General features: G+C 72.3%; 48 protein-coding genes (2 of these 48 running past the window's edge). 32 read left to right on the top strand and 16 right to left on the bottom strand.

The features are described from left to right. The 4 genes in view from M1D46_RS00975 to M1D46_RS00960 are tightly spaced (at most 40 nt apart) and all read right to left on the bottom strand, a layout consistent with a single transcriptional unit that may run on beyond the window. A protein-coding gene (locus M1D46_RS00975; RefSeq protein WP_374727777.1) for a GlxA family transcriptional regulator crosses the window boundary here: on the bottom strand, positions 1–683 show its 5' portion. The gene continues 244 nt to the left of window position 1, outside the view; 683 of the gene's 927 nt are visible here — the first part of the coding sequence; it begins with the start codon at positions 681–683; the stop codon falls past the left edge of the window. 40 nt (positions 684–723) lie between these two features. Then, positions 724–4212 carry a thiol reductant ABC exporter subunit CydC gene (gene cydC / locus M1D46_RS00970; protein WP_456286301.1) on the bottom strand — a complete coding sequence of 1163 codons (3489 nt, stop codon included), beginning with the start codon at positions 4210–4212 and terminating at the stop codon, positions 724–726. Beyond that, positions 4209–5246: a cytochrome d ubiquinol oxidase subunit II gene (cydB, locus tag M1D46_RS00965; RefSeq protein WP_456286300.1), complete on the bottom strand. Its 1038-nt coding sequence runs from the start codon at positions 5244–5246 to the stop codon at positions 4209–4211. Before cydB ends, cydC begins: the two co-directional genes overlap by 4 nt. Before the next feature lie 20 nt (positions 5247–5266). Next, the gene (locus tag M1D46_RS00960; protein WP_456286299.1) at positions 5267–6844 is read right to left on the bottom strand and encodes a cytochrome ubiquinol oxidase subunit I; all 1578 of its coding nucleotides are present in this window, start codon (positions 6842–6844) and stop codon (positions 5267–5269) included. Positions 6845–7008: 164 nt separating this feature from the next. On the opposite strand from M1D46_RS00960, the gene M1D46_RS00955 reads away from it, so the two are divergent. Further along, positions 7009–7368, top strand: coding sequence for a BlaI/MecI/CopY family transcriptional regulator (locus M1D46_RS00955; protein ID WP_271173019.1), 360 nt, complete (start codon positions 7009–7011; stop codon positions 7366–7368). 11 nt (positions 7369–7379) lie between these two features. After that, positions 7380–8192, top strand: coding sequence for a M56 family metallopeptidase (locus M1D46_RS00950; RefSeq protein WP_456286297.1), 813 nt, complete (start codon positions 7380–7382; stop codon positions 8190–8192). A gap of 3 nt (positions 8193–8195) precedes the next feature. Here M1D46_RS00950 and M1D46_RS00945 read toward each other — a convergent pair whose 3' ends face one another. Beyond that, positions 8196–9170 (bottom strand): LacI family DNA-binding transcriptional regulator, encoded by a 975-nt coding sequence (locus tag M1D46_RS00945; RefSeq protein WP_456286296.1) that lies wholly within the window; start codon positions 9168–9170, stop codon positions 8196–8198. A 105-nt stretch (positions 9171–9275) separates the two neighbouring features. Between M1D46_RS00945 and M1D46_RS00940 the strand changes: the two genes are divergently transcribed. Next, the gene (locus M1D46_RS00940; RefSeq protein WP_456286295.1) at positions 9276–11495 is read left to right on the top strand and encodes a beta-glucosidase; all 2220 of its coding nucleotides are present in this window, start codon (positions 9276–9278) and stop codon (positions 11493–11495) included. A 270-nt stretch (positions 11496–11765) separates the two neighbouring features. Here the strand turns inward: M1D46_RS00940 and M1D46_RS00935 are convergent, their stop codons facing one another. The 3 genes from M1D46_RS00935 to M1D46_RS00925 all read right to left on the bottom strand — a co-directional run bounded on the left by M1D46_RS00935 (position 11766) and on the right by M1D46_RS00925 (position 15513). Beyond that, entirely contained in the window at positions 11766–12944 is a 1179-nt protein-coding gene (locus M1D46_RS00935) for an ROK family transcriptional regulator (protein ID WP_456286294.1), read from the bottom strand. Between the two features lie 86 nt (positions 12945–13030). Further along, positions 13031–14041, bottom strand: a complete 1011-nt coding sequence (locus M1D46_RS00930) for an ABC transporter permease (RefSeq protein ID WP_282978857.1) — start codon at positions 14039–14041, stop codon at positions 13031–13033. Continuing rightward, positions 14038–15513 (bottom strand): sugar ABC transporter ATP-binding protein, encoded by a 1476-nt coding sequence (locus M1D46_RS00925; RefSeq protein WP_421075229.1) that lies wholly within the window; start codon positions 15511–15513, stop codon positions 14038–14040. Before M1D46_RS00925 ends, M1D46_RS00930 begins: the two co-directional genes overlap by 4 nt. A 155-nt stretch (positions 15514–15668) precedes the next feature. Here M1D46_RS00925 and M1D46_RS00920 point away from each other — a divergent pair, with 155 nt between their 5' ends. The 19 genes from M1D46_RS00920 (at position 15669) to M1D46_RS00830 (ending at position 38570) form a co-directional block, all read left to right on the top strand. After that, positions 15669–16721 (top strand): substrate-binding domain-containing protein, encoded by a 1053-nt coding sequence (locus tag M1D46_RS00920; RefSeq protein ID WP_271173013.1) that lies wholly within the window; start codon positions 15669–15671, stop codon positions 16719–16721. 176 nt (positions 16722–16897) lie between these two features. Continuing rightward, positions 16898–17662, top strand: a complete 765-nt coding sequence (locus M1D46_RS00915; RefSeq protein WP_324013655.1) for a sugar phosphate isomerase/epimerase family protein — start codon at positions 16898–16900, stop codon at positions 17660–17662. An 83-nt stretch (positions 17663–17745) separates the two neighbouring features. Further along, positions 17746–18813 (top strand): Gfo/Idh/MocA family protein, encoded by a 1068-nt coding sequence (locus M1D46_RS00910; RefSeq protein WP_456287140.1) that lies wholly within the window; start codon positions 17746–17748, stop codon positions 18811–18813. Continuing rightward, entirely contained in the window at positions 18803–19885 is a 1083-nt protein-coding gene (locus tag M1D46_RS00905; protein ID WP_324013656.1) for a Gfo/Idh/MocA family protein, read from the top strand. The genes M1D46_RS00910 and M1D46_RS00905 overlap by 11 nt, the downstream gene beginning before the upstream one ends. Positions 19886–19902: 17 nt before the next feature. Beyond that, a complete protein-coding gene (locus M1D46_RS00900) occupies positions 19903–20916 on the top strand; it encodes a sugar phosphate isomerase/epimerase family protein (protein ID WP_282978854.1) in 1014 nt (337 codons plus the stop codon). Positions 20917–21046: 130 nt separating this feature from the next. After that, positions 21047–22522 carry a C-glycoside deglycosidase beta subunit domain-containing protein gene (locus M1D46_RS00895; RefSeq protein ID WP_456286293.1) on the top strand — a complete coding sequence of 492 codons (1476 nt, stop codon included), beginning with the start codon at positions 21047–21049 and terminating at the stop codon, positions 22520–22522. Between the two features lie 159 nt (positions 22523–22681). Then, positions 22682–23974, top strand: a complete 1293-nt coding sequence (locus M1D46_RS00890; RefSeq protein WP_456286292.1) for an ABC transporter substrate-binding protein — start codon at positions 22682–22684, stop codon at positions 23972–23974. Between the two features lie 177 nt (positions 23975–24151). Next, positions 24152–25441 carry an ABC transporter substrate-binding protein gene (locus tag M1D46_RS00885; protein ID WP_271173006.1) on the top strand — a complete coding sequence of 430 codons (1290 nt, stop codon included), beginning with the start codon at positions 24152–24154 and terminating at the stop codon, positions 25439–25441. A 26-nt stretch (positions 25442–25467) separates the two neighbouring features. Continuing rightward, positions 25468–26442, top strand: a complete 975-nt coding sequence (locus tag M1D46_RS00880) for a carbohydrate ABC transporter permease (protein ID WP_271173005.1) — start codon at positions 25468–25470, stop codon at positions 26440–26442. A gap of 1 nt (position 26443) precedes the next feature. Beyond that, positions 26444–27280, top strand: coding sequence for a carbohydrate ABC transporter permease (locus M1D46_RS00875; protein WP_271173004.1), 837 nt, complete (start codon positions 26444–26446; stop codon positions 27278–27280). After that, on the top strand, positions 27277–29406 hold the full coding sequence (locus M1D46_RS00870; protein WP_456286291.1) for a glycoside hydrolase family 3 N-terminal domain-containing protein: 2130 nt from the start codon (positions 27277–27279) through the stop codon (positions 29404–29406). The genes M1D46_RS00875 and M1D46_RS00870 overlap by 4 nt, the downstream gene beginning before the upstream one ends. Next, positions 29403–31985: a hypothetical protein gene (locus M1D46_RS00865; protein WP_456286290.1), complete on the top strand. Its 2583-nt coding sequence runs from the start codon at positions 29403–29405 to the stop codon at positions 31983–31985. Before M1D46_RS00870 ends, M1D46_RS00865 begins: the two co-directional genes overlap by 4 nt. Positions 31986–32084: 99 nt before the next feature. Beyond that, positions 32085–32879 (top strand): TIM barrel protein, encoded by a 795-nt coding sequence (locus tag M1D46_RS00860; protein ID WP_456286289.1) that lies wholly within the window; start codon positions 32085–32087, stop codon positions 32877–32879. Then, a complete protein-coding gene (locus M1D46_RS00855) occupies positions 32876–34441 on the top strand; it encodes a GMC oxidoreductase (RefSeq protein ID WP_456286288.1) in 1566 nt (521 codons plus the stop codon). Before M1D46_RS00860 ends, M1D46_RS00855 begins: the two co-directional genes overlap by 4 nt. Before the next feature lie 100 nt (positions 34442–34541). Beyond that, on the top strand, positions 34542–34940 hold the full coding sequence (locus M1D46_RS00850; RefSeq protein WP_271172998.1) for a C-glycoside deglycosidase beta subunit domain-containing protein: 399 nt from the start codon (positions 34542–34544) through the stop codon (positions 34938–34940). Continuing rightward, a complete protein-coding gene (locus M1D46_RS00845; protein ID WP_421075129.1) occupies positions 34937–36043 on the top strand; it encodes a sugar phosphate isomerase/epimerase family protein in 1107 nt (368 codons plus the stop codon). The genes M1D46_RS00850 and M1D46_RS00845 overlap by 4 nt, the downstream gene beginning before the upstream one ends. Beyond that, positions 36040–37074 carry a sugar phosphate isomerase/epimerase family protein gene (locus tag M1D46_RS00840; protein ID WP_324013669.1) on the top strand — a complete coding sequence of 345 codons (1035 nt, stop codon included), beginning with the start codon at positions 36040–36042 and terminating at the stop codon, positions 37072–37074. Before M1D46_RS00845 ends, M1D46_RS00840 begins: the two co-directional genes overlap by 4 nt. A gap of 11 nt (positions 37075–37085) precedes the next feature. Continuing rightward, positions 37086–37517 carry a C-glycoside deglycosidase beta subunit domain-containing protein gene (locus tag M1D46_RS00835; RefSeq protein ID WP_324013671.1) on the top strand — a complete coding sequence of 144 codons (432 nt, stop codon included), beginning with the start codon at positions 37086–37088 and terminating at the stop codon, positions 37515–37517. 51 nt (positions 37518–37568) lie between these two features. Further along, positions 37569–38570, top strand: a complete 1002-nt coding sequence (locus M1D46_RS00830; RefSeq protein ID WP_271172994.1) for a sugar phosphate isomerase/epimerase family protein — start codon at positions 37569–37571, stop codon at positions 38568–38570. A 267-nt stretch (positions 38571–38837) separates the two neighbouring features. Here the strand turns inward: M1D46_RS00830 and M1D46_RS00825 are convergent, their stop codons facing one another. The 4 genes from M1D46_RS00825 to M1D46_RS00810 form a co-directional block, all read right to left on the bottom strand. Beyond that, the gene (locus tag M1D46_RS00825; protein WP_456286287.1) at positions 38838–40214 is read right to left on the bottom strand and encodes a restriction endonuclease subunit R; all 1377 of its coding nucleotides are present in this window, start codon (positions 40212–40214) and stop codon (positions 38838–38840) included. Continuing rightward, positions 40211–40354 (bottom strand): hypothetical protein, encoded by a 144-nt coding sequence (locus M1D46_RS00820; RefSeq protein ID WP_456286286.1) that lies wholly within the window; start codon positions 40352–40354, stop codon positions 40211–40213. Before M1D46_RS00820 ends, M1D46_RS00825 begins: the two co-directional genes overlap by 4 nt. Beyond that, positions 40351–41094, bottom strand: a complete 744-nt coding sequence (locus tag M1D46_RS00815) for a ThuA domain-containing protein (protein ID WP_456286285.1) — start codon at positions 41092–41094, stop codon at positions 40351–40353. The genes M1D46_RS00820 and M1D46_RS00815 overlap by 4 nt, the downstream gene beginning before the upstream one ends. 66 nt (positions 41095–41160) lie before the next feature. Then, on the bottom strand, positions 41161–42426 hold the full coding sequence (locus tag M1D46_RS00810) for an ROK family protein (RefSeq protein WP_271172990.1): 1266 nt from the start codon (positions 42424–42426) through the stop codon (positions 41161–41163). 103 nt (positions 42427–42529) lie between these two features. On the opposite strand from M1D46_RS00810, the gene M1D46_RS00805 reads away from it, so the two are divergent. The 5 genes from M1D46_RS00805 (at position 42530) to M1D46_RS00785 (ending at position 48497) form a co-directional block, all read left to right on the top strand. Further along, a complete protein-coding gene (locus tag M1D46_RS00805; RefSeq protein ID WP_456286284.1) occupies positions 42530–43570 on the top strand; it encodes a Gfo/Idh/MocA family protein in 1041 nt (346 codons plus the stop codon). Then, complete coding sequence (locus M1D46_RS00800; protein WP_456286283.1) at positions 43567–44322, top strand: hypothetical protein; 756 nt, start codon at positions 43567–43569, stop codon at positions 44320–44322. The genes M1D46_RS00805 and M1D46_RS00800 overlap by 4 nt, the downstream gene beginning before the upstream one ends. A gap of 1 nt (position 44323) precedes the next feature. Then, entirely contained in the window at positions 44324–45241 is a 918-nt protein-coding gene (locus M1D46_RS00795) for an alpha/beta hydrolase (protein ID WP_456286282.1), read from the top strand. A 146-nt stretch (positions 45242–45387) separates the two neighbouring features. Then, positions 45388–46947 carry an MFS transporter gene (locus M1D46_RS00790; RefSeq protein ID WP_456286281.1) on the top strand — a complete coding sequence of 520 codons (1560 nt, stop codon included), beginning with the start codon at positions 45388–45390 and terminating at the stop codon, positions 46945–46947. After that, a complete protein-coding gene (locus tag M1D46_RS00785; protein ID WP_324013684.1) occupies positions 46944–48497 on the top strand; it encodes a GMC oxidoreductase in 1554 nt (517 codons plus the stop codon). The genes M1D46_RS00790 and M1D46_RS00785 overlap by 4 nt, the downstream gene beginning before the upstream one ends. 192 nt (positions 48498–48689) lie before the next feature. On the opposite strand, the gene M1D46_RS00780 is transcribed toward M1D46_RS00785, so the two are convergent. Then, positions 48690–49145 (bottom strand): nuclear transport factor 2 family protein, encoded by a 456-nt coding sequence (locus M1D46_RS00780; protein ID WP_456286280.1) that lies wholly within the window; start codon positions 49143–49145, stop codon positions 48690–48692. An 88-nt stretch (positions 49146–49233) separates the two neighbouring features. On the opposite strand from M1D46_RS00780, the gene M1D46_RS00775 reads away from it, so the two are divergent. From M1D46_RS00775 to M1D46_RS00765, 3 genes are read left to right on the top strand one after another with little or no spacing between them, the layout of a single operon-like run. Further along, positions 49234–49632, top strand: coding sequence for a C-glycoside deglycosidase beta subunit domain-containing protein (locus tag M1D46_RS00775; protein WP_456286279.1), 399 nt, complete (start codon positions 49234–49236; stop codon positions 49630–49632). Next, positions 49629–50540, top strand: a complete 912-nt coding sequence (locus tag M1D46_RS00770) for a sugar phosphate isomerase/epimerase family protein (protein ID WP_324013687.1) — start codon at positions 49629–49631, stop codon at positions 50538–50540. The genes M1D46_RS00775 and M1D46_RS00770 overlap by 4 nt, the downstream gene beginning before the upstream one ends. Positions 50541–50574: 34 nt before the next feature. Then, the gene (locus M1D46_RS00765; RefSeq protein WP_456286278.1) at positions 50575–51042 is read left to right on the top strand and encodes a hypothetical protein; all 468 of its coding nucleotides are present in this window, start codon (positions 50575–50577) and stop codon (positions 51040–51042) included. A 31-nt stretch (positions 51043–51073) separates the two neighbouring features. On the opposite strand, the gene M1D46_RS00760 is transcribed toward M1D46_RS00765, so the two are convergent. Then, on the bottom strand, positions 51074–53686 hold the full coding sequence (locus M1D46_RS00760; RefSeq protein WP_456286277.1) for a family 78 glycoside hydrolase catalytic domain: 2613 nt from the start codon (positions 53684–53686) through the stop codon (positions 51074–51076). A gap of 52 nt (positions 53687–53738) precedes the next feature. Further along, the gene (locus M1D46_RS00755; RefSeq protein ID WP_271172979.1) at positions 53739–54329 is read right to left on the bottom strand and encodes a TetR/AcrR family transcriptional regulator; all 591 of its coding nucleotides are present in this window, start codon (positions 54327–54329) and stop codon (positions 53739–53741) included. A 138-nt stretch (positions 54330–54467) separates the two neighbouring features. On the opposite strand from M1D46_RS00755, the gene M1D46_RS00750 reads away from it, so the two are divergent. Both M1D46_RS00750 and M1D46_RS00745 read left to right on the top strand, forming a co-directional pair. Next, entirely contained in the window at positions 54468–55799 is a 1332-nt protein-coding gene (locus M1D46_RS00750) for an MFS transporter (RefSeq protein ID WP_456286276.1), read from the top strand. A 68-nt stretch (positions 55800–55867) separates the two neighbouring features. Further along, positions 55868–57112 (top strand): family 1 glycosylhydrolase, encoded by a 1245-nt coding sequence (locus tag M1D46_RS00745; RefSeq protein WP_456286275.1) that lies wholly within the window; start codon positions 55868–55870, stop codon positions 57110–57112. A 283-nt stretch (positions 57113–57395) separates the two neighbouring features. Here the strand turns inward: M1D46_RS00745 and M1D46_RS00740 are convergent, their stop codons facing one another. Beyond that, positions 57396–57671, bottom strand: partial view of a 4-hydroxybenzoate 3-monooxygenase gene (locus tag M1D46_RS00740; protein WP_456286274.1) — the 3' end only. It continues 918 nt past the right edge of the window; the window shows 276 of its 1194 coding nt (coding positions 919–1194); the start codon falls outside the window, past its right edge — the gene reads right to left on this strand; its stop codon occupies positions 57396–57398.

The following is a 57671-nucleotide window of genomic DNA, read 5'->3' as shown; positions in this document are numbered from 1 at the left end:
GCGTGCCGCGCGAGCACCTCGAGGGTGAGCGGGTCGCCGAGGCGGTGCAGCGCCCACTCGCGGGTCGCCGCGAACCGCTCGCCGATGGGCTCGGGCACGCTGCGCGGCACGTACTGCGCCTGGCCTCCGCTGCGATACGGCGCGGCGACGAGCCGCCGTGCGGCATGATTCGACGCGGCGACGCCCAGGTCGGAGCGGAGGATGTGCAGGCACAGGTCGATCCCCGACGCCGCGCCCGCCGAGGTGAGGACGCTGCCCTCGTCGACGAACAACACGTTCTCGTCGACGCGGACACGCGGGTGCCGACGCGCGAGCGCGCGCGTGTAGTGCCAGTGGGTGGTCGCGCGGCGTCCGTCGAGGAGGCCGGTCGCCGCGAGCGCGAACGCCCCCGTGCTGATCGCGGCCAGGCGCGCTCCGCGCGCGTGGGCCGCGATGAGCGCCTCGACGACCGCCGCGGGCGGATCGTCCTGGTCGGGGGAACGGTAGCCCGGGATGAAGACGATGTCGGCCCACTCGAGCGCCTCGAGCCCGTGGGCGACGTGATACGAGAGGCCGTCGCCGCCCGTGACGAGACCGGGTGCGGGGCCGCAGACGCGCACCTCGTACGGCATGCTCGCGCGGGTCGTGAAGACCTGCGCGGGGATGCCGACGTCGAGCGGCTTCGCGCCCTCGAGCACGATCACCGCGACGCGGCGCAGCTCGGACCGCGGGGGAGACACGGCACTACTCTCGCACGGACCCCAGCTGCACGACCGCGTCATCGGGACGACGGTCGTCGGCCCGGTGCGACACGAGCACGACGACGCGATCCGCGGTCGCACCGCGGACATCCGCCATCATCGCGGCGGCCGTCGGGGCGTCGAGGTGCGCGGTCGGCTCGTCGAGCAGGATGACGTCGGCGCGCGCGAGGAGCGCGCGGGCGACCGCGAGGCGCTGGCGCTCGCCGCCGGACAGGGCGGAGCCGCCCGCTCCCACCCGCGTCGCGAGCCCGTCGGGCAGCGCGTCGAGGAGAGCGCCGAGACCGGCCAGCGCGAGGGCGTCGTGCAGCGCCGCGTCGTCGGGCGCGTCGTCGTGCGCGCGGGCGAGCAGGAGGTTGCCGCGCAGCGTCGAGTCGAAGACGTAGGCGTCCTGCGGGCACCAGGCCACACGCGAGCGCCAGGCGCGCTCGTCGAGCGACGGGAGCGGCGCCTCGTCGGCGCGGATCTCGCCGTGCGCCACCGGGAGGGCGCCCATGATCGCCGAGAGGAGGGTCGACTTGCCCGATCCTGACGGGCCTTCGAGGACGAGCCAGCGTCCGCGTGCGGCCCGGCCCGAGACATCCGTCACGGCGGGGCGCGATGTGCCGGGGTACCGGACGGCGACGTCGTCGAGCGCGACCGAGACGACGGGCTCCGCGAGGGCGCCGTCGCCCCACGGCGCGGATGGGGCGGGCCGCAGCACGGGCGCGAGGCGGCGCACGACCGCGCGCAGGGCGGGCAGTCGGTGAGCGGCCGTGACGAGGCCCGCGATCGGCTCGAGCACGGCGAGCGCGAGCAGCGCGATGACCGACACCTGCTCGGCCGGCGAAGCGGGGGAGAGGAGCGCGACCGTGCACGCGAGGGTCGACGTCGCCGCCGTGACGACGGCGCCGCCGAGCCCCGCGGCCCAGGCGGCGCGGCGCTCGGCCTGGGCGAGGCGCGCCGCGGCGGCGTCGAGCTCCGCGAGAGCCGCCCCGGAGGCGCCGTTCCCCCGGAGATCGGCGGACGCCGAGGCGAGGGCCGACGTGCCGCGGACGATCTCGGAGCGGGCGGCGACGCGTGCGCGGCCCGCCCCCCGCTCGGACGCGATCGCGAGCGCGGCGGCGACGGCGGCGGCCGCCGCGAGCACGACGAGGACGAGCAGGGCGAGGTGCGGCACGACGAACCAGGTCGTGACGGAGGCGCCGAGGATGACGAGGACGCCGACCGCGAGCGGTGCGACGACGCGGGGGAGCTGGTCGCGCAGGTCGTCGGAGAGCGTCACGAGGTAGTCGACGGGCGCCCCGCCCTCGAGGAGACGGCGGGAGCCCGCGCCGCGCGCCGCGATCGCGCGCCACAGTCGCAGACGCAGGTTGTCGACCGTCCGGAACGCCGCGCTGTGCGTCATGAGGCGCTCGGCGTAGCGGCCCACGGAGCGCCCGATGCCGAACGCCCGCACGCCGACGATCGCGACGAGGAGGTACATGATGTACTCCTCGACGCTCGCCCGGACGATGAGCCATCCCGAGACGGCCGTGAGCGCGAGCCCCAGTCCCGTCGCGATGACGCCGAGCCCGACGGCGCCCGCCCACGCCGCGAGGTGCGGCCGGATGAGGGAGGCGAGCGTGACGCCATCCGCCGGCCCATCCGCCGGGTCGGCCGGGGCCGGGGCCGCCTCATGCATGTCTCGGTTGTTGCGGGTGACGGCGCCCGTTTCTGTCGTCGAGTGAGACATGCTGACCGGGGCGGCGGTCGCCGGGGCGTGCGGGGCGGCAGCTCCGCCGACCGGAACCGTCATCGTCGCGAGGGCGAGCGTCTCGGGCTCGTGGCTCGCGAGCACGACCGTCGCGCGCGCGGCGCGACGCAGGATGGCCGCGCGCACGCGCTCCGCCGCGGCGCGGTCGAGGTGCGCGGTCGGCTCGTCGAGCACGAGCAGACGCGCGCCCGCGTCGACCCGGGCGAGGGCGCGCGCGACCGCGAGACGACGCAGCTCGCCGGGGCTGAGCTCGGGGATCGCGGCCTCGGCGACGTGTGCGAGACCGAGCTCGGCGAGAGCGGCTTCCGGGTCGGGCGCGCCGTGCAGCGCGAGCTCCGCCCGGGGCGTGGCCGCGAACGCGCGCGCGGCCTGCGGGGCCCAGCCGGCGCCATCCGCCCCGGTGATGGTCCCGGTGACCTCGGCGTCCGCGGGGAGCGTCCCGGTCAGCGCGGCGAGCAGCGTGGACTTGCCCGAGCCGCTCGGCCCCGCGACCGAGACGATGCCCGACAGCTCGGCGTTCAGCCCCTCGATCACGGGCCGATCGCGCCCCGCGTACCGCACGGCGACGTCCTCGAGCCGCACCGGGGGCAGGGGACTCCGTCGAGAGCAGGACGATTCGGGCATCCGCGTCCTGATCTCGGCGGATTCTCCTGCGGTGGACGAGGGGGAAGGGGCGGATGTCGCGGCGGGCTCCGCGCGCCCCCGCGAGCGGATGTCGCGCGCGAGCGGGCGCGCGAGGAGCGCCTTCGCGCGCTCGAGCGCGGCGAGGCCGTCCTGCGAGGCGTGGAACGCCGTGCCGACCTCGCGCAGCGCCGCGTAGCACTCGGGCGCGAGGATGAGGGCGAGCAGCGCCGGCTCGAGCTCCATCGTCCCGTCGAGAAGCCGGAGCCCCAGGAACACGGCGACGATGGCGACCGAGATCGTCGCGATGAGCTCGAGTGCGAGCGCCGACAGGAACGCCCAGCGCAGCGTCTCCTGCGTGCGCGCACGGTAGGCGCCCTGGATGCCGTCGAGGGCGCGGGTCTGCTCCTCGACCCGGCCCAGCCCGACCAGCACGGGAAGGCCGCGCGCGAGCTCGGCCAGGTGATCGGCGAGACGGGTGAGTGCCGACAGCGCCGCGTCGGTCCGCTGCTGCGTGTGCCGGCCGATGAGGATCATGAACAGCGGCACGAGCGGCACCGTGAGGACGACGACCGCGGCGCTCAGCCAGTCGGCGCCGAGGATCCGCAGGCCCACGATGAGGGGCACGACCGCGGCCGCGATGAGCGCGGGCAGCGACTGCACGCAGTAGTCGTCGAGGTCGTCGAGCCCGTCCGCGGCGAGGACGGCGGTCCCGCCGCCGTCGACGTCGCCCGCGGCGATGCGGCGCCAGAGCCGCGCGCGCAGGTCGCGCTTGACGTCCGACGCGATGCGGCGCGCCGCGACCGAGGTCGCCCACTCCGCGCCGGCCCTCAGCAGCGCGCCTGCGAGGCCCGCGGCGAGCACGGCGCGGATGGCCGCGGCATCGAGGCCGCCCGCCGCGAGGCCGCCGATCCCGCGGGCGACCGCGTCGGCGATGAGCACGAGGCCCACCGCCCGCAGCGCCGCGAGCACACCGAGCGCGACGAGCCGCGCGCGCGGCACGGGGCCGAGGTCGGGCCGCCGGAACCCGGGGGCCGCTGTCGCGCGCGCGGCCTCGATGGCCCACGGATCGATGCCCGGCTCGCGGATGGCCCGCGCGCGGGCCGCAGGGGCGGTCACCGCGCGCGCAGGGCCGCGGGGAGCACGACGTGCGCGTCGGGGATCATGCCCGGCGTCACGCGCTTGCGGAAGATCCAGTAGCTCCACGCCTGGTAGAGGATCACGACCGGGAGGCCCACGCACGCGACGACCGTCATGACCCCCAGCGTGTACTCGCCGCTCGCCGCGTTCCAGACCGTGAGGTCGAAGGCGGGGTCGACCGTCGACGGGAGGACGCGCGGGAACACGCCCGCGAAGATCGCGCCCGCGCCGAAGAGGCCGAAGCCGGCGTAGCCGAGGAACGCCCGCCCCTCGCGGCGGCGGCGCGCGTTCGCCCATCCGAGCACCGCGGCGACCACGGCGAGGCCGACGAGCGTCCACGAGAGGGGCGTCCCGCCGTGGGCGAGCTGCACCCACAGGGCCCAGATGGCCGCGGGTACGAGGCAGAGCGGCGCCCAGCGCGCGGCGAAGCGCCCCGCGCGCTCGCGCACCGGACCATCCGCCTTGAGCCCGAGGAAGGTCGCCGCGTGGGCGAGGGCGAAGCCGACGACCGCGAGACCCCCCACGATCGCGGGCAGGGTCAGCCAGACGAACGGCCCGCCGACGCGATCGCCGTTCTCGTTCAGGGGCAGCCCGGTCGACGTGAGCGCGAGCGCTGCGCCGACGCAGAACGCGACGACGATCGAGCCGACGCCGATGCCGTAGGTCCAGATGCGGGCCCAGCGCGCCGTCGCGACCTTGCCGCGGTACTCGATCCCGACCGCGCGGACGATGAGGCCGAGCAGCATGATCGTGAGCGGGAGGTAGAGCGCGGAGAAGAGCGACGCGTACCAGTGCGGGAAGGCCGCGAAGATCGCCGCGCCCGCCGTGATCAGCCACACCTCGTTGCCATCCCACACGGGGCCGATCGTGTTGAGCATGACGCGGCGATCGCGGTCGTCGCGCGTGCCGAGGATCATGTGCATCCCGACGCCGAGGTCGAATCCCTCGAGCAGCAGGTAGCCGGTCCACAGGATGGCGATCGCGATGAACCAGAAGACGGGGAGCGTGTCCATGGGGGTTCCTCTGCAGTCGGTCAGTAGGCGAAGGCGAGCACGTCGTCTCGCTGCGCGTCGTCGTCGGGATGGTCGTCGTCGCGCGGGTGGGACAGCTCGGGCATCGCGCTCGCGACGCCTCCGCGCACGTACGTGGTGAGGAGGAAGAGCTCGACGACGAGGAGCACGGCGTACACCGAGGCGAGCGCGATCACGGAGAAGAGGAGCTCGCCGGCGGTGACGCCGGGCGAGACCGCCGCCGCCGTGAACATGAACACCCCGTCGACGCCGGTGGCGTCGGGGTTCGGCGCCACGACGAACGGCTGGCGGCCCATCTCGGTGAAGATCCAGCCGGCGATGTTCGCCGCGAACGGCGCGAGGATGCCGAGCAGGGCGAGCCGCATGATCCACGGCGAGCGCGGGACGGTGCCCTTGCGGGTCAGCCACAGCGCGACGACCGCGGCCGCCGCGACGATCCCGCCGAGCCCGATCATGAGGCGGAAGCCCCAGTAGGTCACCCACATGACGGGCACGTACTCGACCTCGCTGCCCGCGCGGTCGCCGTAGAGCGCGTCGTCGGGGATCGTCTCGCCGTACTGGTCGACGTACTGCGGCTCGAGGTCGCTGATGCCGGGCATCTCGGCGCCCCACTCGCCGGTGCCGAGGAAGCCGAGCACGCCGGGCACCTCGATGAGCGTGACGACGTCGGAGCAGTCGCGGGAGCCCGGGTCGCCGAGGGAGAGCACCGAGAAGGCCGAGCCGGTGTGGCAGGCCGCCTCGGCGGCGGCCATCTTCATCGGCTGCTGCTCGTACATGAGCTTGCCCTGGATGTCGCCGGTCAGCACCGTGCCGCCGAACCCGAGGATCGCGACGACCGCGCCGATCCGGAGCGACCACAGCCACACGCCGTGGTCCTTCTCGTCGCGACCGGGGACATCGGCTCGCCCGACGACCACGCGGCCGTCGGCGCCGACCGTGTCGATGCCGTCGTGGCGGCGGCGCCAGAGGTGGTACCAGGAGAGGCCGAGGAGGAACATCCCCGAGACCACGAGCGCGCCGAAGATCGTGTGGGTGAAGGCCGCGATCGCGGTGTTGTTCGTGAGGACGGCCCAGATGTCGGTCATGACGGGGCGGCCGTCGGCGCCGAGCTCGACGCCGACGGGGTGCTGCATCCAGGAGTTCGCGACGATGATGAAGTACGCCGAGGCCCACGAGCCGATCACCGCGCACCACAGCGCGGCGAGGTGGAGTCCCTTGCGCAGCCGCCCCCATCCGAAGATCCAGATCCCGAGGAACGTCGATTCGGCGAAGAAGGCCAGCAGGCCCTCGAGCGCGAGCGGGGCGCCGAACACGTCGCCGACGAAGCGCGAGTACTCGCTCCAGGCCATCCCGAACTGGAACTCCTGCACGAGGCCGGTCGCGACGCCGACGATGAAGTTGATGAGGTAGAGCTTCCCCCAGAACTTCGTCATGCGCAGGAAGCGCTCGTCGCCCGTGCGGACCCACGCGGTCTGCAGCACGGCGACCGTCATGCCGAGCCCGAGCGTGAGCGGGACCATGAGGAAGTGGTAGACGGTCGTGATGCCGAACTGCCAGCGGGCGATGTCGAGGACGTCCACGCGCGTTCTCCTTCGGGAGGTGTGGGCCGGACGCCGCGTCCGGCCGGAACCAATTCTACGCCGTGTAGAACTAGTTCGACAGAGCATAGAAGAAATTCGACCGGGGGTAGAATTGGCGCAGGCGGTCGGATGGCGCGGCCGCGACACGAGGCGAGGAGGTGCGCATGGGAACGCTCGGCGAACTCGAACGCGCCGTCATGGATGCGGTGTGGGACGCGCAGATGCCCATGACTGCGTATGACGTCAAGGAGCAGCTCGAGCAGGATCAGGGGCGCGCGCTCGCCGCGACGACCCTGCTGACCGTGCTGTCCCGTCTCGAGAAGAAGGGCTTCGTGGCCTCCGACCGATCGGTGCGCCCGCACCGCTACACGGCCGTCGCCTCGCGCGCCGACCACGTCGCGGAGCTCATGCACGAGGTGCTCGGCGAGTCGGCCGACCGGATGGCCGTGCTCGAGCGCTTCGTGGGCGGGGTCTCCGACGAGGACGCGGCGGTGCTGCGCAAGCTCCTGCGCGGCGGGGTCTGATCGAGCCGCCCGTGACGCGCATCGGAGCCGTCGTCGGATCCGGGCTCGACGGCGCCCTCGTCATCCCCCACGAGACGATCGTGTGGGGAGCGGTCGTCCTCGGCCTCTTCGCCCTCGCCCTCGCGTGGCCCGTTCCGTTCGCGTTCTCCCGCGCGGCGTGGCCCATGCGGGCTCCCGTCGTCGCGCTGCTCCTGTGGCAGGCGATCGGCCTCGCGGGTGGACTGTCGATGATCGCGGCCCTCGCGCTCGCCGGATATGCGGTCGCCCCCGGCCATCCGCTTCTCGCGCTCGTGCCCGCCGCCGCGTTCACGGTGTACCTGCTCGCCCACCTCGGCGTGACGATCGCGCAGGTGGTCCGGCAGCGGCGGCGCCACCACGCCCTCCTCGACATGCTGACGTCGCCGCACCCCACCCGCGCCCGCACGCGCGTGCTCGACGACGCCGTCCCCGTCGCCTACTGCCTGCCGCGCGGCGTCGGCTCGGTCACCGTCCTGTCGCAGGGGCTCCTCGACCGGCTCGACCCGGACGAGCTCGTCGCCGTCATCGCGCACGAGCGCGCGCACGTCGAGCAGCGCCACGACCTGCTGCTGCTCGCGTTCCGGGCATGGCGTGCCGCGCTGCCGTGGTTCCCCATCGCGGCCCTCGCCGAGGCGGAGGTCGCGGCGCTCGTCGAGATGCTCGCCGACGACCATGCGCGCCGCGAGGTGCGCGACGAGGTCCTGGCTCGGGCCATCCTGCACGTGGGTGCGACGGGTGTCTCCGGCGCCGAGGTCGTGTCGGGCTCCACGCGCGTGAGCGACCGCTTCCGCCGGCTCGCGGCGTAGGGCCTACGCCGACTCGCGCACGACGACCCGCGGCGCCGTGCGGGGGAGCACGGGCTGCTCGCCCGCGAGGATCGCATCGATCGTCGCGAGGTCGACGTCGGCGTCCGCCACGTCGCCCTGGGCGACGGTCGTCAGCTGCGGGAACGTGCGCCGCGCGACCGGGAGGTCGTCGATGCCCATGACCGCGAGCTCATCGGGAAGCGCGATGCCGGCGCGGCGAGCGGCGCCCAGCACGCCGACCGCGACCTCGTCGTTGTAGGCGGCGACGGCCGTGACGCCCTCGTCGCGCAGGCGCCGCAGCTCACGGGCGAGCGGCTCCTGGTCGAGCAGCGGGATGGCCGTGAGCACGACCCCGTGCCGTGCGGCAGCCGTGCGGGCGCCGGCCAGCCGCAGCTCCGACAGGCCCGCGAGCTCGGGCTCGGGCGGCGCGACGTAGGCCACCGAGCGGTGCCCGCGGCCGGCGAGGTGCGCGACCTGCACCTCCGCGATGTCGCGGATCCCTGCGCTCGACGGCGTGGCGAAGACCCGCGCGACGCCGGCCTCGCGGATGCGTCGGATGATGTCGTCGGAGAGCTCCCCGAGCGCGAGCACGGTGGTCGGGTGCAGGCGCCGCGCGAGCGTCACGAGAACCTCGCCGCCGGCGTCGGCGCCCGTGTACTGGTTCACCACCGGCACGTATCCGCGCTCGACGAGCGCCCTCGAGAGCGTGCGGGTCGCCGTCGCGACGAGCTCGCCCGGCGGGATGGTGCTCGTGTCGATCACGACGATCCCTGTGCTCCCGGATGCCAGCGCGCGAGCGTGCACGCTCGGCACGTACCCGAGGTCGGCGGCGGCCTGCAGCACGCGGCGGCGCGTCGGCTCGGGGATCGTCTGGCCCGGGGTGTCGTTGAGGACGTAGCTCACGGTGGCGCGCGAGACGCCGCTCGCGCGCGCCACATCGGCGGCGGTGACGCGGCCGGCTCGTCGGGAGGTGGTCATGGGCGTCCTTGCTTTCCGAGGAGGATCCCGATACATTCAACCCTACACTGAAGCGCGTAAGTGATCTCGGAGCCGAGGTCGCCGCGGACGAGAAAGGCCTCCCTGATGCACGCAGCCGTCTCCCGACTCTCCCTCGACGAGAAGATCTCCCTGCTCACGGGAGACTCGTTCTGGACCACGCGCGGTGTCGAGCACGCGGGCGTGGAGGGGGCGGTCCTCACCGATGGCCCGCACGGCGTCCGCCTGCAGATGGGGAGCGCCGACCACCTCGGCATCAACGACAGCCACCCCGCGACCTCGTTCCCGACGGCCGCGGCGACCGGCTCGACGTGGGACCCCGAGCTGCTCGAGGAGATGGGCGAGGCGCTCGGACGGGAGAGCCGGGCGCTCGGCGTCGACGTGCTGCTCGGACCCGGTGTCAACATCAAGCGCTCGCCGCTGTGCGGGCGCAACTTCGAGTACTTCTCCGAGGATCCGCTGCTCGCCGGGGCGCTCGGCGCCGGATGGGTCCGCGGGCTCCAGGCGCAGGGTGTCGGGGCCTCGCTCAAGCACTTCGCGGCGAACAACCAGGAGACCGAGCGCATGCGCGTGAGCGCCGAGGTCGACGAGCGCACGCTGCGCGAGATCTACCTTCCGGCTTTCGAGCGCGTCGTGAAGGAGGCCCAGCCGGCCACCGTCATGTGCGCGTACAACCGCATCAACGGCACCTACGCGTCGGAGCACCGGTGGCTGCTGACCGACGTCCTCCGCGACGAGTGGGGCTACGACGGGTACGTCGTGTCGGACTGGGGCGCCGTGAGCAACCCGCCCGCGGCCGTCGCTGCGGGTCTCGACCTCACGATGCCGGCGGCCGGCCCCCGCCACGCCGCGGACATCCGTGCGGCGCTCGACCGCGGCGACCTCGACGAGGCGGTCATCGACCTCGCGGTTTCGCGCATCCTGACCGTGCACGACCGCCTCCGTGCGGCACGGGGCGAGACTCCCGCGGTCGATCATGACGCGCACCACGCTCTCGCCCGCCGGATCGCGGCCGAGAGCACCGTCCTCCTCGCGAACGAGGGCGGCATCCTGCCGCTGTCGGCCGATGAGGGATCGATCGCCGTGATCGGCGAGTTCGCCCGGTCGCCGCGCTACCAGGGCGCCGGGAGCTCGCACATCCAGCCCACGCGCCTCGACGCCGCGCTCGATGCCATCCGCGAGGTCGCGGGCGACGTGTCCTTCGCCGCGGGCTTCCGCCTGGACGGCGAGGCGGATGCCGCGCTCGTCGACGAGGCGGTCGCAGCGGCCCGCGCCGCCCGCACGGTCGTGCTGTTCCTGGGTCTCCCCGCCGAGGACGAGTCCGAGGGGTTCGACCGCACGCACATCGACCTTCCGCGCGTGCAGCGCGACCTCCTCGACGCCGTCCTCGCCGTCAACGAGCGCGTCGTCGTGGTGCTCTCGAACGGCTCCGTCGTCTCGCTCGGCGGCATCGTCGGCCGGGCCCCGGCCATCCTCGAGATGTGGCTCGGCGGACAGGCGTCCGGCTCCGCCGCCGCCGACGTGCTCTTCGGAGTCGCCGAGCCGGCGGGGCGCCTCGCCGAGACCATCCCGCTGCGCCTGGCCGACAACCCCGCGCACGTGAACTTCCCCGGCAGCCCGAAGAAGGTCGTGTACGGCGAGCGGGTCTACGTCGGGTATCGCTGGTACGACCGCACCGAGCGCGAGGTGGCCTTCCCGTTCGGATTCGGGCTCGGCTACACGACGTTCGAGCTCACGGATGTCGCGGTGTCGGTTCCCGACGCGGGTCGCGCGCACGCCGTGGTCGAGGTGACGGTCTCGAACACGGGTGCGCGCGACGGCGCCGAGGTCGTGCAGGTCTATGTCGGCGACCCCGAGGCGTCGGTCGACCGGCCGGTGCGCGAGCTGCGCGCCTTCCGGAAGGTGCGCCTCGCGGCGGGGGAGTCGACGCGCGTGCGGCTCGAGCTCGACGAGCGTGCATTCGCCTTCTGGGGTGAGACGGGCTGGACCGTCGAGCCCGGCGCGTTCACGGTCGAGGTCGGCACGTCGTCGCGCGACATCGTCGCGACGACCGAGATCGAGCTCGACGTGCCGCCGGTCGTGCCCGAGCTCGACCTGGAGTCGACGATCGGCGACTGGCAGCGTCATCCGGTCGGTCGCGGCGTGCTCGAGAGCGCGCTCGCGGCGCAGGGCGGCGCGTCGGCGGCGATCTTCGCCGACCCCGAGATCAGCCGGATGATGGAGTCGATGCCGCTGCGCACGATGCTCGGCTTCGGCGGCGAGGTCGACGGGACGGCCGCGACCGAGGCGCTGCTCGCCCAGCTCTGAGTCGCCGCCAGGGCCGGCCCAGGTCGCAGTTGGCGTCCTCAAACCGCCGGTTTTCGGACGCGAAGTGCGACCTGGGCAGATGGGCCTTCGTCGGGGTCGCAGTCGGCGTCCTTAAACGGCCGGTTTTCGGACGGCAACTGCGACCTGGACAGATGGCGCTTCGTCGGGGTCGCAGTCGGCGTCCTTAAACGGCCGGTTCTTGGACGGCAACTGCGACCTGGACAGATGGCGGAGGTCCGGAGGGACGGATGGCGGCCGTCCGGTGGGCGGTCAGGCCGGGGCGAAGGCGGTCGAGAGGCCGGCGGGCGAGAGCGCGTGCTCGACGGCGAGGATGCTCGCGCCGATCACGGCCGCCTTCGACGCGGCGGTCGACTGCACGATCGTGAGGTGCTCGGTCGCGAGCGGGGTGGAGCGCGTGTAGACGATCTCGCGCACGCCCGCGATGAGGTGCTCGCTCACGCGCGCCATCGACCCGCCGATCGAGATGACCGAGGGGTTGAGGAGGCTGACCGACGCGGTGAGCACCTCGCCGATGTCGCGCCCGGCCTGGCGCACCGCCTGGATGGCCTCGAGGCTGCCGTGCTTGACGAGGGCGACGACATCGTCGCCCGTGTGCGCCTCGACGCCCTGGTCGCGCAGGGTGCGGGCGATCGCGGGCCCCGACGCGAGCGCCTCGAGGCACCCGTGGTTGCCGCAGTGGCACGGGACGTCGACGCCGCGCGCAACTCGCACGTGCCCGATGTCGCCCGCGATGCCCTGTGCTCCGCGCTGCAGCCGGCCATCCGACACGATGCCCGCGCCGATGCCGGTCGCGACCTTCACGAAGAGGAAGTGGTCGACGCCCGGCCACGCGACCGCGCGCTCGCCGAGCGCCGAGATGTTGACGTCGTTGTCGACGAGCACCGCGACGGGGAAGTGCCGCTGCACCCACGCCGGGACGTCGAAGCGATCCCACCCCGGCATGATCGGCGGATTGACGGGCTGCCCGGTCGAGTGCTCGACCGGGCCGGGCAGGCCGATCCCGATCGCGGCGACGTCGGCCGACGACCGCTCGGTCTCGTCGAGGAGCCGCTGCGCCGACTCGACGAGCCACGTGAGCACCGTTTCGGGGCCCTGCGCGATCTCGACGCGCTCGCTCGCCTCGGCGAGGATGGCGCCGGTCAGGTCGGTGATCGCGACGTTCGCATGCGACGCGCCCAGGTCGGCGGCGACGACCACCTTCGCGGACGGGTTGAGTGCGAACTGCGACGGCGGGCGTCCTCCCGTCGAGACGGCGTCGGCGACCGCCGTGATGAGCCCCATGCGCATGAGCTCGTCGACCCGCGCGGCGACCGTCGACCGCGCGAGCCCCGTCGACTTGGCGAGCTCGGCGCGCGTGCGCGGCACGCCGTCGCGGAGCAGCTGGAAGAGGTCGCCGACGTCGGCGCGCCCCGTCGGGCTATCGGACATGCGCACTCACCTTCTCGCGCCGTCAGAAGTCGGCCGACTTCTGCCGTGATCCGTCATCCTACGTGCCGGTGTCGGCGGAAGCCGCGTCAGCTGCTGCGCGACGGCCGCCCGGCGAAACGCTGCTGGAGCAGCACCGCGATGACGATGATCACGCCCTTGGCGACCGCCTGCGTCGACGAGGACAGGTTGTTCTGCACGAAGACGTTGCTGAGCGTCGCGAAGATGAGGACGCCGAAGACCGTGCCGGTGATCGTGCCGCGGCCGCCCGTGAGAAGCGTGCCGCCGACGACGACCGCGGCGATCGCATCGAGCTCCCACAGCGAGCCGTGCGTCGAGGTGCCCGCTGTCGTGCGGCCGAGCAGCATGATCGCGGCGACGCCGGCGGCCAGGCCGCTGAGCGCGTAGAGCCACATCGTGTGCCGCTTCACCGCGATGCCCGCGAGGCGCGCGGCCTCGCGATTGCCGCCGATCGCGACCGTGCGGCGGCCGAAGGTCGTGCGGTTCAGGAGGAACCAGCCGCCCGCGGCGACGACGGCGAAGATCCAGATGAGCATGTCGATGCCGAGGATGTCGATGTTGAGCGCGCGGATGAAGTCGCGATCCGACACGATGAGCGTGCGGTTGTTCGCGAGGAGCTCGGCCAGGCCGCGCGCTCCGACGAGCATCGCGAGCGTCGCCATGAACGCCACGACCTTGCCGTACGCGATCACGACCCCGTTGATGAGGCCGGCTGCGGCGCCGACGACGAGCGCGATGAGCATCATGAGCGTCCAGTGCACCGAGTCGGCGAGGTCCTGCACGGCCGCGAGCGTCGCCACGACCGAGGCCAGGGCCACCACCGCGCCCACGGAGAGGTCGATCCCGCCCGCGATGATGACGAAGGTCATCGCGATGCTGACCACGCCGATGATCGACGCCTGGCGCAGGATGACGAGCGCGTTGTCGAAGGTCGGGAACGTCCCGGGCGCCGTGATGGCCCCCACGACGACGAGCGCGAGGAGCGCGAGCACGAGGCCGAGGTTGCGTCCGACGGATCCCGAGAAGATGCGCCGCAGGGGCGAGGCCTGCGGCTCGGCGGCGGGGCTCTGCACGCTCATGCGGCGGCTCCTTTCATGACGAGATCGAGCACGCCGTGCTCGTCGATGTCGGATGCGGGAAGACGATCGAGCACGCGCCCGTCGCCGATGACGAGCACGGTGTCGGCGAGGCCGAGCACCTCGGGGATCTCGCTCGAGACGATGACGATCGCGGTCCCCGACGCGGCCAGCCGCCGGATGAGCCCGTAGATCTCGGCACGGGCGCCGACGTCGACACCGCGCGTCGGCTCGTCGAGCAGCAGCACCCGGCTGCCCTCCACGAGCCAGCGGGCGAGGAGGATCTTCTGCTGGTTGCCGCCGGAGAGCGTGGCCGCCGGACGGTCGGGGTCGGCGGGCCGCAGCTCGAGGGCGTCCATCTGCTCTCTCGCGACGCGGCGCTCGGCCCGCTCGTCGAGCACGCCCCGCCGCGCGATGCGCGGGAACGTCGACAGCGTGATGTTGCGGAAGATCGGCTCGCCGAGCACGAGCCCCTGCGACTTGCGCTCCTCGGGGCTGAGGCCCATCCCGGCCTTCACCGCGGCCGTGACCGATCCGCGCGGCAGCGGGCGGCCATCCCGCTTCACCGTGCCCGCGGTCGCTCGCCGCGCCCCGTAGATCGTCTCGAGGATCTCCGAGCGACCCGATCCGACCAGCCCTGCGAGGCCCACGATCTCCCCCGCGCGCACGGAGAACGACACGTCGTCGAAGACGCCGGCCAAGCCGAGTCCCTCGACCTCGAGCAGCACCGGCGCGTCCGGCGCGATGGGCGTCGCGGGCGGGAAGACGTTCTCGACCGTCCGACCCGTCATATGGCGGATGAGATCGGCCGTGGGGGTGTCGGCGACGGAGAGGTTGCTGGCCGTGCTGCGGCCGTCCTTGAGGACGGTGATGCGATCGCCGATCGCGCGGATCTCCTCGAGCCGGTGGGTGATGTAGATGACGGCGATGCCCTGGGCGGTCAGCTCGCGCACGACGTGGAAGAGGTTGCGGACCTCCTCGGCGTCGAGCACGGCCGACGGCTCGTCCATCACGATGAGGCGGATGTCGTGCGACAGCGCGCGCGCCATGCTCACGATCTGCTTGCCCGCTGCGCTCAGCGAGCCGACCTCCGCGTGCGGCGAGATGCCGCCGTGACCGAGGCGCTCGAGCAGTCGGCGCGTCTCGCGGGCGGCATCGCGCCGCCGGGTGACGCCGCCGCGCGCGAGCTCGTGCCCGAGGAAGATGTTCTCGGCGACGGTGAGATCGTCGACGACGTCGAGCTCCTGGTACATCGTCGCGATGCCGTGATCGATCGCCGCCTGGGGGCTCGTGATCGCGATCGGCTCGCCGTTCCAGCGGATCTCGCCGGCGTCGGGCTCGTGCGCGCCGGCGAGGGTCTTGATGAGCGTGGACTTCCCCGCGCCGTTCTGGCCCAGGAGGCAGTGCACCTCGCCCGGGAGCACGTCCAGGTCGACCCCGCGCAGGGCCTGCACTCCCGCGAAGCTCTTCTCGATTCCGCGGACCGAGAGTAATGACGCGGCGTGGTCGTCTTTGATCACGGCTGAAACCTAACACCGCGGGGCTTCTGCTGTCGATGAGTCAGAACCTGTACAGGCGTCCGCAAGGCTGTTAGCTTGACCGCATCTGCATCACGTTTCAAGGAGGAGACATGGGCACAGTGCGCACGCGCGCAGGACGCGCTGCGGTCGCGGGGATGGCGGCACTCGCGACGATCGGCCTGCTCGCCGGGTGCACCAGCGACGGCGACGAGGGCGAGGGCGACGTCGTCGACCAGGGCACGACGAGCGACGAGAACGCCGAGGAGGGCGACACGGTCGTCATCGGATGGTCGGGGCCGGAGGCCGATCACGGCTGGCTGGGCGCGATCAACTCCGGCGCGCTCGCCGCGGCTGAGAGCTTCGGCGACGTCGAGCTGCGGCAGGCGGAGGGCACGAACGACGCGAGTCAGCAGATCGCGGCGGTCGAGCAGTTCATCAACGAGGGAGTCGACGCCATCGTCCTGCTCCCGACGGATGGCGCCGCGCTCACCGAGGTCGCGATCCAGGCCATGGAGGCGGGCATCCCGGTCATCAACGTCGACCGGGAGTTCTCGAGCACGTTCGCCTCGCGCGTCACCATCCTCGGCGACAACTACGGCATGGGCGTGAGCGCCGGCACCTACATCTGCGAGGAGCTCGAGGGGCAGAGCGACGCGGTCGTCGCCGAGATCGCGGGCATCGACTCCCTCCCGCTCACGCAGGACCGGTCGCAGGGCTTCGCCGACGCCCTCGAGGACTGCGGTCTCGAGGTGTCGGCCCGCGTGGCCGCCGACTTCACCGTGGCCGGCGGCGAGGCGGCGGCCTCGCAGCTGCTCTCGGCGAACCCCGAGATCGACGCGATCTGGAACCACGACGACGACCAGGGCGTCGGCGTGATGGCCGCGATCGAGGCCGCGGGCCGCGACGAGTTCTTCCTCGTGGGCGGCGCAGGCAGCGTCAACATGATGGAGCGGATCGAGGCGGACGACAGCGTCATCAAGGCCACGGTCATCTACCCCTCGACGCAGGCGGCCGACGGCATCGCGCTCGCGCGTCTCGTCGCGCAGGAGAAGACGATGAGCGATCTCGTCACGCCGAGCGTGCCGTATCGGATCGTGCTCGACGCGCCCGTCGTGACGAAGGACAACGTCGAGGAGTTCATCGACCTCGCCTTCGAGTCCTGACGGGTCGAGCCCGGAAGAGCCGAGGAGGAGGCGCCCGCGGGGGAGACGGGCGTCTCCTCCTCTGTCTGTGAACACGCAACTTTTGCTTGTTGATCGACGGAAGTCCTGATACCGTCGGGGACGCGCCTGCGAGAGCGCGCCATCCCCCGAGACCTCACCGTCGAGAGAAGAGTCACATGACCTCTGCCCCCGCCATCGCGCTCCAGCTCTACACGATCCGAGAGGCGGTGGCCGAGGATGCGGGTGCCGCGCTCGCCCGCGCGGCCGAGATCGGCTTCGAGCGGATCGAGCTCTTCAACATCGTCGAGTGGCGCGCGCAGCTCGAGGCGGGCCTCGCCGCGCACGGCCTCACCGCTCCCACCGCGCACGCGGTGCTCTCGAGCGGCGAGCCCGAGCAGTTCTTCGAGGCCGCGCAGGCCCTCGGCGTGAAGACGCTCATCGACCCGTTCATCGCGCCCGAGCGCTGGACGAGCCGCGACGAGGTCCTCCGCATCGCCGACGAGCTCGCCGCGCACGCCGAGAAGGCGAAGGCGTACGGCCTCGCGTTCGGCTACCACAACCACTTCTGGGAGGTGGAGAACGTCTTCGACGGCGAGACGGCCCTCGAGGTCCTCGCCGGCGCCCTCCCGGCCGACGTCGGCCTCGAGGTCGATGCGTACTGGGCCGCCGTCGGCGGTGCGGACGTGCCCGCTCTGCTCACGTCGCTCGGCGACCGGGTCCGGCAGCTCCACATCAAGGACGCGCCCCTCGTCGACGGCGCGCTGAGCAAGGACCGCGAGGACCAGCTGCCTGCGGGACAGGGCGCGATCGCGTGGCAGCCCGTGCTCGCCGCCGCGCCTGCGGCCGAGCTGCTCGTCGTCGAGTTCGACGAGTACCGCGGCGACATCTTCGACGGCATCGCCCAGGGCCTCGCGGGAACCCGCGCGCTGCTCGGCGCGTGACAGCCGCCATCCCGAACCAGAGAGAAAGAGAGCGTCCCGTGAGCGGACACCACCCCGTCGGCGTCGGATTCATCGGCGCGGGGATGATCAGCGACACCTACCTCGAGCACCTCGCCCAGTTCCCCGACGTCGAGGTCGTCGCGGTCGGCGACATCGACACGGTGCGCGCGAAGGCGCAGGCCGAGAAGCACGGCGTGCCGGTGTCGGGCTCGCCCGACGAGATCCTCGCGCACCCCGATGTCGAGCTCGTCGTCAACCTGACGATCCCGGCGGTGCACGCCGAGGTGTCGCTCGCGGCGATCGACGCCGGCAAGCACGTGTGGAGCGAGAAGCCGATCGCGGTCGACTTCGCCTCGGGTCAGGGCCTCGTGAAGCGCGCCGCCGAGAAGGGCCTGCGCGTGGGCATCGCCCCCGACACGGTGCTCGGCCGCGGCGTGCAGAGCGCGCTGCGGGCGATCGCGCGCGGCGAGATCGGCCAGCCGATCGGCGCGTCGACGGCGATGATGAGCCTCGGCCCCGACAAGTGGCACCCGAACCCCGACTTCTTCTTCCTGCCCGGCGCCGGACCGGTCTTCGACATGGGCCCGTACTACCTGACGACGCTCGTCAACGTGTTCGGCTCGGTCGCGAAGGCCTCGGCCTTCGGTCTCACGAGCACGCCCACCCGCACGGTCGTCGCGGGCGACCGCGCGGGGGCGGAGTTCCCCGTGCTCGTTCCGACGCACGTCAACGCGAACCTCGAGTTCGAAGGCGGCGGAACGAGCTCGAGCATCTTCAGCTGGGAGTCGCCCCTCATGCGCATGGGCGTGGTCGAGATCACCGGCACCGAGGGCACCCTCTCGATCCCGGACCCGAACATGTTCGAGGGGCCGCTGCGGATCATCCGCGCGGGCGGCGACCCGCGCGAGCAGCAGTGGGAGGAGCTCGAGAGCGACGGCGTCGTGGGCGGCCGCGGTCTGGGCGTGATCGACATGGTGCGCGCCATCCGGGAGGACCGCCCGCACCGCGCGTCGGGCGAGATCGGCCTGCACGTGCTCGAGACGATGATCGCGATCGAGCGGTCCATCGAGACCGGCGAGACGGTCGCGGTCGAGAGCCGGATCGAGCGCCCCGCGCCGATCCCCGCGGACTGGACGCCCTATGAGCTCTGAGATCGGAGCCGGCTTCGTCGGCGGCGGGTTCATGGCCCGCGTGCACAGCCGGGCCGCGCGGGCTGCCGGCGCCCGGCTGCGCGGCATCAGCTCGTCGTCGGCCGAGCGGGCCTCCTCTGCCGCGGCCGACCTCGACATCGAGAACGCCTTCTCGGGCTACGACGCGCTCCTCGACGACCACGACGTCGACGTCGTGCACGTGTGCACGCCGAACGCGCAGCACGCCGAGCAGACGCTCGCGGCGCTCGCGGCAGGCAAGCACGTCGTGTGCGAGAAGCCGATCGCCACCACCTCGGCCGACGCGCGCCGCCTCGTGGAGGCGCAGGCCGGCTCGGGTCTCGTCGGCGCCGTCCCGTTCGTCTACCGCTACCACCCGATGGTCCGCGAGGCGCGCGCCCGCATCGCCGAGAGCGGCGAGGCCGTGCTCTCGATCGACGCGGCGTACCTCCAGGACTGGCTGCTGGGCGCCGAGGACGGCAACTGGCGAGCCGGCGCGGAGGGCGGCGCATCCCGCGCGTTCGCCGACATCGGCTCGCACCTGTTCGACCTCCTCGAGTTCGTGACGGGCGAGCGGGTCGTGAAGCTCAGCGCGCTCACCCGCACCGTCTTCGAGGAGCGCGCCGGGCATCCGGTCGCGAACGAGGACATCGCCGCCGTCCTGTTCCAGCTCTCGGGAGGGGCACCCGGCACGGCGCTCGTCAGCCAGATGGCGGCCGGTCGCAAGAACGGTCTCGTGCTCGAGGTGCACACGGGCGATGCGGCCTACCGCTTCGAGCAGGAGCGCCCCGAGGACCTGTGGATCGGCCGGCGCGACGGCTCGCTCCTGCTCCCGCGCGAGGAGGGCCTGCTCGCCCCCGACGCCGCGCGCCTGTGCCGCGTCCCCTCGGGTCACCCGATGGGGTATCAGGACGCGTTCAACGCCTTCGTGTCGGACGCATACGCCGCGACCGCGGGGGCGGAGCCCGAGGGGCTGCCGTCGTTCCGCGACGGCCTGCGCGCCGCGCAGCTGACCGAGGCCGTCGTCGAGTCCGCGCGCACGGGCGCGTGGGTCGAGACGCCGGTCGACGCATGACGACCGGAGGAGGATCCATGGCCGAGGCGCGCCATCCCGTCACGCTGTTCACCGGCCAGTGGGCCGACATGCCGTTCGAGGAGCTCGCGCGCCGCGCGGCCGAGTGGGGCTACGACGGGCTCGAGATCGCCGCGTCGGGCGACCACCTCGATCTGCAGCGGGCCGACGAGGACGACGCGTACGTGCAGTCGCGTCTCGACATCCTGGACCGCTACGGGCTCAAGGTGTGGGCGATCTCGAACCACCTCGCCGGGCAGGCCGTGTGCGACGACCCGATCGACTTCCGCCATCAGGCGATCCTGCGCGACTACGTGTGGGGGGATGGCGATGGCGAGGGCGTGCGCCGGCGCGCGGCCGAGGACATGAAGCGTGCCGCCCGCGTCGCGCGCAAGCTCGGCGTCGACACGGTCGTCGGCTTCACGGGATCGAAGATCTGGCCCTACGTCGCGATGTTCCCGCCCGTTCCCGCCGACGTCATCGACGCGGGCTACGAGGACTTCGCGAACCGGTGGAACCCGATCCTCGACGTGTTCGACGCCGAGGGCGTGCGGTTCGCGCACGAGGTGCACCCCTCCGAGATCGCCTACGACTACTGGACGAGCGTCCGGACCCTCGAGGCCATCGACCGGCGCGAGGCCTTCGGGTTCAACTGGGACCCGTCGCACATGGCGTGGCAGGGCGTCGACACGGTCGCCTTCATCACGGACTTCGCCGACCGGATCTACCACGTCGACTGCAAGGACACGCGGATCCGCCGGGCATCCGGTCGGCAGGGCATCCTCGGGTCGCACCTCGCCTGGGGCGACCCGCGGCGGGGGTGGGATTTCGTCTCGACCGGGCACGGCGACATCCCGTGGGAGGACGCGTTCCGCGCGCTCGCCGCGATCGGCTACGACGGCCCGATCTCGATCGAGTGGGAGGACGCCGGGATGGACCGGCTGCACGGGGCAGCCGAGGCGGTCGGCTACATCCGCTCGCTGCTGTGGAAGCTCCCCGAGGCGTCGTTCGACGCCGCGTTCAGCAACCAGTAGACGCATCCGGCACGGCGCCGCTCCGGGGTTCCGGGGCGGCGCCGTCGTGTGCTCCGGCGGGCTTATGTTGAAAAGCGGCGAAAGTAGGTCTACTCTCGGCGTATACGAATCCGCCGACGAAGGAGTCGCCATGCCCAACGGTCTGCTCGATGCCGCGAGCCTCCGCGTCCACCCCGACGGAGCGGCGCTCCAGCTCACCATCCCGTGGTACCGGAGCCTCTGGCTGTCCTCCGTCACGAGCCTCGCCCTCACGGTCGACGGCGAGCAGGTTCCCGAGAGCGATCTCGCCTTCGAGCTGAACGGCACGCGCTACGCGATCGCCGACCTCCCGCAGCAGAGCGACGTCCTCTGGTATCTGCAGGACCATCCGCTTCTCATCATCCGACGCGGGGCGCCGATCGCTCTCGGCGAGACGCACGAGATCGTGCTGCACGGCGAGCTGCGCCTGCCCTACATGCAGATCGCGCCGGGGCAGGACGGCGGCCCCGGGCTGTACGTGCCGAACGTCGTGCACCATGAGCTGACGCTCACGGCCACCGACCGCGACGCCGCGCCCGTCGGCCTCGAGCTCGAGGTGCCGCCGGCGCCCGAGCGATCCGATGACGACCCTTTCCGTCTCGGCCTGACGCTGTACTCCGCGAGCGCGGAGTTCCGGGCCGGCTGGTACGACTTCGACGGCCTGCTCGATCGCGTCGCCGAGCTCGGCATCGGGCCGGGCATCGAGATCGTCGCATCGCAGATGGTGCCGACCTACCCGCGGGTGTCGGAGGAGTTCGAGCGCGCGTGGCGCGCGGCGTTCGACCGGCACGGCTTCGAGGCGAGCTCGTTCGGCGCGAACCTCGACATGGGGCGTCGACGCGACCGCGACATGACGCCCGATGAGGAGTTCGAGGTCACCGAGCTGCTCTTCCGCGGCGCGAAGCGCCTCGGCTTCCCGCTCGTGCGCATCCAGTCGGCCAAGCCCGACCTGCTGCGTCGGCTGCTGCCCGTCGCCGAGGAGCTCGACCTCCGTCTCGCGTACGAGATCCACGCGCCCTCCGGGCCGAACGCCCCCGAGGTGCTGCGCATCCGCGACCTCTACGCCGAGCTCGACTCGCCCCTGCTGGGCTTCGTCGCCGACTTCTCGGCGACGATGCGGGCGATGTCGCCGACGCTGCTGCGCGCCGTGCGGCGCGCGGGCCTCGACGACGAGGCCGTCACGCGGCTGCAGGAGATCTGGGCGACGGATGAGCCCATGCGCGCACGGCAGGAGGAGTTCATCGCGTACCTGCGCGGTCGCGACTTCGACCCGGGCCGGCTCGGCTCGTTCGCCCACCTGGCCTTCAACATGCACGGCCACGTCGACCCGCGGGAGTGGGCCGACATCATGCCGCAGATCCTGCATGTGCACGCCAAGTTCTACGACATCGACGAAGCCGGCCAGGAGCCCGCGATCGACTACCCCGAGCTCGTGCGCGTGTTCGTGGAGGGCGGCTATCGCGGCTTCTGGTCGAGCGAGTGGGAGGGCCACGCGTTCGCCGAGCTCGGCGAGGTCGACCCGCTCGCCCTCGTGCGGCGCCAGCACGACCTCATCCGCGCGAGCATGCGCGCCGCGCAGCCCGCCTGAGCACGGGCAGCCCGCCTGAGCACGGGCGGCTTCCACGCGGGTGATAACCCGCATCGGAAACACTTATGTGACTTTCTGACGTAACGCGGTCATGCTGTGGACAGGAGCACCCGAGCTCCTTCCCTGCACTTCCGACGACGATGTCAGAAAGGCCAGATCATGACACAGCGCACCACGCGGCGGCTCGCCGCGATCGCCATCCCCGCCGCGGGCCTCATCCTTCTCGCAGGATGCGCGGGCGGCTCGGATGGCTCGGGCGACGGAGGCGACGACGGGGGAGAGTCCGTCGAGTTCAGCTTCATGTACGCCACCTCGAACAACCTCGAGAGCCCCTACGAGACCCTCGCGAACGAGTACATGGAGGCGCACGACGGCGTCACCATCACGACGAACCCGCTCCCGAACGACAGCTACGGCGAGACGCTCCGCACGCAGCTGCAGGCCGGCAACGCCCCCGACGTCATCCAGACCACCCCCGGATCGGGCGACCCCCGCAGCGTCGTCCCGCTCGCCGAGGCCGGTTTCCTCGAGCCGCTCGGCGACACCGCGGCCGGTCTCGTGCCCGAGGGCGCCGATGCGCTCTTCACGGTCGACGGGGAGGTCTACGGGCAGCCCATGGACTTCACCCTCTCGACGCTCGTCGTGAACATGACCGCCGCCGCGGAGGCGGGGCTCGACGACTTCCCCGCGACGACGGACGAGCTGCTCGCCTCCTGCGGCGAGGTCGCCGAGAACGGCGCGTCGCTCGTCGTGCTCGCGGGCGCCGCCGCGCCCAACGCGGGCCTCACGGCCCAGGCGATCGCTGCGACGCGCGTGTACGCCGAGACGCCCGACTGGAACGACCAGCGCGCCGCAGGCGAGGTGACCTTCGCCGAGAGCGACGGATGGCACGACGTGCTGCAGACGATCCTCGACATGAAGGACGCCGGGTGCTTCCAGCCCGGCGCCGAGGGCGCCGGCTTCGACGCCATCACGAACGGCCTCGCGCAGGGCACCTCGCTCGGGAGCTTCATCCCGTCGGGGTCGGCCGTCGAGATCGGCCGTGCCGCGCCCGACGTGGAGTGGTCCATCCAGCCCTTCCCGCCCGCTGACGGCGGCGACCCGTACCTCATCGCGAGCTCGAACTACACGATCTCGATCAACGCGGCGTCGGAGAACAAGGAGGCGGCCGCCGAGTTCCTCGAGTGGCTCGCGCAGCCCGAGCAGGCGGAGCGCTTCTCCGAGCTCTCCGGCGAGCTCCCCGTCTCCGGCATCGAGGGCCTCGACCTCACGGACACGATCTACGAGCCCGTGGCGGATCTCCTGCAGTCCGGCCACTACGCGGGGCTCCCGAACGCGTTCTGGAAGGGCGAGGTCTACGAGAAGCTCTCGAGCGGCGTGCAGGGCCTGCTCACGGGCCAGAAGACGGTCGACGCCGTCCTCGCCGACATGGACGCGGCCTGGGGCGACTGACCTGCGACAGGGGGATCGGCGGGCGGAAGCGCCCGCCGATCCCCCTGTCGGCACCGGCTTATGTCGGATATCGAAATTAGTTATGTGTGTTTTCGACCTAGGTGGTCGATACTGAAGGGGGCCCCGCACCTGGGCGGGAGCCGCAGCACTCGACGACGACGTCAGAAGGGCAACGACATGACACAGCAGCGTCGCATCATCCGGGCAGGCGCCCTCGCAGGAACCGCGGCGATCGGAGCGCTTGTGCTCGCGAGCTGCTCGACTTCCGCCGGCGGCGGCGCGGGAGACGGCCAGAGCTTCTCGCTCGCGTTCCCCGTCTCGAACGAGGCGAAGACCCCGTACGAGATCCTCGCTGAGCAGTACATGGAGGAGAACCCCGACGTCGAGATCACGATCGACAAGCTGCCCGGCGAGAGCTACAACACGACGATCCGGACCCAGCTGCAGGGCGGCAACGCCTCCGACATCTTCCTCTCCGCTCCCGGCAACGGCCAGTCCTTCAGCATCGTCCCGCTCGCTGAGGCCGGGCTCCTCGAGCCGCTCGGCGAGACGGCGACGAGCCTCATCCCCGACGGCTCGGAGCACCAGTTCGTCGTCGACGGCGCCGTGTACGGGCAGCCGCTGAACATCGCGCCCGCGGGCGTCGTCGTGAACCAGACGGCCGCCGAGGCCGCCGGCATCACGGAGTACCCGGCCGACTGGCAGGGCGTGCTCGACGCGTGCGAGACCGCGGCCCAGGCGGGCGGCTCGTACTTCGTCGTGGCCGGCTCGATCCCGCCGAACGCGGGCATGATGGCGCAGGCGATCGCCGCGACGCGCGTGTACGCCGAGGACCCCGACTGGAACACGCAGCGCGCCGAGGGCGAGGTCACCTTCGCCGACAGCGAGGGATGGCAGCAGACGCTCCAGGCGATCGTCGACATGAACGACGCGGGGTGCTTCCAGCCCGGTGTCGAGGGCGCGGGCTTCGACGCCATCACGAACGGGCTCGTCCAGGGCACGTCGAGCGCGATGTTCGGCCCGAGCGGCGTCGCGCGCGACCTCGGCGAGGCCGCGGGCGGCGAGGCGACCTTCGTCGCGCAGACGTTCCCGCCCGCCGACGCGGCCGACGGCGCGTTCGGCTACGCCAGCTCGACCTACTCGTACTCGATCCCGGCGTCGTCGAAGAACAAGGACGCGGCGAAGGCGTTCCTCGAGTGGATGGCCGAGCCCGCGCAGGCGGAGACGGTCGCCGAGGAGTCGGGCACGCTCCCGATCACGGGCTACGCGGAGATGGACTTCACCGGCACGGCGTTCGAGCCGCTGGCCGACATGCTCGCCGCGGGCGACTTCGTGCCGCTGCCGAACTCCGACTGGTCGAACCCCGCCGTGTACGACGCCCTCGGCGCCGGCGTGCAGGGTCTCCTCACCGGTCAGAAGACGGTCGAGCAGGTGCTCACCGAGATGGACACGGCCTGGGGCGAGTGACCCGGCCGGACGCGAGGGACAGGACGATGACCGCGATGCTGCAGCACGACACAGCCGACGAATCGGCGACGGAGGCCGTCGTCGTCCCCCGAAGCGGCAAGCGGCGGGGGCTGCGCCCGAAGGCGCGGCCCCGCCGCCCCGGCCTGCTGACGTTCGGGCACTGGTGGTGGGCCCTTCCGGGCATCCTCATGGTGCTCGGCATCCACTACGCCGCGACGATCGCGGGCGGCTTCTTCGCCTTCACGGACTGGACCGGCCTCGGCTCGTTCGAGTTCGTCGGCTTCGCGAACTTCGAGCGCATCTTCGGCGACCCCTCGAAGATGCTCGCGCTGGGGAACACCCTCTTCCTGGCGTTCGGCTCGGTGATCCTCACCAACGTCCTGGGCCTGGCGCTCGCCGTCGCCCTCAACCGGCTGCTCAAGACGCGGTACATCCTCCGCACGCTCTTCTTCATGCCCGTGGTGCTGAGCCCGCTCGCCGTCGCCTACATCTGGAAGTTCATCTTCGACTTCAACGGACCGCTCAACGCGTTCCTCACGGCGATCGGGATGGGCGACCTCGCGCGCGCGTGGCTCGGCGACCCGACGTTCGCGATCTGGACGATCCTCATCGTGATCGTCTGGCAGCAGACCGGGTTCTCGATGGTCATCTACGCCGCGGGCCTCGCGGGGGTCCCGGTCGAGATCGAGGAGGCCGCGACGATCGACGGAACCACGCTGTGGCAGCGGTTCTGGCACGTGACGCTCCCGGCCATCCGCCCCGCCGTCGCGATCGCGACCACGCTCGGCCTCGTGAACGGCCTCCGCATCTTCGACCAGATCATGGCGCTCACCGGCGGAGGCCCCGCCGGCGCCACCGAGACCCTCGCGACCGAGGTCTACAAGCAGGCGTTCTCGCTCGGCCAGTTCGGGTACGGCGCCGCGCTCGCCCTCGTGCTCACCGCGATCATCCTCGTCTTCGCGATCATCCAGCAGCGCGTGACGCAGGAGAAGGAGGACTGACATGTTCCGCTACACGAAGCTCACCGCGGTCCGCGAGGTGCTCATCTGGGTGCTCGCGCTCGTGTTCCTGCTGCCGTTCTTCTTCCTCGTCTCCACCGCGCTGAAGACCGACGAGGAGGTCTTCCGCTCCTCGCCGCTCGCGCTCCCCGAGGCGCCGCAGCTCGCCAACTTCGTCGACCTGTTCGCTGCGCAGGGGCAGGGCAACATCCTCGCCGGGCTCGTGAACTCGGTCGTCCTCACCCTCGGGGCGATTCTCGGCCTCGTGCTGCTCGGCTCGCTGACCGGGTACGTCATCATGCGCTCGACGCAGCGGTGGACGAAGGGCGCCTACTACCTCTTCCTCATCGCGATCATCCTGCCCGCGCAGCTCGGCACCGTGCCCCTGTACATCGGGGCGCGCGCGATCGGGCTCACCGGCTCGCTGTGGGGGATGATCATCCTCTACACGGGGATGATGCTGCCGCTCGCGATCTTCCTCTACGCGGGATTCTTCCGCGGCCTCGGCACGGAGTACGAGGAGGCCGCCGCGATCGACGGCGCCACCCGGACGCAGATCTTCTTCCGGATCGTGCTCCCGCTCATGGCCCCCGCGACCGGCACGGTCGCCATCCTCACGGGTCTCATCGTGTGGAACGACTTCATGACCGCGCTCATCTTCCTCGGCGGATCCGACGCGCAGACCCTGCCGGTCGCGATGTACTACTTCATCGGATCGCTCGTGTCGCAGTGGAACAAGATCTTCGCGATCGTGCTCGTCTCGATGATCCCGATCCTCGCGTTCTACCTCGTCGCGCAGAAGAAGTTCATCCAGGGCTTCGCGGGCGGTCTCAAGGGATGAGCGCCCGCGTCGAGGCACTGCTCGCTCGCCTCAGCTGGGAGCAGAAGCTCGCCCAGATGCAGATCGTGTGGCGTCGGGATCTCGGCGAGGCGACCGCGCTCGCACGGCGCGGCATCGGCGCGCTCTTCTGGCCCGCATCGGCACGCGAGACCAATCAGCTTCAGCGCGCGGCCGTCGAGTCCGGCGGCGTCCCGCTGCTCATCGCGCTCGACGTCGTGCACGGTCAGCGCACGATCTTCCCCACTCCGCTCGCGCAGGCCGCGTCGTTCGACCGCGCCGTCGCCGCCGCGGACGCCCGCGTCTCGGCCCGCGAGGCGCGCTCGGGCGGCGTGAACTGGACCTACTCCCCGATGGTCGATGTGACCCGAGACCCCCGGTGGGGCCGCGTGGTCGAGGGCTTCGGCGAGGACGCGCTCCTCACCTCGACGCTCGGCGCCGTCAAGGCGCGCGCCTACCGCGCGGAGGGTGTCGCGGCCTGCCTCAAGCACTTCGCGGCCTACGGGGCCGCGGAGGCCGGACGCGACTACAACACCGCCGACGTCTCCCGGCGACGCCTGCGCGACGTGTACCTCGAGCCCTTCCGCGCGGGAGCGCACGCCGGCGCGGATACGGTCATGGCGGCGTTCACCTCCCTCAACGGGCGCCCGATGCACGCCAATGCGCCGCTGCTCACCGGGGTGCTCAAGGGCGAGTGGGGGTTCGAGGGCCTCGTCGTGGGCGACGCCGAGGGGGTCGCCCAGCTCGTCGCCCACGGCGTCGCCGAGACCGAGAAGGACGCGATCCGCCAGGCGATCGAGGCGGGCGTCGACATCGTCATGGGGGGAGCGGAGCTCGTCGACGCGAGGGGCGCCGCCCTGCTCGCGCCCGGCGAGGTCGACGCGGACCGCGTCGACGACGCCGTGCGCCGCATCCTGTCGCTCAAGGAGCGGCTCGGGCTCCTCGACGATCCGTTCGTCCGAGAGGAGGCGGAGATCCTCGCGCCGACCGAGGAGTCGCTCGCCGCCGCGCGGTCGGCCGCCGAGCGCTGCATCGTGCTCCTGCGGAACGAGGGCGCACTGCCCCTCGCGCCGCGGGGACGCGTCCTCGTCACGGGGCCGTACGCCCGGAGCCTCGATCACCTGGGCGCATGGGTGCAGCACTTCGCCGCGCCGGCGACATCGACCCTCGCGGACGCGCTCGCCGCGGAGCTCCCGGAGGTCGACTGGGTCGAGGCGGCCGGCTCTGGCTTCCTCTCCGGCTCCGACGAGGACATCGCCGAGGCGGTCTCGCGCGCAGCCGATGCCGACCTCGTCATCGTGGCGGCGGGTGAGCCGAGCCGGCTCTCGGGCGAAGCCGCGTCGCGGGCGGACATCGCGCTCCCGGCCGCGCAGACGCGGCTCATCCACGCCCTCGCCGACGCCGGTGCCCGTGTCGTCGTGGCGCTGCACACGGGGCGGCCCCTGGTCGTCGAGGACTGGATCGAGCGCGTCGACGCGGTGCTGTGCACCTGGCACCTCGGCACGCAGGCGGCACCAGCCATCGCGGGCGCCCTCTCCGGACGCGTGAACCCGGGCGGCCGGCTGCCGATGACGTTCCCGCGGGCCGTCGGGCAGATCCCGATCCATCACGACCACGAGCGCACGGGACGATCCGCGCGGACCGGGGGCGAACTCCTCGACCCCGCGGCGGTCGATGACGAGACCATCCTCGGCCCCAACAACACCGACGACCACTACACGTCGAAGTTCCTCGATCTGCCGCTCGGCCCGCGGTTCGCGTTCGGCCACGGGCTGTCCTACACGACCTTCGCCCTCGACGATCTGGAGGCCGTCCGCGACGACGGCGGATGGCTCGTGTCGGTGCGCGTCCGGAACACCGGCGTGCACGACGGCGATGACGTCGTCCTGCTCTTCGCGAGCGACGAGTGCGCGAGCGTCGCTCAGCCGGTCCGCCGTCTGCGCGGCTTCGAGCGCGTCGCCGTCCCCTCCGGAGGCGCGGCGCGCGTCGCCTTCCGGCTCGAGGCGTCCGACCTGGGCTTCTGGACCGACGACGAGCGGTTCGTCATCGAGCCAGGGGGCTTCGAGCTCGCCGTGGAGGACGGCATGTCCGCCGTGCGGACGCGGATCGTGCTCGAGGAGGCCTCATGACGCTCCCGCAGCTCCGCGACGTCGTCGACGGCGTCGTCCCGAACGCGATCATGCCGCTGTTCTGGCAGAAGGGCGGCCCGGTCGAGACGATCGTCGAGGAGGCGCACCGCATCGCCGACGCGGGGATCGGCGCGGTCATCCTCGAGGCGCGGCCGCACCCGGAGTTCCTGGGCGACGGATGGTGGCGCGACGTCGACGCCGTGCTCGAGGTGGCGCGCGAGCGGGGGCTCAGGGTCTGGTTCTTCGACGACGACACGTTCCCGACCGGCCATGCGGCGGGCGCCCTCGAAGGCGCACCCGCCGAGCGGCGCCGCCGGTTCCTCACCGAGCGGCACACCGACGCGGTCGGGCCCGCCCGCGGAGCGTCATTCATCGTCGACCGGCGGAAGTTCTTCGGCCCCGAGGCGGGGTGGGATCCAGGCCAGCTCGTCCGCGTGGTCGCCTACCGGCGCGAGGAGGGCGGCGAGGCGCTCATCGGAGAGCCGATCGACCTCACCGAGCGCATCGCCGACGGCCGCGTCTTCTGGGACGTGCCGGAAGGGCACTGGCGGGTGTTCTTCGTGTCGGTCGTGTCCGACGGGGCGAGCGAGCGGCATCGCGACCACCTCTCCTACCTCGACGCCGATGCGACGCGCCTGCTCCTCGACACCGTGCACGAGGCCATCCACGCGCGATACGCCGACGACTTCGGGGGCGTCATCGCGGGCTTCTTCACCGACGAGCCCGGGTTCTACAACGACCGCGAGACGTTCGACTTCACCTCGACGGTCGGCAAGCCGGGCGTCGTCCTGCCGTGGCACCCCGACCTGGGCCTCGATCCGCTCGCCGCGCCCCTGCTGTGGTGGGACGGCGATGGGGCGACGCGGACGCGCCTGGCGTACATGGACGCCCTCACGCGCCTCTACGAGCGCAGCTTCGCGCGGCCCGTCGGGGAGTGGTGCCGTGCGCACGGCGTCGAGCACATCGGCCACGTCGTCGAGGACAACGGCGCGCACATGCGACTCGGCCCCGGCGCCGGCCACTACTTCCGCGCGATGGCCGGGCAGGACATGGCGGGCGTGGACGTCATCGGCGCGCAGGTCGTGCCGGGGTTCGGCCGAGGGCCGCTTGCGAACATGGCCGGCGCGGGCGACGGCGAGTTCTTCCAGTTCGGTCTCGCGAAGCTCGCGTCGTCGGCCGCGCACATCGACCCGCTCAAGCGCGGTCGCTCGATGTGCGAGGCATTCGGCGCGTACGGCTGGTCGTTCGGCCTGCGGCATCAGGCGTGGGTGACATCCCACCTCCTCGTCCGCGGCGTGACGCACATCGTGCCGCACGCGTACTCGCCGGCCGAGTACCCCGACCTCGACTGCCCGCCGCACTTCTTCGCGCGTGGACGGAATCCCCAGTACCGCCACCAGGCGGTGCTGAGCGCGTACACGAACCGGGTGAGCCACCTTCTCTCGGGCGGGCGGCACATCGCGCCCGCCGCGGTGCTGTACCCCGCCGAGGCCGACTGGCTCGGGCGGGCGATGCCGGCGGAGCGCCCCGTCCGCCTGCTCGCGGAGGCGCAGATCGACGCCGACATCGTGCCCGCCGACGCGCTCCACGATGCGGTCGTCGCGGATGGCGCGCTGCGGGTCCACGAGGAGGCCTACGACGTGCTCGTCGTCCCGGGCAGCGCGCTGCTGCCCGATTCGACGGCGCGGACACTGCAGCGGCTCGCACAGGACGGCCTCCCTGTGCTCTTCGTCGACGAGGTGCCGGCGGTCGCGGACGGCGACACGCGCCTTCTGCAGAGCGCCTTCGCGCCCGTCGCGCAGGCGGGGCTCGCGGCCGCCGTCGCCGAGCGCACCGCGCGCGCCGTGCGCGCCTCCGCGCCTGCCCCCGAGCTCCGCGTGCACCGTGTCGACCAGGGCGCCGCCGATGTCGTCATGCTCATGAACGAGGGCGTCCGCGCCGCGCTCCCGGTGCGCGTCGCGGTTCCGCGCGGCGGCGAGGCGGTCTCCGTCGACCCGTGGACGGGGGCGCTCCGCGCGGTCGCGCACGAGGGCGGAGCGGACGAGGTCGCGATCGACGTGACGCTCGCCCCGGGGGAGACGGCGCTCCTCATCGTGGGCGATCCCGCCGCGTGGGCCGGGATGCCCGTCGCGCCGCTGCGCGAGCGCGCCACGCCATCGCCCGTCCCGGGGCCCTGGCGCATCGAGACGGCCTCGGCTCTCGCCTACCCCGCCTTCGAGGCGTGGCGGAGCATCGACGACCTCGTCCCGCTCGACCGGCCGGGGCTCCTGCCCCGCTTCAGCGGGACCATCCGCTACACGACCCGCGTCCTCGGGCACGCGCCATCCGCGCCCGCCGTGATCGACCTCGGCGAAGTCCACGAGGTCGCGCAGGTGTTCGTGAACGGGGCCGATCTCGGCGTGCGGGTCGCGCCGCCCTACCGCTACGACGTGCCGGCGGGCGTCCTCACGGGCGACGACGAGCTCGTCGTCGAGGTCGTGAACACACTCGCGAAGGAGCAGCCCGACTTCTTCTCGGCATGGGCCGCGCAGGAGCCGACCGGCCTGCTCGGACCCGTCGTGATCGAGGGGGCCCGATGAGCACCCGCCGATTCGAGGACGGCCGGATCGTCGAGCGCGGGGGCGGCGCCTCCGTGCATGCCGTCCACGACCACCCGATGTTCTGATCCAGGAGGACCGATGTACCAGCTCGCACCGAATATCGAACTGCTCTTCACCGAGGCCGGCGACTACCCGGAGCGCGTGCGCGCGGCGGCGGCGGCCGGGTTCGACGCCGTCGAGATGTGGGGCCCGACCGGGGTCGACGCGCCTGCGAAGCCCAAGGACATCCCGGCTCTCCGCGCCGCGCTCGAGGAGACGGGGACGCAGCTGACCGCGCAGCTCGCCGAGCCGCGCACGCAGTTCATGATCCCGCCGTGGGACCACTCGGAGTTCTTCCGCAAGCTCGACGAGGGCGTCGAGATCGCGCGTGCGCTCGGATGCCCGCGCATCGTCGTGGGCAGCGGGACGGGCTTCGGCGGCTGGAAGCGGCAGGTCCAGCTCGACAAGCTCATCGAGATCTACCGGACGGCGATCGCGCAGATCGACGGGTCGGGCGTCACGCTCGTGCTCGAGCCGGTGAACGTGCGCGTCGACCACCCCGGCTCGCTGCTCGACCGCACCTCCGAGGCCGCCTACGTCGCGCGCGGCGTCGACTCGCCCGCGTTCGGCGTCCTCTACGACATCTACCACTCGGCCGTCGAGGGCGAGGACATGGCGGCGGAGCTCGCGGGTGCGGGCGACCTCGTGAAGTACGTCCAGCTCGCCGACGCCCCCGGACGCGGCGAGCCGGGAACGGGCGAGCTCGACTGGGAGGAGCGCCTCGGCATCCTGCGCACGTCGGGGTACGACGGCCCGATCGGACTCGAGTACTACCCGACGGTCGAGTCGTCCGCATCGGTGCGGCGCATCGTCGAAGCGGCGGCCCGCGCATGAGCCGCTACCCGAACGAGGTCGACGTCGTCATCGTCGGCTCGGGGCCCACGGGCGCCGCCTACGCGCGGATCCTCTCCGAGCGCGCGCCGGGGGCGCGGATCGCCATGCTCGAGGTGGGGCCGACCGTGTCGGACCCGCCCGGCGCGCACGTCAAGAACATCGTCGACGACGCCGAGCGCGCCCGCGCGCAGGTGCGCTCGCAGGGCCCCGCGGCGGAGACCGCCACCGTCACGAACCCGGGCGCGGTCAAGGCGGGGCAGCGGCGCGCCCGCGCCGGCACCTACCTGCTCGATGACGGCTACGCCCAGGACGGCGAGGACGGCCTCCCGGTGGCCGCGTTCTCGAGCAACGTCGGGGGCATGGGGGCCCACTGGACCGCCGCGTGCCCGCGCCCCGGCGACAGCGAGCGCATCGGCTTCCTGGACGAGGACGGCGCCCTCGACGAGCTGCTGTCGGAGGGCGAGCGCCTCCTGGGCGTCACCTCCGACGCCTTCGACGCCGCGCCGTTCTCCGGGCTCGTCCGCGAGCGCCTGGCCGCTGAGGTCGACGCCGAGCGGCCAGCGGACCGCCGCGTGCAGCGGATGCCGCTGGCCGTGCACCGTCGCGACGACGGGCGCCTCGTGTGGTCGGGTTCCGACGTCGTCTTCGGCGACGTCACGCGCGCGAACCGCGGGTTCTCGCTCCACGACGAGTCGCTCGTCACGCGCGTGCTCGTCGCCGACGGCCGCGCGTCGGGTGTCGAGGTCCGCGACCTCCGCGACGGGCAGACGCATCGGATCGCCGCCCGGTTCGTCGTCGTCGCGGCCGACGCGCTGCGGACGCCCCAGGTGCTCTGGGCGTCCGGCATCCGCCCCGAGGCCCTCGGCCGCTACCTCAACGACCAGGCGCAGATCGTCTTCGCGTCGCGTCTGCGCGACGTCGAGGCGCCCGCGACCCGGGAGGGCGGCGACGGCGCTCTCAGCGAGACGAGCGGCGTGAGCTGGGTGCCGTTCACCGACGACCTGCCCTTCCACGGTCAGATCATGCAGCTCGACGCGTCGCCCATCCCGCTCGCCGATGACGACCCTGTGGTGCCGGGCTCGATCGTCGGGCTCGGGCTCTTCTGCGCGAAGGACCTGCAGGCCTCCGACCGGGTCGCGTTCGACGACTCCCGGGCCGACGCGTACGGGATGCCGGCCATGCGCATCCACTACACCCTCACCGATCGCGACCGCGCGGTCATCGAGCGCGCGAAGCGCGAGATCGTCCGACTCGGGAAGGCCGTCGGGGAGCCGCTCGACGACCGCCCCTTCGTCATGCCGCTCGGGTCGTCTCTGCACTACCAGGGCACGGTGCGGATGGGCGCGGCGGACGACGGCGCCTCCGTGTGCGACCCGCACAGCGAGGTCTGGGGCGTGCCGGGGCTCTTCGTCGCCGGCAACGGCGTCATCCCGACGGCCACGGCGTGCAATCCGACGCTGACCGCGGTGGCGCTCGCGGTGCGCGGCGCGCGCCGCATCGCGGAGAGGCTCAGCCCCCAGACGGCATCCGAGCAGGTCTCGGGAGCCGTGACCGCAGGCTGAGACCGCCGTGAGGGGCTCCGGGCCCCACCAGGCCTTGACTTAGGTAGAAAAGAAGCATTAGTCTGACGGAAGTCAGACAAAGACGTCTTGGAGGACATCCGTGATCCCCGATCGCATCATCGAGCCCGGCACGCTCAGGACCGACGGCGCGCGCGTCGCGGTCGACGTGCGCATCCCCTGGTACCGCGCATTGCCCGCGTCGTGCATCGCCGGCGCCACGCTCACGGTCGACGGCGTCGAGGCGCCGGCCGACTCGCTGCGCTGGCGTCTCAACGGCGAGGAGCGCACCTTCGCCGACATGGTCGACGACACCGAGAGCTGGTGGTTCCCCGTCGACTCCGCCGTGCTCTCCGGCGACCTCCCGGTGCCCGCGGACGACGCGGAGCACCGCGTCGAGGTGGGCCTCACCCTCTACATCCCGTACATCATCATCGGCGACGACGAGACCCTCCACATCGAGGAGCGCGACGCCAAGACCATGAAGGCGGCAGCCGCATGACGAACCTCGGCGCGCCCATCCAGGGCGTCACCCTCTACAGCTTCACGCGCGCGTTCCACGGCCGCGAGTACGACCTCGAAGGGCTCATCCGCAAGGTCGCAGCCGAAGGCTACGGCCCCGGTCTCGAGATCATCGGCTTCTCGAGCTTCCGCGGCTTCCCGGAGGTCGACGACGCGTTCGCGGGCCGCTTCCGGGATCTCGTCGCCGAGACCGGCCTCGTCACGACCTCGCTCGCGATCAACGCCGACATCGGCATCCACCGCGACCGCCTGCTCGACCAGGACGAGCTCATCGCGTACATGCGGAGGCAGATCCTCGCCGCCGCCAAGCTCGGCTTCCCGATCGCGCGCGTGCAGATCTCGATCACGCCCGACTCGATGGAGGCGCTCGCTCCCATCGCCGAGGAGCACGGCGTGACGCTCGCGCTCGAGGTGCACGCGGACCAGTACGCCTCCCATCCGCGCATCCTCGCCCTGCGCGACCGCTACGAGAAGGTCGGCTCGCCGTTCCTCGGGTTCACGATGGACTGGGGCGCCACCGTGACCGGCTTCGCGCCGTCGCTCATCGAGGCGTACCGCCGTCGCGGCGCATCGGAGGAGCTGCTCGGCGAGGTCGTCGACCTGTGGAGCGCGTTCTACGAGCAGGGGCCGCCTGCCGACCAGGCCGAGCACGGACAGCGCTTCGGGCGCTTCATCGGCCTCGCGGCCCAGCACGGGCAGCCCGAGTTCGGCATCGACTTCGGCATCAACGGCACGGGCCTGTTCGGCCCTGCCCGCGTCGACGACTGGCTCGAGATCATGCCGTGGATCAAGCACGTGCACGGCAAGTTCTTCGGCATCGACGAGAACGGCGAGGAGCCGTCGGTTCCCGTCCGCGATCTCGTGACGCTCCTCGTCGAGAACGGCTACAACGGCGCGATCTCGAGCGAGTACGAGGGCTGGCACTGGAACCACTGGCAGTCGCCCTTCGAGATCATCGCGGGCGAGCAGGCCGTGCAGCGCTCCGCGGCGGAGGCCGCGGGCAGCCGCATGGTGACGGAGGCCGCGCAGGCACGGACCCAGCTGGCAGCGTGGCTGCCTCGAACGGAAGGAGTGAGCGCATGACGAGCGAGGGCATCGCCGGCACCGGCATCCGCCTCGGAACCACCCTGTACTCGATGACGAGCGAGTTCGCCGCCGGGCTGTACACGCCCGAGACGCTGATCGCCGCCGTCGCCGAGAACGGCATCGGGCCGGGTGTGGAGTTCAACATCGCGCAGCTCCTGCGCACCTACCCGGATGTCGACGCCGAGTTCACGAGGCTCTGGTTCGACACGCTCGAGAAGCACGAGCTCGAGCCGAGCGCGGTCGGGACGAACCTCGACATGGGCCGCCGCAAGGATCGCGACATGACCCCCGACGAGGAGTTCGACTTCTTCTCGCGGCAGCTCGCCACGGCGAACACGCTCGGATTCCGGAGGATCGTCATCCGCTCGGCCGGCAAGGAGCTGCTGCGTCGCCTCCTGCCGCTCGCGGAGAAGTACGACCAGCGCCTGGGCTACGAGATCCACGCACCGCAGGGCCCCAACGATCCGAAGATCCTCGAGATCCGCGCGATGTACGAGGAGCTCGGATCCGAGCGCCTCGGGTTCACGGCCGACTTCTCATCGACCATGCACAGCCTGTCGCCGACGCTCCTGCGCACGCTGCGGACGATGGGCATGCCCGAGAAGTACTTCCCGGTCATGGACGAGATCTGGCGGAAGCCGCTGCCCATGCACGTGCGCAATCAGGAGTTCGAGGACTTCCTCACCGCGGAGGGCTTCGACTTCCTCCGGTTCGGGCCCTTCACGCGCCTCGCCTTCAACATGCACGGACTCGTGCCGCCCGAGGAGTGGCTCGACATCATGCCGCAGATCTTCCACGTGCATGCGAAGTTCTACGACATCGGGGCGGACGGCGAGGAGCCGGCCATGGACATCCCCCGCATCGTGCGCCAGTTCGTCGAGGGCGGCTACGAGGGCTTCCTGTCCAGCGAGTGGGAGGGCCACGCGTTCTCCGACCTCGGCGAGGCCGACCCGATCGACCTCGTCCGGAAGCAGCACGCGCTCATGCGCCGCGCGATCGAGGAATCCGTCGCGGCGGCGACGGTCTAGGAGGAGACGACATGGCCACTCACAACTCCCTGTTCTCGGAGAAGGACGTCACGCGCCGCGACGACGGCATCGCCGTCTCGATCCAGCTGCCGTGGTACCGCAGCCTCTGGCTGTCTGCCGTCGACGACGTCGACGTCACCGTCAACGGCGTCGTGATCCCCAAGGAGACGCTGCGCTTCGAGCTGCAGGGGCGCTCGTACACCGTGGCGGAGCTGCCCGACCAGTGGGACACCCTCTGGTTCGTCGCCGACCGTCCTGAGATCGTCATCCCGCTCGAGGGTGTCCTCGACGGCGGGGTGCCTGCCGCGGGGGAGCGCATCACCGTCGAGGTCGTGCTGACCATGCGCCTGCTCTACATGCAGATCGCGCCGGGGGTCGACGGCGGGCCCGGGCGGTATGTGACCAACCGCGTGCCGGTCGAGCGCGAGCTCGTGCTGGCCTGACCACCGGTCCGCGAGTAAGTTGTAATCAACGACAATCGGGAGGAGTTCGCGATGGCGCGACCGATCACGCTGTTCACGGGCCAGTGGGCCGACCTGCCGTTCGAGGAGGTGTGCCGCCTCGCGGGGGAGTGGGGCTACGACGGCCTCGAGATCGCCTGCTGGGGCGACCACCTGGATCCGTGGCGCTGGGATGACGACGCCTACGTCCAGGGCAAGCTCGACACGCTCGAGCGCCACGGGCTGAAGGTGTGGACGATCTCGAATCACCTCAAGGGCCAGGCGGTCTGCGACGACCCGATCGACCAGCGCCACCGCGACATCCTCCCGGACGTCGTCTGGGGCGACGGAGATCCTGAGGGCGTGCGCCAGCGGGCGGCCGAGGAGATGAAGAACACTGCGCGCCTCGCGGCGAAGCTCGGCGTGAAGACCGTCACGGGCTTCACGGGGTCGTCCATCTGGAAGTACGTCGCGATGTTCCCGCCGGCGAGCGACGAGATGATCGCGGCCGGCTACCAGGACTTCGCCGACCGGTGGAACCCCATCATCGACGTGTTCGAGGAGGTCGGCGTCCGCTTCGCGCTCGAGGTGCATCCGTCGGAGATCGCCTACGACTACTGGACGGCCAAGGCGACGCTCGAGGCGATCGGGCACCGACCGGGCTTCGGGATCAACTTCGATCCGTCGCACTTCATGTGGCAGCAGCTCGACCCGGTGGCGTTCGTGCTCGACTTCGCCGACCACATCTTCCACGTCCACGTGAAGGAGTCGGTGACGAACCTCGACGGACGCAACGGCGTGCTCGGGTCGCACCTGCCGTGGGCGAACCCGCGGCGCGGCTGGACGTTCGTGTCGACGGGCCACGGCGCCGTGCCCTGGGAGCCGTTGTTCCGCGCACTCAACGCGATCGGCTACGACGGCCCGACGAGCGTCGAGTGGGAGGACGCGGGCATGGATCGTCTGCAGGGCGCTCCCGAGGCGCTCGCGTTCGTGCGCAAGCTCAACGCCATCACGCCGCCCGCTGCGTCGTTCGACGCGGCGTTCTCGACGAAGTAGCGCCCGCAGAGAGCCGCCCCGGAGCCCGTCATGGGCTCCGGGGCGGCTCTCTGCGCGGGGAGCGCGCGGCTTCCCGGTCGCTGAGCGAGCGAAGCGGGTCGGTTGTGCTCGGTGCTTTCCGGTCGTTGAGCGAGCGGAGCGAGTCGAAACGACGTGAGCCGTCGTCGGGAGCGTTCCCGAGGGCTGGTCGCGGCGTTTCGTCTCGCTCGTTCCTCGCTCGCTCAACGGCCGGTGGCGGGCTGCTCGACGACCGGTGAAGGGGCTCGCTCAACGACCGGGGGATGGTGCGCCCAGCGCCTCGCGCGCGAGCGCGAGGTGGGCGCGGGTCGTCTCGGTCGGGTCGTCGTCGAGCCACTCGTGCCCGCCCCATTCGCTGCAGAGCGTGCCGCGGAAGTCCGATCCGCGCAGCAGCGTCCCGAGGTCGCGGATGGGCGCGCTGACCCGGCCGTCGTCGTCCTCGAGGTCCCAGTACTTGAGGTGGAAGGCGCCGACGAGCGGCAGGATGGGGCGGAGCACGGCGGCCTCGGACCGGCCGAACCGCACGATGAGGTTCATGAAGAGGGTCCGCAGCTCGGGCGGCACCTCGCCCGCGTGCAGGGCCGCCGTCACCGCCGCCGAGGTGCCCGGGTCGCGCCACTCCTCGCGGAGCCGCGCGTGCAGGGCGGGCGGCAGCGCCGACATCCGCTCGAGGTAGGTCCTCGGGAGCGCGGGCATGAGCATGCTGATGTCCACGAGGAGGCGCACGTGCGGGTCGTCGATCGCGGCGACCACGTCGACCGCGGCGGCCTCGCGCTCGGGCGTCTGGTGCCCCTGCATCTCCTCGTAGAGCGTGAGGTCGAGCTCCTGCAGGGTCGGCAGGAGCCGGCGCAGCAGCCCCTCACCGGCCTGCCCGATCGGCAGCCGCACGCCCTCGGCGCCGAGGGCGTGCGCCGCGTGCAGCTGCGGCAGCAGGAAGGCGAGCCGCTCGTCGTCCGATCGGCGCCCGCCGTCGCCGGTCCAGTCGTCGATGCTCGCCCCGGCGATGCTGACGCGTCCGCCCACATCCGCGATGCGCGTGCCGAGCCCTGTCGCCTCGTCAGCGGATGGCGCGGGGAACGATCGGAGGGACTGCCCGAGCTCGACCTCGAGGACATCGGCCGTACCCTCGGCGGCGATCGCGACGGCGATGTCGGGCGCCGAGCGCTCGGCGCGGATGACCTCGGGCGTCCAGTTGAAGGCGCTCGCGGCGAGCGTCCATCGGCCCGCGGCCGCGGCCGTCCGCTCCGGCGCGCGCGGCGCCGCGGCGGGGGAGGGAGCGGACGGCGCCGCATCGAGTTCGAGCACCCGCCGCGCGCGGAGCGGCAGCACGAGCGGATGGCCGGGGGCGCCCGGGAGATAGGGGATGAGGAGCGAGAACGCGACCTCGACGTCGTGACGGCCGTCGGCAAGCGGCCCCGGAGCCACCACCTCGACGCGGTCCTGCAGGAACCACCACTCCGGATGGCCCTCGCGCACCCGTGCGCCGACCGGCTCTCCGTCGACCGAGACCGCGAGGTCCTGAAGCGATGACAGAGGGAGCGAGCGGATCCACGGCAGCGACAGGCGCAGGGCGAACCCCTCCCGATCCGAGACGAGCGCGTCGTCGCGGAGCACGGGGAGCGTCATGCGCCGCTCTTCTGCGTCGCGGGCTCGCCCGCCGCGACCCACTCGTCGAACATGCGGCGCACCATCGGCTCGAGCGTCGTCGGCCACCAGTCGCCGCCCTCGACGGGCTCGCCCAGATCCTCGGGCGTGGGGATGGTCACCTCCCCCGTCGCCGCCCACTCGGCGGCTCGCGGGAAGAGCGCGCGGAACGCGGGGTGCCCGATCGCCGCGACGTCGTGGCCGATGCCGATCGAGGCCGAGCGGCCTGCGCCGTACTCGACCGTCCAGGCGACGGGGTGCTCCTCGCCCATGCCCGGCAGCGCGCGCCACTGGGCGGGCACCTGGGTGTAGCGCAGCGGTTGTCCCAGCCGGTGAGCAGGATCGTCTTCCGCACGCCCTCGGGCCAGCGCAGGCCGACGTAGAGGTCGTCGCCGTAGTGCGGGAACTCGGCGGGCCATCCATCCGTGATGGGGTGCGCCTCGGCCGTGCGGAGGAGGAAGTCGTTGTTCGGCGCCCGCCGCGAGGTGTCCTCGCGCATCACGCCGCCGAGGAGGCGCTCGTACTCCGGATGCCAGCCGACGCCTCCCGCGAGGGTCGGGTGGTAGGCGACGAGGCCCTTGCCCGAGGCGACGAAGTCGAACAGCGCGCGCTCCGTCTCCTCGCCGAAGCGCTCCTCGGGCACGTCGCGCCAGGGGTCGCGCCGCCCGTAGTAGTTGAGGACGACGAGATCGTATGGGCGCAGCGTCTCGGCGGTCGCGCCCCGGAACTCCTCGGAGACCCGGACATCGAAGCGCCCGGTCGACTCCAGCAGCGCGACGAGGGCCGGAGTGGTCTTCCGCCAGTCGTGGTGGACGTCGGTCATCCCGGTGACGATGAGCGTGCGGATGGGCTTCGGGGTCATGACACTCCTTCGTGTGACTTAGACCCAGAAGATACACACTTCCGTCGTTTTTCGTAAGAAGCGGTCTCAGGCCGCGGCGAGCACCCCCTGGATGGTGGGCCGGCCGTCCGCGAACCAGCGCGGGAAGGTCGCGTCGAACAGCTGCTCGATCGCGAGCTGCGCGCCGCCGCGGATGGGCTCGGTCGGGTCGTTCGCGGAGTTCACGATCTGCAGGTCGCGGGTCGCGAGGGGCAGCGAGAGCTCGTACACGCGCTGGCGCACCTCCGCGAGGAAGACCTCGCCCGCGGACGCGATCGCACCGCCGATGACGATCACCGCCGGGTTGAACATGTTGACGAGCGTCGCGATCGACTCGCCGGCGACGCGTGCGGACTTCTGGATGAGCGAGATCGCGAGCGCATCGCCGTGGGTGGCGGCGATCGCGATGTGCTCCGGGGTGAGCTCCTCGTCGTTCTTGACGAAGTAGGCGAGGGCTCCGTCGTCGCCCTCCGCCACCGCGCGTTGCGCGTCGCGGATGAGCGCCCATCCGCTCGCGACGGCCTCGAGGCAGCCGATCTTCCCGCACCGGCACAGCTCCTCCGAGCCGAGCACGCGCACGTGCCCGATGTCGCCGGCCGCGCCGTTCGCACCGCGGTGGAGGTGCCCCTGCGAGAGGAGCCCGGCGCCGATGCCGGATCCGATCTTGCAGAAGATGAGGTCGACGTTCTGCGCACGGCGGCGGTCGCGCTCGCTGAGCGCGAGGAGGTTCACGTCGTTGTCGACCCACACGGGCGCGGAGAACCGCTCCTCGAAGCGCGCTCGGACGTCGAATCCGCTCCAGCCGGGCATGATCGGCGGAGCGACCGGGCGCCCCGAGCTGAAGTCGACGGGCCCGGGGACGCCGACGACGACGGCCCAGATCGGGGCGTCCCCCGTCTGCGCGAGCACGGTCTCGGCCATCTCGATCGCGGCGTCGAGCGTCGCGTCCGGCCCGCGTGTGATGTCCCACGGTGCGTGATCGTCGGCGATCACGCGCCCGTCGAGATCGGTCACGCCGACGCGGATGTGCAGGGCGCCGAGGGCGCACACGAGGATGCGCGCCTGCTCGGATCGGAAGCGCAGCACGCGGGGCGCGCGACCTCCGGAGGATGGGCCCAGCTCGGCGTCCTCGAGGAAGCCCGCCTCGATCGCGCGGTCGACGCGCTGCGACACGACGCCGCGCCCGAGGCCGGTCAGCCGGCCGATCTCGGGCCGCGTGGTGGCCTCGCCGGTCCGGACGAGATTGACGATCCGCAGCAGGCTCGTGACCTCGTCGGTCTGGGCCCCGAATCGGAGGGTGGACTGGTTCGCCATCCTCGGATTCTGGCACAGTGCCCGCGAGATCGCGCGATCTATTGTCGATCGCGCCGAAACTTAGGTGTACTTTTAGCGTAAGTGCGCACGACGAGGAGGTCGCATGCCCACAGGAGTCGGGATCATCGGCGCGGGCCCGGGCGCGGCAGCGCTCCACGTCCCCACCCTCGCCCGCCTGGGCGATCGCTTCGCGGTCGTGCACGTCGCGGACGCGGGCAGCGGGCGGGCGGCCGCCATCGCGGCGCCGCTCGGCGCCCGCGCCTCCTCGAGCGCCGAGGAGCTGCTCGCCGACCCGGCGGTCGAGGTCGTCGTGATCGCGTCACCGCCAGAGCGTCATGCGGCCCAGGTTCTCGCGGCGGTCGCGGCCGGCAAGCGGGGCGTCCTGTGCGAGAAGCCGCTCGCACTCGCGCACGGCGAGGTGGATGCGGTGCTGCGCGCCTGCCGCGAGGCCGGCGTAGCGCTCATCGTGGGGACGAATCACCTCCACGACCCCGCGTGGGGGCGCGCCAAGCACTTCCTCATCGCACGGCGCGAGCGGGTTCAGAGCATCTCCGTCACGGTGTCGCTGCCGGCCAACGACCGCTATCACGCCGCGGTGACCGAGTTCGCGGACCGCGGAGCGTCCGCGCCCGCGCGCTCGGCGCCCGACTGGTCGGATGCGGGCTTCGCCGCGGCGGTCCTCCGCCAGCTCGTCCTCGGCCTCGCGATCCACGACGCCCCGCTGCTGCGCGATCTCGCGCCCCGCCTCGACGAGGTCGTGTTCGCACGCCCCGTGCCGCCGATCGGATATGCGATCGGATTCCGCGCGGGCGACGTGCTCGTGCAGCTCGCGACGGCGATGGTGCCCGACGGCGCCGAGGCGCTGTGGCGCGTCTCCATCCGGACCGAGGGCGATGGCGTCGAGATCGACTTCCCGCCGTCGTTCGTGCACGACGGCTCCGCCGAGGTGCGGATCCGGCATGACGACGGCCGGCTCATCCGCCATCCGCGCGCTGCGGACGACGGCTACGTCGCGCTCTGGCGCGCGTTCGCGGCGGCGCTGGATGGCGACGCGCCCGTCGAGCACGACGAGATCGCGGCCGACGCGCACTACGCGATCGATCTCGCGGATGCGGTCGCGGACGCCGTGCGGAGCGCCGCATGATCGGCGTGGATTTCGCGTCCGCGCGGGAGTCCGCGGACCGCTTCCGGGTCGCCGCGATCGAGCTGCCGCTGACGGTCGGTCCCGGCCGCGGGCGCACCGCGGAGCCCGGGGGCGCGGGTGTGGTCGTGGTCGACGGCGCCGACGGATGGGTCTCGCGGCTGCGCGACGCTCTCGCACGGAGCAGCCGCTCGACGTCGCCGCTCGTGGCCGAGCCGGTGTCCGTTCCGGCCGAGGCGCTCGACGTGCTCGGCGCAGCGGAGTGCGCGGTCGAGCGCGAGCGGCTGCGCCCGCTGCCGGACCAGGCGTCCCGCGCGGCTGCCGCGGCTCGCGCGGTCGTCGTCGAGGCCGCTCTGCCGACCGACGCGGCGGCGGAGTGGCTCCGCGACGCGATCGGCTGGGGCCGCGTGCTCGCCGGGCCTCTCGCGCCGTCCGCGTGCACGCGCAGCTCGGCCGGCGTCCTCGCCCTCCTGGCGACGCCCCACGGGGTCCCCGTGACGCTCCTCGCGGGCGCGACCTCGGGCCATCCGGCGATCGTGGCGCGGACGCTCGGCGAGCAGCGGGTCGAGGTGCGCGTCGATCCCCGTGGCGTCGAGGTGCGGATCGCCTCGGCGGACGGCGAGCTCGTGCTCCCTCGGGTGCGCGAGTCCGCCGCGCGAGCTGCCCTGCGGCGTGCGGTGCACGGCGGGGCGACCGACCTGTCCGACCTCGTGCACGACGAGCGCGTGCGCGCCGTCCTCTCCGAAGGGAACTGACATGAGCGACGCCGAGGCAGCCGGCCTGCCCGACTTCCGGCGCCTCCCCGTGCGCGAGGCCATCCGATGGCTCGCCGAGCACGGGGAGCCGGAGGATCCGCGCCCCGACATCGACACGGCGTCGCTCGAGCGGCGGTTCCCGCATCTGCGCGGGATCGAGACGGTCGAGCACACCGTCGACGGCGCGCAGGGCGGCGTGCCCGTGCGGCTCTACCGGCGCCCCGGGGCGGAAGCGCGCGTCGCGCTCGTCTGGGTGCACGGCGGCGGGTTCATCGGCGGGCACCTCGACATGCCGGAGTCGAACTGGGTGGCCAGGGAGCTCGCGGCACGCGGGATCCCCGTTCTCGCCGTCGACTACACGAAATGCCTCGGCCAGGCGCACTTCCCCGCGCCCTCCGACGATGTGCTCGCGGCCTGGCGCTCCGCGCCCGCCCTGCTGGGGCTCCCGGCTGATCGACTGGTGCTCGGCGGGGCGAGTGCGGGCGGCAACCTCGCGGTCGGCGTGGCCGCGCGTGTGCGCGACGGCGCAGAGGGGCCCCTGCCGGGCGGGCTCCTGGCCGTCTACCCTGCGCTTCACGCGAACAGCGCGAACCCGGGGGTGCCGCTCGATCCCGCATCACCCCATGCGCAGCTCGCCCTGAACTTCGCGGGCTCCGTCGACGCCCTGAGCGATCCGCACGCGTTCCCGGGCGAGGGGAGCGGCGCGGGATACCCGCCCGCGCTCGTCGTCGTCTGCGAGCGAGACGCGCTCCGGCCATCCGGCGAGTCGTTCGCTGGGTCGGTGCGTGCGGCCGGAGGGACGGTCGAGCTGCACGTGGAGCCGGGCGCCGCGCATGGTCACATCGACCAGCCGGGCGACGCGGGTGCGCTCCGCACGCTCGACGTCGTGAGCGACTGGCTGCACGCACGCCAAGGATGACTTTCGACCTACTTATGCAGTTTTTCTACGGAAGCTGATATGCTGGCGAGGACATCGGGGCCCGCGAGGGCTCGTTCCCGTCGGCGCCGAGGCCGACGGGGCACACCAGGTCGAGTCGACAGCCCGGTCGTAAGGGCCATCCGCTGATGAACCTCTCTCCGCTCCGCATCCGACTCCTCGTCGGCGCGCTCTTCGTCGTGTCGTTCCTGGGCGCGCTCGACCACACCATCGTCTCGACCTCGCTCGCGACGATCGCCGGCGAGCTCGACGCGCTCGCGCAGATGAGCTGGATCATCGTGGCCTACACGCTCGCGAGCACGGTGCTCATGCCGGTCATCGGCCGCCTCGGCGACATGATCGGCCCGCGCCTGGTCTTCCTCGTCTCGCTCGCGGTGTTCCTCGCGGCGTCGCTCGCGTGCGGCTTCGCCACCGGCATGACGGCGCTCATCGTCGCGCGCGTCGTCCAGGGCATCGGATCGGCGGGTCTCCACCTCATGTCGCAGACGATCGTCGCGCACGTGACGACGCCCCGGCAGCGCGCGCGGTACATGAGCGTCATCGGCGCGGCCTTCCCGGTCGCGATCCTCGCCGGCCCCGTGCTCGGCGGTGTCATCGTCGACACGTGGGGATGGCCGTGGGTCTTCTGGATCAATCTGCCGCTCGGCGGAGCGGCGCTCGCGTTCGCGGCGTTCGCGCTGCCGCACGTCGAGAGCGGGGCGGAGCGGGGGCGCATCGACGTCGCCGGGGCCCTCGCGTTCGCGGTCGCCATGGTCTCGCTCGTGCTCGCGGTCACCTGGCTCGGCGACCCCGCCGCGCTCGGCGCCGGCCTCGCGTGCGCGGCGCTGTCGGCGACGGGCTTCGCGGTCTTCGTGCTCGTGGAGTTCCGCGCATCGCATCCGCTCGTTCCGCTGCGCCTGTTCGCCGACCGCCGGATGGCCGCGTCGACCGCTCTCTCCGCGGTCATCGGCGTCGGGCTCTTCTCGGTCACGGCGTACCTTCCGACGTTCTTCCAGATGGCGTACCGCACGAGCGCGACGGTCTCGGGTCTCGTGCCGATCGCCACGGTGTTCGGGATGCTCGTGTCGAGCCTGTTCAGCGGATGGCTCGTCGGGCGCACCGGGCGCTACCGGCGCTTCGCGATCGCCGGCCCGCTGCTGGCGTCGTTCGGCCTCGGAGCGATGGCGGTCCTCCCGCTCGGGCTGCCGCTGTGGGTGCCGATGGCGCTCATGGCGCTCGTCGGCATCGGCACGGGCCTCTTCATGAGCCTCGTGGTCGCGGTCGCGCAGAGCTCGGCGCCGCGCTCGGCGACCGGGGCCGCGACCGCTGCGGTCAACCTCGTCCGCCAGATCGGCTCCACGGTCGCGACCGCGATCGTCGGAGGCGTGATCGGCGCAGGCGTGGCCGCCGCCCTCGTCTCCGAGGTCGCGGCGCTCACGCCGCAGGAGGTGCACGCGGCGCCCGCGGCCGTGCAGGACGCCGTCGCCCGCGCGTGCGGCGACGTCATGGGGCCTGTCTTCGGCGCTCTCGCGCTCGTCTACCTCCTCGGCTTCGTCATCGCGCTTCTCCTGCCTGCCGGGCGCCTCTCGGACGAGCACGCCCCTGCCCATCCGCCCGCCGCAGAGCCGACCCGCCTCGTCGGGCGCGGCCATCCGATCCCCCAGGCCGCCGCAGGCGGCCCCGCCTCATCCCGCGAGGAGACTCCATGAACGACCAGCCCGTCATCGCCGTCGTCGGCAGCGGACCCATCGGCTCGACCTTCGCGCGCGAGCTGCTCGAGCGCCATCCGCGCGCCCGTGTGGTCATGTTCGAGGCCGGTCCGCAGCTCACCGCCGTGCCGGGGGAGAGCGTGCGCAACATCCCGTCGCCCGACGAGAAGGCGCGGGCGCGCGAGCTCTCGCAGGGCCCGCAGGCGGGTGCCCTGCGCGAGTCGCTCGGCATCCCCGCCGGAACGGTCGTCGAGGGGATGTTCACGGCGCGCCAGGGCACGCATCTTCTCGACTTCGGCGGGGAGGGCGCCGCGCACGCACCGACCTTCCCGGCGGCCGCCGCGTCGACGAACGTCGGCGGGATGGGCGCCCACTGGACGTGCGCGACGCCCCGCCCCTCCGGCTCGGAGCGCGTCGACTTCATCGACGACGCGGAGTGGGATGCGCTCATCCAGCGCGCGGAGGAGCTCCTGCACGTGCAGAGCGCCGCGTTCGCCGACTCGGCGGTCGGCGCGGCCATCCGCTCGCTGCTCGAGGAGGCAGCGGGCTCCGACCCCGCGCCGAGCACGCTGCCGGTCGCGGGAGACCCGCAGCCCGACGGCACGGTCCGCTGGGCCGGCGCCGACGTCGTGCTCGGCCCGCTCGCCGACCCGGGCTCCCCGCTCGCGGCGCGCTTCGAGCTGCGCGACCTGTCGCTCGTGCGCCAGATCGTCGTCGATGGCGCGCGCGCGACCGGGGTCGTCGTCGAGGACCTCCGCACCCGCGAGACCGCGACGGTCGAGGCCGACCTCGTCGTGGTCGCTGCCGACGCGTTCCGCACCCCGCAGCTGCTGTGGGCGTCGGGCATCCGGCCGCGCGCACTCGGCCGCTACCTCACCGAGCACCCGGTCGTCATCTCGACCGTCGCGCTGTCCGGGGATCAGATGTCGCGGTTCGCCTCGGAGGCCGATCTCGAGGCGGAGCTCGCGCGCCGCGCGGCGAACCCCGTCGATCCCGTCGCCGCCGTCAACCGCATCCCGTTCGCCGAGCCGGGCCATCCGTACTCCCTGCAGGTGATGTACGCCGAGCAGCCGCCCTTCCCGCTCGATGAGAGCCATCCGCACGCCGGCAACCGGTGGGGCTACGTCAACATGGGCTACGGGATGCGCAAGCGCCCGCGCTTCGAGGACGGCGTCACGTTCTCGGATGACGAGCTCGACTACCGCGGGCTGCCGAACATGACCATCGAGTACGCGCTCGGCCCCGAGGAGGAGGCCGAGATCGCCGACGCGACCGAGCGCCTGCGCCGCATCGGCGAGGGGCTCGGCGTCTTCATCGCCGAGCCGCGGCTCATGCCCAACGGGTCGAGCCTGCACTACCAGGGCACCACCCGGCTCGGCGTCGCCGACGACGGCACCTCGGTCGCCGACCCGCACTCGCGGGTGTGGGGCTTCGAGAACCTCTACGTCGGCGGCAACGGCACGATCCCCACCGCGACGACGATGAATCCGACGCTCATGTCGGTTGCGCTCGCCGTGCGGGCCGCGCAGGACGCCGCGACGCGCCTGTAAGACCGCGCCGGCCGATGCGGGGGGCGTCGGCCGGCGTGCGTGTTCGCCTGCCGTTCGCCCCGGAACGCGGCAGACGGCCATCCGTTGGACGCGGAACGCGGCAGGAGTCCCAGGCTCCTGCCGCGTCCTGCGTCGATCCGCGCCCGGTTCGCCGCGAAACGCGGCGACGGCCGAGGCGCCCGGGCGGGCCCCTCAGACCATCGGCGTGCGCCCCTTCGCGCGAGCGGCGCGCTCGGCGTCGGCGAGGATGCCCGAGTCGAAGTACTCGCGCTGCAGGATGATCCTGCCGTCCTCGACGCGCAGGAGGTGCACGAACGACTGCGGGTACGGCTCGCCCAGGAACGTCGCCTCCGGCACCATCCGGCTCGTCACGAAGAAGAGCGCAGGATCCTCGCACGCGAAGACCTCGAGGTCCTGGTGCACGCAGTTCGCGAACATCCCGGCGTTGTTGACCGTGTTCGCCACGATCTCGTCGCGCCCCTCCCATCGGGTCTTGGGCAGCTCGCGCGGTGCGAAGGGCAGCTCCTTGACGCCGTCGGGGTGCCAGAGCGCGATGCGCTCCTCGGGATTGTCGAGGTTCGACGAGAAGAAGGCCTCGACCACCGCGCGATTGCGCGCGCGGAGCTCGTCGGCATCGGATGGCGTCATTGCGGATCCTTTCAATGTTGGCTTCCTGCGATCTTATGACTATTCTCGACATAAGTGAGCCCCACGACGGGGCGCGAGAGGAGCGAGGATGCTCGAGAAACCCCTCATCCAGTCGAAGGGATTCCGCAACGTCGGCGGAGACCGCCCGACCGGATTCCAGCTGCGGGTGCGCAGCCCCTACTACCGCGGCGTCTGGGCGAACCTGCTCGAGGAGCCCACGCTCGTCGTCGACGGCGAGGAATTCGGCGCCTCCGACATCACGTGGGGCCTCCCGAGCGGCGAGTACTCGTTCGCGCAGCTGCGGGAGTCGACGGATGTCCGCTGGCCGCTCGAGCACGCGGCGGTGCTGACGGTGGCGAAGGACGGCGGCCTCGCGCCGGGCGTCCACGACGTCTCGTTCACCCTGCGCATGCGCATGTCGTACATCCCCGAAGAACTCCAGCCGCAGGCCTGGACCGCGACCCGGAAGGCGGTGATCGTCCGATGAGCGCCATCCCGTTCCAGCTGGGCGTCTCGGTCTACAGCTACACCGGCGACTTCGGCGTCGTCATGGACCTCGACGACTGCGCGCGCGACATCGCCGATCTCGGCGCGACCGGCATCGAGATCCTCGGCGAGGGCCATGTCGAGAGCTACCCCGAGCCATCCACGGCCTTCATCGACGCGTGGCACGCCCGCAACGCCGAGCTCGGGCTCACGCCGACACTGTACGGATCGTGGCTCGACACGCGTCGGTTCCCGGGGCGCGGCATGACCGTCGAGGAGGGCGCCGAGCAGCTCGCGCTCGACCTGCGTCTCGCCGCGACGCTCGGATTCTCGTTCGTGCGTCCCAAGATCGGCGTCGTGACGAGCGACCTCCAGGTCGATCCGATCTGGGACCAGGCCGTCGAGCGCAACCTCGACCTCGCGCACGACCTCGGCATCACGATCTGCCCCGAGATCCACTGGCCGTCCGTCATCAAGTCGCCCGTGGTCGATGAGTACATCGCGTTCATCGAGCGCACCGGCACCGAGAACTTCGGACTGCTCATCGACACGGGCGTGTTCCAGAAGAGCATGTTCCGCCGCGAGGAGCCCGGCATCACGTCGCAGCTCGGCACGGGCGGCGTGCCCGCGTTCCCCGTCGTGCCCGTGGTGCCGGTCTCCGATCTGCGCGACGTCATGCCGTACACGGTGTACTTCCAGGCGAAGTTCCACGAGATCGACGACGACCTCGTCGACCACCACATCCCGTGGGCCGAGATCATCGACGTCGTCCTCGAATCGGGCTACACGGGCTGGCTGTCGAGCGAGTACGAGGGCCACAAGCACCCGTACCGCGCCTCGGATCAGCTGCGCCGCCAGCACGCGCTCATCCGCGCGCTCGCGGCGGAGCGCCAGGCCGCGGCGCGTTGAGCGTCGTCTGAGGTTCGGATGGTCTCCTCGAGTCATGCGCACCCGCATCGCACTCGAGGAGACCCGTCCGACTGAGGCCCGCGCCGCGCGCGCGACGGCACCCGCCCGCCCGAAGCGGATCGCACCGCCGCGGCGCGCCGCCCTGTGGCTCGGCATCTGGCTCGCGGCGGGTCTCGGCGCGAGCGCGGGCGCCCTCATCTACGCGAGCCTCACCGGCCAGGCGTGGATCATGCCGACGGCGATCGGCGTCGCGGCGATCTCGGTCGCCGGGCCCATCCTCGTCGCAGGCTGGCTCATCGGCCGCGCACTCCGTCGGGGCGCGGGCGCGCTCGGGCTCCTCTTCGCCCTCGGCATGCTCGCCGCGGGCGTCGGCATGGCGGCGTCGCTCGCCGCCGTCTCGGCGATCGGCTGGTCGGCGATGGCCGCCTCCGCCCTGGCGCTCGCGCTCATCGTGCGGTTCTCCGCGCGGCGGGGCGCCCGCGCGAGGCGCTCCGCGAAGTAGGACGCTCCGGCCGCCGGACGCCGGGCCGCCGCTAGCCCGTGAACGACGCGGCCACCGCGGCCGCCTCACCGGCGGTGAACGCGCACGCGAACAGGTGCGTCCCCGAGCCGACGATCGTCGGCTCTGACCCGTCGGGCAGGACGATCTCGGCTTCGGTCGACGGCGGGACGACGACCTCGAGGGCGAAGGCGTCGTCCTCGAGAGTCCAGGACGCCTCCGCGCGACCGTAGGGCGTCTCGTGGGCGGTGCGCGCCCACGTGAGCTCGGGAGTCGGAAGCGGCGCGACCCGGATCCGGCGGTAGCCAGGCGCTGCCGGAGCGAGTCCGCCGACTCGTCGGTGGAGGAAGTCGGCCACAGCTCCGAACGCGTAGTGGTTGAACGACGTCATCTCGCCCGGGTTGATCGAGCCGTCGGGGAGCATCGAGTTCCAGCGCTCCCAGACGGTGGTCGCCCCCATCGTCACGGCGTAGAGCCACGACGGGCACTCCGTCTGCAGGAGGAGCCGCCACGCCGTCGCGGCGTGACCGGTGTCGGCGAGCGCGTCCAGCACGTGCGGCGTGCCGAGGAAGCCCGAGCCGATCGCGAACCCGTCGGCGGCGACCTGGGCGGCCATGAGCTCTCCCGCGTGCTCCTCCTGCTCGGGGAGCAGGAGGCCGAAGCGGATGGCCAGGGCGTACGCGGTCTGCGACGGGAACGCCGCGCGTCCGGTCGAGGTGACGTACTCGTCGCGGTAGCGCGCCGCCGTGCGGGCGAAGAGATCCGCGTAGCGCGCCTCGTCCTCGGGGCGATCGAGGACGGCGGCGGCGTCGCGGAGGATGCGCGCCGACAGCGCGAGGTACGCGGTCGCGACCGCCTGCCACGGCAGGCGCGCAGCCCACGGCTGGTCGTCGGGCGCCGCCGCGTCGAGCCAGTCGCCGAACGAGAACCCTCCACTGGAGAAGTCGAGGGCGTCGCCCGCTCGCGCGGCGAGCGCCTCGACCCATCCGGTCATCGAACCCCACTGGCGGCGGAGGATCTCGACGTCGCCGTAGCGCTCGTAGAGCGTCCACGGCACGACCGTCGCGGCGTCGCCCCAGCCGGCCTCGGCCCCGAGCGGCGGCATGTTCGGGTCGACGTCGGCCCACGGGATGTACACCGGCACGTTGCCGTCGTCGTGCTGGTCGGCCGCGAGGTCGGCGAGCCATCCCGTGAGCATCCCCGACGTGTCGTAGAGGTACGCGGCGGTCGGCGCAAAGGCCATCAGGTCACCCGTCCAGCCGAGGCGCTCGTCGCGCTGCGGGCAGTCGGTCGGCACGTCGAGGAAGTTGCCGCGCATGCCCCACACGACGTTCTCGTGCAGACGGTCGAGCAGCGGATCCGAGCACGAGAAGGTGCCGACGCGGCGCATGTCGGTGTGCAGCACGACGGCCTCGAACGCCGACGGATCGACGTCGCCGGGCCATCCGCTCACCTCCGCGTACCGGAAGCCGTGGAACGTGAAAGCGGGCTCCCACGTGAACGCGGCGCCATCGCCGAGGATCACATCGGTCGCGCGGGCGCGCCGCAGCGGTCGGGTGCCGAGCTCGCCGTGCTCGAGCACCTCGGCGTGCCGCAGCACGATCTCGCCTGCGTCGGCCGGGACGCGCACGCGGAGGCGGCCGACGAGGTTCTGCCCGAAGTCGAGGATCGTCCGGCCGGTCGGCGAGGTGCGCACCTCGACAGGGCGGATGGTCTCGGTGCGGCGGACGGCCGGACCGTCGGGCGCGACGAGGGTCGCGGGGTCGAACGCGACCGTCGACACGGCATCCCACGCGGCGTCGTCGAAGCCGGGCTCGTCCCATCCGGCGATGGCGCGCCGCGCATCGTAGGTCTCGCCCATGTACAGGTCGGCGCGCGTCACGGGCCCGAGGGCCGAGCGCCAGGTCTCATCGCTCCCGACCACCGTGAGGGAACCGTCGGCGTGCTCGACCTCGAGCTGCACGAGCGCGGCCGTCCGGTCTCCGTAGAGGTCGCGGAGTCCGCCGAACCCGAGGTACCCGCGGTACCAGCCGTCCGCGAGGTGCACTCCGAGGGCGTTGCGTCCCTCGTGCACGAGCTCGGTGACATCCCACGTGCGATAGCGCAGCCGCCGCGCGTAGCTCGTCCATCCGGGATGGAGCACGTCGTCGCCGACCGGGCGGCCGTTGATGCGCAGCGTCATCACGCCGCGCGCCGTGGCGCGGACGCGGGCGCGCACGATCCCGCCGCGGAGCTCGGCCTCGCCGCGCAGCAGCGCGGCCGGCTCGCCGCCGTCGCCCGTCTCGGGCAGCGCGGGAGCGACCATCCGCGCCTCCCACAGTGCGGAGTCGAGCAATCCCGTCTCGAGGACGGTCGGCGCGCTCCAGTCCGACGCGTCGCCCTCGGCGCCCCACACGCGCACCCGCACCGAGCGGCGCGCCCGGCTGCCGAGCGCCTCGGCAGGCCAGGGCACAAGCACCTGATCGACCGACTCGACGCGTCCGGTCGTGAACGCGCCCGCGTCGGAGACGATCTCGATCTCGTAGGCGCGCTGCGCCCATCCGGGCTGGTCGGCGTCGACGATCCACGACAGGCGCGGGCGCGTCTCGCCGATGCCGATCGGCTCGCGGTGGTGCTCGACGGTCACAGGGCGGGCGGCGATGCTCATGGGGCTCCTGACGGATGGCGGACGACGGCGTCCGCGGATGGTCGTGGTCGGGTCAGAGGGGATCGACGAGATAGCCGTCGATGAAGTCTCGGATGTCGTCGGCCATGTCGACGTCGAAGCCGTTCAGCCAGAGGAGCTCGAGGCCCTCCGTCATCGCGATCGTGCGCAGCGCGGCGGTGCGCGGGTCGACGCCGTCGCGGAGCCCTCCGTCGTCGCGCACCTCGGCGAACGCGCGGGTGACGGCGTCGGCGATGCGCTCGAGGCGGGCGTGGAAGTACTCGTGCGCGGGATGGTCCGGGTCGACCGCCTCGGCCGAGAGGTTGCGGTAGAGCTGCACGACACCGCGCTGGGCGGCCTGCGCGCGAGAGATCTCGACGAGGCCGAGGAGGAAGTCGCGGCCGCGCCGCGCCTCGAGGACGCCCTCGGCGCGCGCGTCGCGCTGCTCGAGAACGGCGCGCAGGAGGGCGATCTTGCCGCCTGCGAAGTGGTGGAGGACGCCCGTCTGGGTGATGCCCACGGCGCGCGCGATCTCGTTCACCGAGCTCGCGGTGTACCCGTTCTTCGCGAACACCGCGAACGCGGCGTCGAGGATCTGCGCGCGCCGTTCCGCGCTCTTCCGGTACTCGCCTCGGGGCCCTGCCATGTCAGCACCGTACCAGGATCCGCGCAAAAACATTGAACCCTTTAACTTTTCGTGTTAGCGTCTCCCGCATCCCGGCGACGGGACCCCATCGACGAAGAGACGGCCGACCCGACGGCCCCCATCGGCAAGGAAGCCACCATGACCATCCCCGAAGACGCCCCCGCGGCCACGCCGTTCGGCGCGACCCCCGCGATCACGACCGACACCCTGCGCGAGCTCACCCCGACCGAGGCGTTCCGCCAGAGCGTGAAGCGCCCCCGCGGCTTCACGTTCTTCCTCGTCCTCGCGATGGTGGGCGCGGCCGCCGCCCAGATGTCGGCGGCGCTCCTCACCCTCACGCTCAAGGCGACGGAGATCGACGCCGCGACCGCGACGACGACGATCTCGATCTCGAGCGCCGTCGCGGGCATCCTCACGCTGTTCGCGCTGCCCATCGTCGGCACGCTGAGCGACCGCACGCGGTCGCGCTTCGGCCGGCGCCGCCCGTACCTCGTCGTGGGGGCGATCGCGTTCGTGCTCGGGGCCATCCTGCTCGTGACGGCGCCGAACGTGCCCGTGTTCGTCGCGGCGCACCTCCTCATCACGACCGGGTTCGTCGCGGCCAACGTCACGGTCATGGCGCTCCTCACCGACCAGTTGCCCGCCGACCAGCGCGGCGTCGCCACGGCGCTCGTGAGCATGAGCACGCCGATCGGCGCGCTCTTCGGGATGGCCGTGGCGGTGCCGTTCGGGCAGCAGCTCCTCCCGCTCGTGGGCATCCCGACCGCTCTCGCCGTCATCGGGATGCTCGTGCTCGCGGTCGTCGTCCGCGACCCGAGGTGGGAGTTCCCGCAGCCGCCCTTCGACCTGCGGGCCGCGCTGCGCGTGTTCTGGGTGAACCCGCTCAAGCACTCCGCGTTCACGTGGGTCTTCACGAGCCGCATGCTCGTGTTCTCGGGCGTCGCCGCGCTGAACGGGTACCAGGCGATCTACCTGCTGCAGAAGCTGCACATGGAGCCTGCAGGACTCGGCACGGCCATCCTGCTCACCGTCGTCGTGAACCTCGGCATCACGATGCTCGTCGCTCCCCTCGTCGGCAAGCTCAGCGACCGCCTCGGCGTCCGCAAGCCCTTCATCCTCGTCGCCGCGGTCATCCTCGCCGTCGGCCTCGTGCTCGCCTCGCTCGCGCCCGACTTCGGCTTCTACCTCGTGGCGTGCACGGTCGTCGGCCTCGGCCAGGGCGTGTACTTCGCGGTCGAGCTCGTGCTCGCGACGCAGGTGCTCCCCGACCCCGACAACCCCGCGAAGGACCTCGGCATCCTCAAGATCGCCGACAACCTGCCCGTGACGATCGTCGCCGCGGCGGCGCCCGCCCTCCTCGCGATCGGCGCGGGGCCCGCCGGCCCGAACTTCGCCGCGCTCTTCATCGCCGGCGCGATCGCCGCGGTGATCGGCGGCCTCGTGATCCTCTTCGTGCGCGGAGCGCGCTGACCTCGGATGGCCGCCCCGCGCGGGCGGCCATCCCTCCTCGATCGAATCCCGAAGAAAGCAGTGACGACATGACCTCCTTCCCCGACGGCTTCCTCTGGGGCGTCGCGACGGCCGGCCACCAGAACGAGGGCGGCAACGTCCACAGCGACATCTGGTTCCTCGAGAACACGACGCCGACGCTGTTCCGGGAGCGCTCGGGTGAGGCCTGCCGCGCATACGACCTCTTCGAGAGCGACCTCGACCTCGTCGCGGGCCTCGGGCTCAGCGCCTTCCGCTTCTCGGTCGAATGGGCGCGCATCGAGCCCGAGCGCGGCGTCGTGTCGCAGAAGGAGCTCGACCACTACGAGCGGGTCGTGGACGCCGCGCTCGGGCGCGGCCTCGCGCCCCTCGTGACCCTCAACCACTTCGCGTCGCCGCACTGGTTCTCGGCCGCGGGGTCCTGGCTCGCCGCCGACGCCGCGGCTCTGTTCGCCGAGCAGGCCGACCGCGTCATGGCGCGCCTCGGGGACCGCCTCGAGGCGGTCGTGACGCTCAACGAGCCGAACCTCGAGCAGCTGCTGCAGGCGGGCGGCAAGCTGCCTCCCGTCGCCGAGCAGCTCAAGCGCGACATGCTCGCCGCGGCCGCGCGGGCGGCCGGCGCCGAGCGCTACTTCGCGTCGAACGTGCTGCCGGCCGAGGCGCAGGCCGACTTCCAGGAGGCGTTCACCGTCGCGCACCGCGCCGCGAAGGCCGCCGTCCAGGCCCGGCGCGCGGACCTCCCCGTCGGCGTCTCGATCGCGATCTCCGACGAGGTCGCGCTGCCCGGCGGTGAGGCGCGTCGCGACGCGCGCCGTGCGGCGGTCTACGACCACTGGCTCGAGGTCGCCCGCGACGACGACTTCATCGGAGTGCAGAACTACGAGCGGACCTATCACGACGCCTCGGGAGAGGTCGTCCCCGACGGGCCGCGCAACGGCATGGGCACGGTCATCGAGCCGGCGTCGCTCGCGGGCGCCGTCCGCTACGCGCACGAGGTGTCGGGAGTGCCCGCGCTCGTGACCGAGCACGGCATCCAGACCGACGACGACGCACAGCGCGCGGCGTTCATCCCGGCGGCGCTCGAGGCCCTCGGCGACGAGATCGCGGCGGGCACGCCCGTGCTCGGCTACTGCCATTGGACGCTCATGGACAACTTCGAGTGGATCTTCGGCTACGGCCCCAAGCTCGGCCTCGTGTCGGTCGACCGCGACACGTTCGCGCGCACGCCCAAGCCCAGTGCCGCGGTGTACGCGGATGCCGTGCGCGCGGCGCGGGCGGTGCCGGCGGCTGGCTGAGCTGCTTCCGACCGGGGGCGGTGGATTGTCCCGCTCCGGGAGCAGGACAATCCGCCGAGAGCAGGACGATCTTCGCCCGATCGTCCTGCTCTCGGTCTTTTCTCCTGCTCCCGGTCTTTCGGTCTTTCTCCGGCGGCGGGCGCGGGCTGGTTGGCAGGGGCTTGAGTGGTCGTGTCTCGGTTTTGGCGGGTTAGCGGACTGGAATCCCGCAGCGGGTGAGACACGCACGCCCGCGCCGCCGCACGCCGCACGCACCGGCGGTCGCGCGTCCCTCCCGGGGTGCCTAACGGCCGAGCACCGCCTCGATGCCGGGCATCGGCCATCCGGTGTACGCCTCGGCGAGGTAGGTGCGCCCGGCCTCCGACTCGACGACCGTGCGGAGCTCCCCGAGCTGGCGCCGGCGGTCGAAGTCGCTCGCCTCCGGCTGCAGGTGCAGCATGCTCGTCATCCACCAGGAGAAGTGCTGCGCCTTCCAGATCCGCTGGAGCGCGGTCTCGGGATAGGCGTCGACGAGTGCGTCGTCGCCGTCGGCCAGCGCGCTGCGCAGCGCCTCGCTGAG

This window comes from Microbacterium sp. JZ70 (genome assembly GCF_053903225.1).
The sequence above is the reverse complement of the archived record's forward strand: the minus strand, read 5'-3'. Positions and strand labels throughout refer to the sequence as shown.

Excerpts from the sequence above, each read along its gene's own strand:
- M1D46_RS00860 (WP_456286289.1), top strand. The coding sequence starts at position 32,085 with ATGTACCAGCTCGCACCGAATATCGAACTGCTCTTCACCGAGGCCGGC.
- M1D46_RS00940 (WP_456286295.1), top strand. The coding sequence starts at position 9,276 with ATGCACGCAGCCGTCTCCCGACTCTCCCTCGACGAGAAGATCTCCCTG.
- M1D46_RS00855 (WP_456286288.1), top strand. The coding sequence starts at position 32,876 with ATGAGCCGCTACCCGAACGAGGTCGACGTCGTCATCGTCGGCTCGGGG.
- M1D46_RS00930 (WP_282978857.1), bottom strand. The coding sequence starts at position 14,041 with ATGAGCGTGCAGAGCCCCGCCGCCGAGCCGCAGGCCTCGCCCCTGCGG.
- M1D46_RS00935 (WP_456286294.1), bottom strand. The coding sequence starts at position 12,944 with ATGTCCGATAGCCCGACGGGGCGCGCCGACGTCGGCGACCTCTTCCAG.
- M1D46_RS00750 (WP_456286276.1), top strand. The coding sequence starts at position 54,468 with ATGACCATCCCCGAAGACGCCCCCGCGGCCACGCCGTTCGGCGCGACC.
- M1D46_RS00755 (WP_271172979.1), bottom strand. The coding sequence starts at position 54,329 with ATGGCAGGGCCCCGAGGCGAGTACCGGAAGAGCGCGGAACGGCGCGCG.
- M1D46_RS00915 (WP_324013655.1), top strand. The coding sequence starts at position 16,898 with ATGACCTCTGCCCCCGCCATCGCGCTCCAGCTCTACACGATCCGAGAG.
- M1D46_RS00805 (WP_456286284.1), top strand. The coding sequence starts at position 42,530 with ATGCCCACAGGAGTCGGGATCATCGGCGCGGGCCCGGGCGCGGCAGCG.
- M1D46_RS00905 (WP_324013656.1), top strand. The coding sequence starts at position 18,803 with ATGAGCTCTGAGATCGGAGCCGGCTTCGTCGGCGGCGGGTTCATGGCC.
- M1D46_RS00775 (WP_456286279.1), top strand. The coding sequence starts at position 49,234 with ATGCTCGAGAAACCCCTCATCCAGTCGAAGGGATTCCGCAACGTCGGC.
- M1D46_RS00835 (WP_324013671.1), top strand. The coding sequence starts at position 37,086 with ATGGCCACTCACAACTCCCTGTTCTCGGAGAAGGACGTCACGCGCCGC.
- M1D46_RS00880 (WP_271173005.1), top strand. The coding sequence starts at position 25,468 with ATGACCGCGATGCTGCAGCACGACACAGCCGACGAATCGGCGACGGAG.
- M1D46_RS00815 (WP_456286285.1), bottom strand. The coding sequence starts at position 41,094 with ATGACCCCGAAGCCCATCCGCACGCTCATCGTCACCGGGATGACCGAC.
- M1D46_RS00760 (WP_456286277.1), bottom strand. The coding sequence starts at position 53,686 with ATGAGCATCGCCGCCCGCCCTGTGACCGTCGAGCACCACCGCGAGCCG.
- M1D46_RS00885 (WP_271173006.1), top strand. The coding sequence starts at position 24,152 with ATGACACAGCAGCGTCGCATCATCCGGGCAGGCGCCCTCGCAGGAACC.
- M1D46_RS00890 (WP_456286292.1), top strand. The coding sequence starts at position 22,682 with ATGACACAGCGCACCACGCGGCGGCTCGCCGCGATCGCCATCCCCGCC.
- M1D46_RS00945 (WP_456286296.1), bottom strand. The coding sequence starts at position 9,170 with ATGACCACCTCCCGACGAGCCGGCCGCGTCACCGCCGCCGATGTGGCG.
- M1D46_RS00770 (WP_324013687.1), top strand. The coding sequence starts at position 49,629 with ATGAGCGCCATCCCGTTCCAGCTGGGCGTCTCGGTCTACAGCTACACC.
- M1D46_RS00830 (WP_271172994.1), top strand. The coding sequence starts at position 37,569 with ATGGCGCGACCGATCACGCTGTTCACGGGCCAGTGGGCCGACCTGCCG.
- M1D46_RS00875 (WP_271173004.1), top strand. The coding sequence starts at position 26,444 with ATGTTCCGCTACACGAAGCTCACCGCGGTCCGCGAGGTGCTCATCTGG.
- M1D46_RS00870 (WP_456286291.1), top strand. The coding sequence starts at position 27,277 with ATGAGCGCCCGCGTCGAGGCACTGCTCGCTCGCCTCAGCTGGGAGCAG.
- M1D46_RS00810 (WP_271172990.1), bottom strand. The coding sequence starts at position 42,426 with ATGGCGAACCAGTCCACCCTCCGATTCGGGGCCCAGACCGACGAGGTC.
- M1D46_RS00795 (WP_456286282.1), top strand. The coding sequence starts at position 44,324 with ATGAGCGACGCCGAGGCAGCCGGCCTGCCCGACTTCCGGCGCCTCCCC.
- M1D46_RS00785 (WP_324013684.1), top strand. The coding sequence starts at position 46,944 with ATGAACGACCAGCCCGTCATCGCCGTCGTCGGCAGCGGACCCATCGGC.
- M1D46_RS00955 (WP_271173019.1), top strand. The coding sequence starts at position 7,009 with ATGGGAACGCTCGGCGAACTCGAACGCGCCGTCATGGATGCGGTGTGG.
- M1D46_RS00780 (WP_456286280.1), bottom strand. The coding sequence starts at position 49,145 with ATGACGCCATCCGATGCCGACGAGCTCCGCGCGCGCAATCGCGCGGTG.
- M1D46_RS00840 (WP_324013669.1), top strand. The coding sequence starts at position 36,040 with ATGACGAGCGAGGGCATCGCCGGCACCGGCATCCGCCTCGGAACCACC.
- M1D46_RS00920 (WP_271173013.1), top strand. The coding sequence starts at position 15,669 with ATGGGCACAGTGCGCACGCGCGCAGGACGCGCTGCGGTCGCGGGGATG.
- M1D46_RS00790 (WP_456286281.1), top strand. The coding sequence starts at position 45,388 with ATGAACCTCTCTCCGCTCCGCATCCGACTCCTCGTCGGCGCGCTCTTC.
- M1D46_RS00825 (WP_456286287.1), bottom strand. The coding sequence starts at position 40,214 with ATGACGCTCCCCGTGCTCCGCGACGACGCGCTCGTCTCGGATCGGGAG.
- M1D46_RS00800 (WP_456286283.1), top strand. The coding sequence starts at position 43,567 with ATGATCGGCGTGGATTTCGCGTCCGCGCGGGAGTCCGCGGACCGCTTC.
- M1D46_RS00865 (WP_456286290.1), top strand. The coding sequence starts at position 29,403 with ATGACGCTCCCGCAGCTCCGCGACGTCGTCGACGGCGTCGTCCCGAAC.
- M1D46_RS00745 (WP_456286275.1), top strand. The coding sequence starts at position 55,868 with ATGACCTCCTTCCCCGACGGCTTCCTCTGGGGCGTCGCGACGGCCGGC.
- M1D46_RS00910 (WP_456287140.1), top strand. The coding sequence starts at position 17,746 with ATGATCAGCGACACCTACCTCGAGCACCTCGCCCAGTTCCCCGACGTC.
- M1D46_RS00900 (WP_282978854.1), top strand. The coding sequence starts at position 19,903 with ATGGCCGAGGCGCGCCATCCCGTCACGCTGTTCACCGGCCAGTGGGCC.
- M1D46_RS00895 (WP_456286293.1), top strand. The coding sequence starts at position 21,047 with ATGCCCAACGGTCTGCTCGATGCCGCGAGCCTCCGCGTCCACCCCGAC.
- cydB (WP_456286300.1), bottom strand. The coding sequence starts at position 5,246 with ATGGACACGCTCCCCGTCTTCTGGTTCATCGCGATCGCCATCCTGTGG.
- M1D46_RS00845 (WP_421075129.1), top strand. The coding sequence starts at position 34,937 with ATGACGAACCTCGGCGCGCCCATCCAGGGCGTCACCCTCTACAGCTTC.
- M1D46_RS00765 (WP_456286278.1), top strand. The coding sequence starts at position 50,575 with ATGCGCACCCGCATCGCACTCGAGGAGACCCGTCCGACTGAGGCCCGC.